Consider the following 46,636-nt stretch of genomic DNA (forward strand, 5'->3'; position numbering starts at 1 on the left):
TGATCGGGGGGGCGGGGGGGAGGGGGGGGGGGGGGGGGGGGCGCGGGCGCCCCCCCCCCCCCCCCCCCGACCGGTAGAAGACGAGCGGGCCTTGATTGTTCGTGAAATCTTCGAGACCTACACGACGGACGCTGCCGGATTGTCTTCGACAGCCGCCTTGGCGATGTCATCCTGCGGGGAAGTGCGACGGACCGTCGCAAAGTTGAACGCCTTGTCACGAATGGTGATCGTCCACGAGAGTCCGGACCTCTCGCCCACGGTGAGCCCCAACACGATGAGCGGCATATGCCACTCGTACTTCACGAGCGTGCCTTGGTCCCCATGAACGTCCGAGCCGTCGTGCGCCGACACATTGCCGTAGTTGTTGACGGCGAAGACGTCGGGCGTGGCAATCATCTTCCCGATTCGGGCCTGGCCGGCTTCGATGAAGTCTTCTCGCCGCTCGATGCGGGACAGTGCGTCTATCTGCCGCTGCTCCTCGGCGCGATAGTAGTCACGGATCTCAATTCCCGTGCTGTGCGCGATGACGCTGCGCGGCACCGTCAGAAACCGAAGCGTGTTGCCGAGGGGCAGCTTCGGCGAGTAGAGACTGTTCTTGAGGACGAACATGTTCGCGCTGTCGCGGCCAAGGAAATCCGCCCTCATTTTTTCCAGGAAGGAGCCGATCTTGACCGGCGGGGCAGAGCCTTCGGTGAACGTGACGGGGAGTTCCTTGCTCGCACCGGAGGGCGAAGTCTGAGCCTGCGGCACGAAGTCTGCCAGCTCATCGGCCCGGATCTCCAGCTCTGCGAGGCCTTGGGCGATCTGGAAGCCGTCCTGCCGAGTCTTCAGGGTCTTCATCAGCGCCTGGTGGAACCGGAAAACCTTGTATCCGTCTTGCAGCGGAAACGGAATACACGTAAAGATGCCCTGCAGGTGCGGGTCGGAGCGATAGGTGACGGAGGCGAGCAGGAAGCTGTCGTAGTAGCTTTCGTATTTTTCCGCGAGGAGCCCTTGGAAGGACGACAGGGGGAAATCCTCGGGAGTGTCGAAGGTCAGCTCCACCAGGTGGCACTTGGAGAAGAGCGGATTCCCCCGGAAGAAGTGCTTCATGGCCTCCTCGAACTCGGTGAGATCGAAGGCCCTGTCCACCTTGTAGGTGGAGAGCGACGGAAAGAACTGCGACGCGTCGATGAACCCGAACGTGGTCAGGGAGAGCCGAAGGATTTTGTCGGCGATAGAGACGGGCATTGGGTTACCTCCATTAACTGGTGTGTACCGGGAAGCGCCGCCGGCGATTTCCCGCCAAAACGCGCCACATGATGCCCGGAGTGCACAATGCTGTCGGCGGTTCGAGCAAGTACTGGACTTTCAGGAATTTCTCGGCCACGACCATGTCCGTTTCGGCCGCGCCGAGCACCTTGTCCATGTAGGAGTTGATGAGCCGCACGGGAAGTGGCCTCGGGCCTTCGATCTGAGGCAGGGCCAGGTCACTGCCGGTCGCCATCTTCCAGGCGACGCCGATGGGTTTGGCGGCCTTGCGGAAAAATCGTTGCCCGACCAGATCCAGGTCACCGCTCAGCGAGTCACGCAGCGCCATCGCCTGGAGCGAGGCCACCGTCATCCCCTGGGCGTAGATGGGGTTGAAGCTGGATATCGCATCGCCCACCACCAGCAGCCTGCGCGGGAATCGGGTCAGCTTCTCGTAGCGACGGCGCACGCTCGCCGGGAACCGGTGCGCGGAAATCTCGCTCAGCGGCTCGGCGTCGCGGATCGCCGCGAAGACGTGTTCGGGAACCAACGGCCTGACGAACTCCACCCACCCGGCCGGGTCGGTCGGCGGATGGTGGTCGCGGTATCCGATCAGCGTCAGGACCCAGCGGCCGTCCTCTTCCTCCAGGAATTCCGCGCCCTTGGGACTCCCCGGTGCGTGCCCGATGATCACGACCTTCTCGCGGCCCATCGACCCACGGGCCGGCCGCAGATACCGGCTGGTGTACATGATGTCGACGTCGATACGCTCCTCGAGCGGCGGCTCGTATCCCATCTCGACCAGCCACTTGGTGGTCCGTCCGGACCGGCCGGTCGCGTCCACCACCAGATCGGCGGGGATCACATCCTCGGAGCCGCTGCCCACGTACCTGACACGCACACCGGTGACAGCGCTCTTGTCCGAGGTGGTCTCGAGGCCGGTGACCTGGCACTCGTCGATGAGCTTGACCTTGGCGAGATCCCCGATCCGGGCGCGGAGCCGACTCTCCAGATGCGGCCGGCTCGGCTGGTAGGTGCGGGACAGATCGGCGTACTCGCCGTCCATGCACAACAAGTGCCCGCCCAAGCTCATCCGCAGCTCGGCAGGTCCGTCGATGACGGGCGCGCCACCGGCGACGAAGTCATCGAGTATCCCGGGGAAGAGCTCCTCGAAGACCTTCGCGCCCTTGGAGAGCAGGCCATGAGCGTGGCGGCCCTGCGGCACACCTCGCCGCTGAGTCCGCTGCCCCTCCGGCAGCTGGTCACGCTCTACCACCGTTACCCGGTCGAATGCCTCGGAGAGCACCCGGGCGGCAAGCAGACCCGAAATACTCGCTCCCAGCACCACCGCATGTTCACCGATACGCTTCACTGGAATTCCTTCTGGTTGGGCAAGTGTCTTGTATGGGGTATGTCATGCAAGAGATGGGGGATCGCGGCCGATACTCGGGGCGATGGTTTTCCGAATCCTTCGATGTGGAAAACCATCGAAGTGTGCGGTGCGCACCGCGAACATAAGTGCCCCATGGTTCGGTCACCGCACGTGGCGCAGGATTGGCATGTTCGTTCCATCGAGCGCGGCTCGCGTGGCCGAAATTCACGTCGGATGCGAGGCTCCGGCGCGCGCAGGCGGCCAGACCGGCGGCACGTGTCCGGGCACCGGTGCCGGGCCGGAGCTCCGGGCTGTCGGTAGTAGTAGTCGCTGCGTCCCCGCCGGCCGCGGACGGGACGCCGCCGTCGACCAGGCGAGAGCCTGAGTGATGTAGGGGACGTCGCCGCCGGTCGTGATCACTTTCAGCGGTGTGCCGCCGCCGTCGCGGATCAGGTGGTGCTCGCTGCCCGACGTACCGCGATCGACCGACGACGGATCAACCCCGGCACCCCCTCTTGGCCCGCACGTGGGAGGAGCCCGCGCAGGCGCGTGTCCAGAACAAGATCGGGTCACGAGTGCTCGGGCAGATTCGCGCCCGCCATGGAGCAGATCCCTCAGACGGTGATAGCGGCTGGAATTTTTCGGCCAGACAGCGGTGATCGGCTTCCCGAACCAGCCAGGGTATGAACAAGATCTCGCCTACCCGCAGTGCGCGGGAGGGGGGTTCAACCGAAATCGCATGAACCAATGCGTGACTGCGCTCTTTCGGCGTCGCCATGACTGGTTGTGTCTGCCTGCCCTTGTGCGCGCGGTGATCCCACTTTTCTTCGGCACTACAGGAAGAGCCAATGGTCGACATCACCGGCACCGCTGAAACCACCGATACGTTGTCGAAGTCCCGCGACGAAGCGGAACTGCGAGCGAGCAACCGCGCGATCGTGGCGCAGTACATGAATACCCGCGGGGAGGATCGCCTGCGCCGACACCTTCTGTTCACCGAAGACGGCACCGGTGGTCTCTGGACGACCGAAACCGGGCAGCCGATCGTCATCACGGGCAGAGACCGACTGGGTGACCACGGCCAATGGTCGCTCAAGTGCTTCCCCGACTGGGCCTGGACGAACGTCGAGATCTTCGACACGCAGGACCCCAACCAGTTCTGGGTCGAATGCGACGGCGAGGGAACGATCCGCTTCCCCGACTATCCCGACGGCCACTACAGCAATCACTTCCTGCACTCCTTCCTGTTCGAGAACGGGAAGATCAAGCGTCAGCGCGAGTTCATGAACCCCTGCCAGCAGTTCAGGGCTCTGGGCATCGCCGTCCCTCAGGTCAAGCGGGCCGACATACCGACCTGAACGCCGTTCGCCGGGCGGCTTCTTACCAATCAATGGAGTAGGTCGTTATGGGAAACATCCTTGCCGACATCGATAGGGCCCAGGCGCGCCATCAGCCCGAATGGGACAATCCCTCACAGGTCGAGCTCGTACGAGCGATGCTGTCATCCGTCACACCGCTGGTGACCTCGGCGCAGGTGGAGGATCTCCGCTCCCACCTGGCCCGCGTCGCCACCGGCGAGATGCAGGTGCTCCAGGCCGGGGATTGTGCGGAGGACCCGGCCGAGTGCACCGCTGGGCACATTCAAGGCAAGACCGGACTCATCGACCTGCTCGCCCAGAACCTGGAGACCGCCACCGGCAGGCGGACGCTGCGGGTCGGGCGGATCGCGGGGCAGTTCTCCAAGCCCCGCTCCAGCCAGGTCGAGAAACTCGGCGACGACGAACTGCCGTCCTTCTTCGGGCACATGATCAACGGGCCGGAGCCCACCCGCGAGAGCAGGCGTCCCGATCCCCTGCGCATGCTCACGGGCTACATGGCTGCGCGGGAGATCACGACGCGGCTCGGGTGGGTCGGGTCAGCACCCCGGCTCGGCGGGCCTGTCGTCTGGACCAGCCATGAAGCACTGCTCCTGGACTATGAGATGTCGATGCTCCGAGAGCTCGACGGCGGCCGGCACCTGCTCGGCTCCACCCACTGGCCGTGGATCGGCGAGCGGACCCGGCAGATCGACGGCCCGCACGTCGCACTGCTCGCCCAGGTGGCCAACCCGGTCGCCTGCAAGGTCGGCCCGTCGATGACCGCCGGCGAGATCGTCGAGCTGTGCGACCGGTTGGACCCGGAACGGGAGCCGGGCCGGCTCTCACTCATCGTGCGGATGGGCGCCGACCTCGTCGCCGACAGGCTGCCCCGGCTCGTCGAGGCCGTGCAGTCGGCCGGGCACCCGGTGGTCTGGCTCAGCGACCCGATGCACGGGAACACCGACTGCGCGGCCGACGGCACCAAGTACCGGCTGGTGGAAACCGTCGCCCGGGAAGTCCGCGGCTTCCGGCGGGTCCTGGACCTGGCGGGGGTGCCGGCCGGGGGACTTCACCTCGAGGCGACCCCCGACGACGTGACCGAGTGCGTGCTGGACGCGGCCGAGCTGGGGTCGGGACCCGTCACCAGCCTGTGTGATCCGCGGCTCAACACCCCCCAGGCCATCAAGGTGGTCTCGGCGTGGTCCGAGTACTGAGATTCCTAGAGAGGGAGCCTTGTGATGACGGGAATACCGCCGATCGCGCCGTACAGACTGCCGCCGAGTGATGCGCTGCCGGAGAACACCGTGCGCTGGAGCGTCGACCCGGATCGGGCGGTGCTCCTCATCCACGACATGCAGAGCTATTTCCTCGAGCCCTTCGAGGACGGCATGCGCGGCGAATTGGTGAACAACATCGCCGGCCTCAAGAAGCGCTGCGGAGCGCTGGGGGTGCCGGTGGCCTACACCGCACAGCCCGGCGGGATGACGGACCGACAGCGTGGGCTCCTGAAGGACTTCTGGGGCCCCGGCATGCGCACGGACGAGACCGAACGCGCGGTCGTTCCCGGACTCGAACCCGACGCGGACGACTGGGTGAGCACGAAGTGGCGCTACAGCGCGTTCTTCGGGTCGGAGCTGCTGCAGCGCATGCGCGCGCTACAGCGTGACCAGTTGATCATTTGCGGTGTCTACGCGCATATAGGCGTGCTGTCGACCGCTCTGGAGGCGTTCTCCCACGACGTCCAGCCCTTCCTGGTCGCCGACGCGCTGGGCGACTTCTCCGAAGACCGCCACACGATGACCCTCGCATACGCGGCACGGTGCTGCGCCATGGTGGTCCGGACCGAGGACGTGCTCGCATGAGCGCCCTGCTCGAGCGGGTTCTCGCGCTGGAGGTACCCGCCTTCGCGATCATCCACCGTCCCGAAAGCGGCTCCCCCGGCACGCTGGACGTCCTGACCGGCCAGATGACCGAGTACAAGTCGCTGGACGACATCCCGTTGGCCGACGACTCCGGGCCGGGGCCCGCGCTCGACACGCTGGTCCTCGTCCCCTACCGGCAGTTGGCCGATCGCGGCTTCGCCGCGCTGGACGACGCCACGCCCCTGCTCGCGATGAGCCTCACCGCTCGCGACACGGTGCCGGTCGCCGCAGCGCTCGCCGGCTTCCCGCAGGTCCCGACGGAATTGACCGACGGACACTTCGACATGGACGACGACGCCTACGCGCAGATGGTGCGTCGGATCGTCACCGAGGAGATCGGCACCGGCGAGGGCGCCAACTTCGTGATGAAGCGCTCGTTCGTCGCGGACATCGGCGACTACTCGCTGACCAGCGCCCTGTCGTTCTTCCGGCGGCTGCTGGAGCGCGAGGAGAAGGCCTACTGGACCTTCATCATCCACACCGGCCGCAACACTCTCGTCGGTGCGACACCGGAGCGCCACGTCTCGCTCGTCGGCGGCACGGCCGTCATGAACCCGATCAGCGGCACGTACCGGTATCCGTCCGGCGGCCCCACCTTGCAGGGGGTCATGGAGTTCCTCGCCGACACCAAGGAGACCGACGAGCTCTACATGGTCCTCGACGAGGAACTGAAGATGATGGCCCGGCTGTGCGACGACGGGGGGCGCGTCCACGGGCCGTACCTGAAGGAAATGGCGCGGCTGGCGCACACCGAATACCTGATCGAGGGCAGGACCAACCGCGATGTGCGCGAGGTCCTGCACGAGACGATGTTCGCGCCGACCGTCACCGGGAGCCCGCTGGAGAGCGCCGCCAAGGTCATCTCGCGCTACGAGCCGCAAGGCCGCGGCTACTACAGCGGGGTCGCCGCGCTGATCGGACGGGACGCGGCCGGACAGCAGACACTCGACTCGGCGATCCTGATCCGGACGGCCGACATCGATCCCGGTGGCCGGATGAACATTTCGGTGGGGGCCACCCTGGTGCGCCACTCCGACCCGATGGCCGAGGCCGCCGAGACCCACGGCAAGCTGGCGACCCTGCTCAGCGCGCTCCAGTCCGACCGTGCATCCGGCTACGCGGCCGACCCGGAGGTCCGCGCCGCCCTGGAGCGCCGCAACGAGGGGATCGCGGGCTTCTGGCTCCGGAACACGGATGACCGCCCGCCGGCCGGGGCCTCGCTGGACGGCATGACGGCACTGGTCGTGGACGCGGAGGACACCTTCACCGCGATGCTCGACCAGCAGCTGCGGTCACTGGGGTTGTCCGTGGCGGTCCGCCGCTTCGACGAGCCGTACGACGTGGCGGCCTACGACCTGACGGTCTTCGGCCCCGGTCCGGGCGATCCACGGATGACCGCCCACCCCAAGATCGCCAGGCTGCGGCAGTCCATCGACACCGCGCTGGCGAGCCGCCGGCCGATGCTGGCCGTATGCCTGAGCCATCAGGTGCTCAGCACGAAGCTCGGCTTCGAGCTGCACCGCCGCGAGGTGCCCAACCAGGGCGTACAGCGTGAGATCGAACTGTTCGGCGTGCCCGAACGCGTGGGCTTCTACAACACGTTCGCCGCGCACAGCGCGGTGAGCGAGCGAACCGTCGAAGGGATCGGCGTGGTCGAGGTGAGCCGGGACCGGGAGACCGGCGAGGTGAACGCGCTGCGCGGGCCGGGCTTCGCCTCGGTGCAGTTCCACGCCGAGTCGGTGCTCACCGTCGACGGCCCGCGCATCATCGAAGCGGCGATACAGGGGGTGCTCGGCCGATGAGAGTGGATGTCGTCTGGTGGGACCTGGCCAGGTCCCACCAGACCGTCGAATCCCTGGAGAAGGATCTTCGTGACGGCTCCGTCGAGCCGTGGCACGAGGTCAGGGGACTGCGCCTGAAGCTGTGGATCGCCGACCGCGAACGCGGCCGTTGGGGCGCGGTCATGTGGTGGGACTCGGACGTTCCGGCGGATCAGCAGCTGCCCCCCAACCGGGCGGCCGAGCTGATCGGGTACGCACCCGACCACCGCTCCGGCTTCGACATCGCAGCGGTGGCCGAGGGGATCGACTCGCTCGGCCTCGCCTTCTCCGCCGGGCCCTCGGTACCGGCACAAGCCCTGGAGCACCCGTGATGCACCGATACATGGTCGTAGACGCTTTCGCCAGCGAGCCCCTGCTCGGCAACCCGGTCGCCGTCTTCTTCGACAGCGAGGATCTGACCGGTGGGACGATGCAACGCGTCGCGAAGGAGATGAACCTCTCCGAGGTCACCTTCGTGCTGCCGGCCGAGCAGGACGGCGACGCACGGATCAGGATCTTCACCCCGGTCAACGAACTGCCGTTCGCCGGGCACCCGATGCTCGGCACGGCCTTCGCCCTCGGCCGGACCTGGGGACGCGACAGGCTGCTGCTGGAGACCGCGATGGGTGCCATCCCGTTCGAGCTGGGCATCCGCGACGGCGCCGGGTGGGTCCGGATGGAGCAGCCGGTCCCCAGTTCGAAGCCCTACGATCTCGCCCCGGACCTCCTGGCCGCACTCGGGGTCGAGTCGTCGACGGCCCCGGTCGAGATCTACCACAACGGGCCGCGTCACGTGTTCGTGGGGTTGAGCGACGTCGAGGCGCTTTCCGCTCTCCACCCGGACCATCGCGCCCTCTCGCGCTTCCCCGACATGGCCGCCAACTGCTTCGCCAAGGCGGACGGGGGTTGGCGGACGCGGATGTTCTCCCCCGCCTACGGCGTGGTCGAGGACGCGGCGACCGGTTCCGCCGCCGGGCCTCTCGCGATCCACCTGGCCAGACACGGGTTCGCCGAGTACGGGCAGGAGATCAGAATCACCCAGGGTGTCGAAATGGGACGCCCGTCGGTCATGAGGGCGACCGCCGAGGGGGTCGGCGAATCAGTCAGCTCGGTCCACGTCGGCGGGCACGCCGTCGTCGTTGCCGAGGGAACCATCAATGTCTAGCGGGGAATCTCTCATGGACCCAAGTGGATTCGAGTCCCTCAGCGGGAAGGTCGACCTCCCCTTCCCCGAGTACGACCAGCCGCCGGCGGAGCCCCTCCACCTGGTGCGCGGCTGGCTTTCCGAGGCACGGGAGATCGGAGTCCGCGAGCCCGGCGCGCTCGCGCTGGCCACCGCGGACTCCCGCGGCCGCGCCTCCAACCGGATCGTCGCCATCACCGATGTCACCGACCTCGGTCCGGTGTTCACCAGCCACAGCCGCAGCCAGAAGGGACGCGAACTCGCCGCCACGGGGTGGGCGTCGGGTTTGCTGTACTGGCGGGAGACCGGCCAGCAGATCATCCTCTCCGGTCCGGTCGAACTGCTGCCCGACGCCGAGTCGGACGCCCTGTGGTCCGCCCGGGCGATTCCGTTGCACGCCATGTCGACGGTCACCGAGCAGAGCGAGCCACTGAAGGACCTGGAGGACGTCGAGGCCCTGCGCGCCAGGGCACGCGGCCTGGAACTGACCGGGGAGCCCCAGCCCCGGCCGGAGTTCTTCGTCGGCTACCGGCTGCGGCCCGACGTCGTCGAATTCTGGTCCGCGAGCTCGGACCGGCTGCACCGCAGGCTGCGCTACGACCGCGACTCGCTCGGGTGGCGTACGAGCCGGCTGCAGCCGTAGTCCTCCACTCCTTCGACAGACCCTCCTGACGCGCGCTCACCGCCTTTGACCGCCTCGGCGGCGTCGTCGTCGTGCCCGGACACACCCGACCCTTTCCACGAGGAAGAGACCATGCCTCTTACCGCAGAACAGATCCTGGACCTTCCGTTCGACGTCCAGCCCGATCCGGACGAGTTCATCCGCGCCGCCATGGAGTGGCACTTCAACCCCGAGACCGGCTGCACGTTCTGGCTGGACCGGGCCGCCACTCTCGGGTTCGATCCGCGAGCCGATGTCAAGACGCACGAGGACCTCCGGCTCTTCCCGAACCTGGCCGCGGAGCTTCGTGACGTCCGGGGCGAGGACCTGATTCCCAGGGGATACGGACATCAGCCCGACGTGATCGGGTTCTTCGAAAGCGGCGGCACCACCGGCGCCCCGAAGCGGGTCGTCCTGATGCGGGACTGGCTGGACCGCATGGTGGGCTGGAGCAACGCGAACCTCGACCGTCACGGTGTGCCGCGCGGAGGGAACTGGCTGGGAATCATCCCGACCGGGCCGCACGTCGTGGGCACCCTGTTCCGGCAGCACGCCGTCACGCACGGCCGCCACGGCTTCACGATCGACCTCGATCCGCGCTGGGTGAAGCGGCTCATCGCCGACGGTCAGTTCGGGCAGGTCGACGCCTACGCCCAGCACCTCATCGACCAGGCCGCCGACATCCTGCGGACGCAGGACATCGGCCTGCTCACCATCACTCCCCCGCTGCTGGAGCGGCTGGCCAGGGACGAGAAGCTGACCGCCCTGGTGAACGAGCGGGTGAAGTGCATCAGGTGGGGAGGCACGCAGATGGACGCCGACTCCCGTCACCTCTTCAAGACCGAGGTGTTCCCCGAGGTCGCGCTGTGCGGCGAGTACGGAAGCACGATGATCATCGGGGTCGCGGGCGAGCGCGCCGGGATCTCCGTCGACGATCCGTGTGTCTTCGACTCGTTCTCCCCCTACGTGACCTTCACGGTCGTCGATCAGAAGAGCCTCGAGCCGGTGCCCTACGGAGAGCGGGGCCGGGTGCTGGTCAACCACGTCAGCAAGTCCTTCCTGCTGCCCGGCAACCTGGAACGTGACGTCGCCACCCGGATTCCCCAGGTGAACGGCTTGGTCGGGGACTCGGTCGCCGACATCTCCACGGTCGCGGTCTTCGAGGACGAGGACGTCATCGAGGGGGTCTACTGATGATCGACCTGCCCGCGCTCGGCGCAACGGGTGCCTACCGCTCCAGGAACATCCAGACGGTCACCGATGTGGCGGGCACCGCCCTCGCGGAACTGAGTCTCGTGCCGCCGTTGTACGTCAACCGCACCATGGCGGCGCTGCGCCGGGGCGGCGTCATGCCGGCCGACGAACGGGCCGACGCGATGATCCGTGCGGCCGAGCTCTTCACGACCGCGACGATCGACGGCCTGACCGTCGAGGAGTACCAGCACGCCGTCAGCAGGGTCGGTGGCGTCCCGGTCTCCTCCGTCGTCACGGCGACCACGACGGTCGCCGAGCGGGTGGCGAAGGCTCATGCGAGCGTCCAGTACGCGCGCCCCCGGGGGGCGGTCGACACCTGGCGCGATCCGCTGACGCGGACCGGGCGTTCGGTGTGGACACGGCGCGGAGACGTGTTCGCCGTGCACGCCGCGGGCAATCACCCCGGCACCCACAGCATCTGGCCGGAGGCACTGGCGCTGGGCTACCGCGTCGCGGTCCGTCCGTCGAGCCGCGATCCCTTCACCCCGCACCGGCTCGTGGCGGCACTGCGGAGCGCCGGATTCGCCGACGACCAGGTGGTGCTCCTGCCCACCGACCACGCCGGTGCCGACGCCATCCTGCGCGGCGCCGACCTGGGGATGGTGTACGGCGGCGAGGAGGTGACCCGCAAGTACGGCGAGGCCGCGACGGTGCTGCCGCAGGGGCCGGGCCGGTCGAAGATCCTCATCACCGCCGACGTGGACTGGCGCGACCACCTGGACGTGATCGTCTCATCCGTGAGCGGCCACGGCGGGACCGGATGCGTGAACACGACAGCCGTCTTCGTGGAGGGCGACCCGGCTCCGCTCGCCGAGGCGGTCGCGGCCCGGTTGTCCACCGCGACGGCCCTGCCTCCCGAGGACGACAAGGCCGTACTCCCCGTGCAGCCGGTCGCGGTCGCCAAGGCGATCGAAACGTACCTGCTGAAGAAGGCGGCGGGCACCCGGCCCTGGCTCGGCGGCGACGGCATCGTGGGCGAACTCGGTGACGGGAGCGCCGCGCTGATGCCGGCCGTCCACCAACTCGACGGTCCAGCCGCTCCGCAGGCAGGTGTGGAACTGCCGTTCCCTTGCGTGTGGATCGCGCCGTGGACGCCCGAGGCCGGTACGGAGCCGCTGAAGAACACGCTCGTGCTCAACGCGATGACCCACGACAGCCGGCTCATCGACCGCCTGCTCGGCGAGCCGACCATCAGCAACCTGTACCTGGGAAGCCGGCACACCCACTGGATGGATCCCTCGGTACCGCACGACGGCTACCTGGCCGACTTCCTCATGCGGAACAAGGGCGTCATCCGGAACTGACTCCCCGTGCCTGTCAGCCGCCACCGAAAGCGGCTCCGGCGACGCTCACGTGCGCACCGTGAGCGCGGTTCCGACGTCGCCCGCGGCGGCTCGCCACCGGGACGTTCCCTCCACCTCACACGAGATCGAAAGGGTCATACCTTGTCCCACTCTGTCGAACCGGCCGACGTCCTGATAGTCGGCGGCGGCTCGGCCGGCGCGGTGCTCGCCGCGCGTCTGAGCGAGAACCCCGCCCGGCGCGTCGTGCTGCTCGAGGCCGGGCCGGACTACGGCCCCACCGAGTTCCCCGACGCGCTGCTCGACGCCAACCGCATCGCCGATCTGGACCACGACTGGGGATACGACTCGCGGGGCGGGCGACTGACCCCCTCGATGGTCGCCCTGCGCGGCAAGGTGATGGGCGGGAGTTCCGCCGTCAACGCCGGCGCCGCCCTCCGCGCCCGTGCCCGCGACTTCGCCCGCTGGGCCGAGAACGGGCTCGACGACTGGAGCTTCGCCGACGTCCTGCCGTACTTCCGCGCCCTGGAGAACACCCCCACCGGCGAGGACGATTTTCACGGGCGAAGCGGGCCGATGCCCGTGCGCCAACTGACCGACTCCGAGCTGACCCCCGCGCATCGTGGCTTCATCGACGCCGCGGTCGCCCGTGGCCACAAGCGGATCACCGACTTCAACGGTGCCGAGCAGGACGGCGTCGGGGCCTTCGCGGTCAACGTCCTCGACGGGATCCGGCAGAACACCGCACTGGTCTACCTCACCGCTGAGGTGCGCGCTCGCCCGAATCTCACGGTGCACGGTGGCGTCGACGTCGACCGGGTCCTGTTCCGCGGTGGCGGTGCGACCGGAGTGGTCACCGCCGACGGGACCGTGCACCCTGCCGACGAGGTGATCCTCTCCGCCGGGACCTACGGAAGCGCGGCGATCCTGCTGCGCTCCGGCATCGGCCCCGCCGGCGAACTGGCGTCGCTCGGCATCGAGCCCCTCGCCGACCTACCCGTCGGACAACACCTGCAGGACCACCCCTTCTGTCCCACGGTCCATGCCCTCGCCCCGGGGCGAGGGGAGATGGCTCCGGCGCTCGGCGCGCTGCTGTGGACCGCCTCCAGCGAGGCCGCGGACGGTGAACTCGACCTGAACGTCGTCGCCGTGCATCCAGGCGGGGCTCCGTTCATGCCCCCCGGCGGCGTCATCGCCCTGTCCACGGCTCTCGTGCTCCCCGAGGCGCGGGGCACGGTGCGCCTCGCCGGCCGCGATCCGCTTGCCCAGCCCTTGATCGACCACAACTACCTCGGCACCGAGCGCGACCGCCGACGCATGCTCGAAGGCGTACGGATCGCCCGTGATCTGGCCCGTGACCCGGCCCTCGCGCCGTCGCTCGCCGGGCTTCTGATGCCGCGCGAACTGCCCGACGACGCCGAGGAGCTGACGCGGGTGATCGAAGCCGGCCTCTCCATCTACGGTCACCCCACCTCCACCGCCCCCATGGGTGCCGCCGACTCGCCTCGGGCCGTCGTCGACTCCCGCGGAGCCGTGCACGGAATCGCCGCCCTGCGGGTCGTGGACGCCTCGATCGTTCCGTACGTGCCCTCCAGCGTCACCAACCTCACCACGATCATGATCGCCGAGCGCATCGCCGACCTCGTCTACAACCACCGATGACCCCGGGCTGCCGAGAAGCCGGCCACTCACCTCGATGATTCCGGGGCCGAGCCCCGGGCCCCGCGTTCCCGCACGTCACCGCCGCTTCCCCTGGCCGAACTCGACGGGAGTTCAGCCAGGGAAGCCCGGCTCAGCGATGGAGGCTCCGAACCCGCGTCAGGCTGAATCGCTACGCCTGGGGCTGCTGTGCAGGAACGGACTGCAGGTCTTCAGGGTCCTCTGGACAGGACTTGTTTCGAGCACGCGGATGGAGTCCAGCGCGCTGAGCCTGTCGGCCAGGTAGTCATGCAGGTCGCTGGGACTCTCGCACAGGACGAGGGCCACCAGGTTGGTCGGGCCGGTGGTGGAGGCCAGGAAGGCCAGTTCCCTGTGCTGGACCAGCGTGCTCGCCACCTGGTTCAGGTGCGCGGGGGCGACGGACATCCACAGCAGGGCTTGCGTGGTGATGCCGTACACCTCCGCGCTGATCTCGACGTCGAAGGTGAGCATGCCGCCGGCCTGCAAAGCAGCGAGTCGGCGCGTAATGGTCGAGGAGGACTGGCCGGTCTCCGCGGCGAGGTCCGTGTAGCTGATACGGCCGTTGTTCTGCAACGCCGCCAACAGGTGCCAGTCCGCCTGGGTCAGGGACGAACGGAGCTTGGGCTCGTCGGCGTCATCCGACGAGTCGAGTGCTCGGCGTAGGTGTTCCTGCTGCTCGACGGTGAGAGCGGTGGTGTGCCCCTGCCATGCGGTGGGACCGCCCAAATAGGTGTGCAGCAGGCGGTGCGCCGACACCTCGGCGATGTTGGCCACCCGAGGGATCTCGCGGAACAGCAGCGTATGGTGCGCCGCGGAGTTCATGACGAAGCAGATTTCGGTTCCCCCGGACACGAGCCGCACCCAGGTGGTGTCGTCCCGCCGAGCCAGGCTGTACGCGACGCTCTGGGCGGTGTTCGGACTGGCCGTGAGCCTCAGAATCCACTTCCCGCCCGACGGTTGCCGCGGATTCACCACCCCGACAACGCGAAGCGACAGCTCGCTGCTCAGCCGCCCGTAGCGACGGGCGACTGTTTGCGTGGAGACGCCCAGGACCTCGGCGATCCGGCTGAATGGCGCCCGACCGTCGATACGCAGGGCGTGAATGATACAGTGGTCTAATTCATCTACGGTGGGGATAGTTGGCTCAGAAAAGTCGCCCACTGGCCGTCTAGGGCCATGGACGCTCAGCAAGGCTTGCTCAGCAAGTTCTGCGGCACTGGTTTCCCCCGAATAGCCTAGGACAGGACCTGGTCAATGGGCTCGACTGTCGGCGACGGCGTTTTTCATCACCAGAACCCCGGCGAGTTCCGTTCCACGATGATGGTCAGTCAGTCGTGATCGGTCATGCTTTGCCGGAACTTGGCGCGCGGGCATGGGGTCCACGATCGTGGTTCAAGGAATACGGGTCCGGTGTCACCAGCCTGCCGGCCTCGGACGCGGGACCCAGCGGCCTGGCGGTCCGTCAACAGCCGCGCTGGTCCGCCGAGTACCGGCATCGCGTCCTGGACGACAGCTTCGAGGAGGAGCGCCGCCAGGCCCGCGCGGTACGCCCGCCTGGGAACCTCTCCACCCTGCACGGCCTGGTCAAGGCCGAACGATTCAGCAATATCGCATGCAGCCGCTGCCACTACACCAGCCCCCCGACCAGTTCCTGAACCACTACGGACCATGACCATCACCACGAAGTGGATATCAGGTCAAGAGGAACTCGCCGGGATCCTGACTCATCGTCAGGGTTCGGTCGGCGGAATCCATTAGGTTCACACTTCGGACGAGTGTACATGTTCTCACTCTTCGGGGGTACGACGGTCCGTCACGAGGCCTCCGTAGCGGGGCTCCAGGGAATGAGCCGGAGATCGAGCGCCGGCCTCGCGCGCCGGCGGGATGCGCCCCGCTCAGCGGCCCGCCCGGCCCCCCAGCGCTTCGGTCAGGCGGTCGTCGAGGACCGGGGCGAGGGCCGCCGCGTACCCCTCGGACAGGTGGCTGTCGTCGCGGTAGACGAGGATGTTCCCGACCAGCACCGGGCAGGTGCCGGCGCGGGTGCACAGCCAGGGCCGCGGGTCGATCAGCGCGGCGCCGGCCGACGTCGCCGCGGCCGTGACCGCCGCCCGCCGGGACGGGTCCTGGACCGCCTCGGGCAGGTGGTTCGCGCACCGGGTCAGCCGCATCGGGTACAGCGCCGCGCAGTCGACCGCGTCCGTCTTCGGCCAGGGGGTGTCGAGCAGTACGGCGATCCGGGCCCCCGAGGCGCCGAGCGCGTCGAAGGTGGTGCGGAACCCGTCGGTCCACTGCCGGCCGGGATCGGCCGTCGGACGGGCCGGGTCGCCCGCCTCGGAGGAGGAGACGATCACCAGCGCGGGGTGCAGGTCCTTGATCCGGGTGATCGCCCGGTCCCGCCAGGTGTCGCAGGACGCGTACGGCGCGCCCTCGTGGACGATGGTCACCGCGGCCGTCTTGCAGGACGCCTTCGTCAGCGAGACCAGTTTCCAGTGGTGGGCGCGCGCGAGCAGGTCGAGTGCGGGGAACCACTGGGCGGCGTGGGAATCGCCGAAGAGCACGACCACGTCGTGCGAGGCGGGGTCGCCGTAGACGCACGACGGTGTGCGTGTGCTGCCGTAGCTGGCGTGACAGCCGTCCCGGTAGATCGGGGATCTGACCGCCTTGATGTCGGTCAGGGCCGGTACGAGATTGCTCGGCAGGCTCGTCGCGGACGTCTCCAGCAGTCGCTCCACGCGCTGATCCGGGTCCGCCGCGCTCGCGAGCTCCCGCCGTACGTCCGGCGCCGCCCTGCCGGAGTCGATCGGCGGCGGGACGAGGGACGCCGTCAGGGCGATCACCGCGGTGCCCGCCGACAGGACGGCCCCGAGCGCGAGGGCACGGCGGGGCCGGCCGCGGAACGCGGTGTGGAAGCGTACGGGGTTCTCCACCAGGTGCAGCGTCGCCCAGGCCAGCGGCAGGGCGAGCAGGGAGAACGCGAGCGCCGGCCGGACCCCGCCGGTCCTGCCCACCGCCATGGGCCCGATGACGAGCAGCGGCCAGTGCCACAGGTACCAGCTGTACGACAGCCCGCCGAGCCAGACCGCCGGCCGCCGGGCGAGCAGCAACCCGGCGCCGTACGGCGCGGGTGAGCAGCCGCCGGCCAGCACGAGCGCGGCCCCGAGGACCGGCAGCAGGGCGTGGTACCCGGGGAAGGGGGTGTCGCTGTCGAAGCGGACGGCCGCCAGCAGGACGCAGGCCAGGCCGATCCAGGTCATCGGCGCCGCGACCTGGGCGGGCAGCCGGCCGAGCCGCTCGGCGGACAGGGCGAGCAGCGCGCCGGCGCCCAGTTCCCAGAAGCGGGTGTGCGAGCCGAAGTACCCCCAGGACGCCGAGCCTTCGGTCACCGTGACACTCAGCCAGAACGAGCCCAGGCTGAGCGCGGCCAGCGGCACAGCCAGCGCGGCACGGCGACGCAGCAGCCGCCAGCTGACCAGCAGCAGCAGCGGCCAGAGCAGATAGAACTGCTCCTCCACGGCCAGCGACCAGAAGTGCTGGAACGGGGACGGCGGGCTGCCCTCGGCGAGGTAGTCGGTGCCGTTGGCGGCCAGCCGGAGATTCACCGCGTACAGGGCGCTGCTCACCGCGTCGCCCACGTACTCCTCGAAGCGGACCTTCGACAGGAACAGCCAGGAGCCGATCAGGGTGGTGACGACGACGAACGTCGACGCGGGAAGCAGCCGCAGTGCCCGGCGAGCGTAGAACTTTTTGATCGATATGGCGTCCGTGGTGGACAATTCACGAAGCAGCAGCGAAGTGATGAGAAAGCCCGAGATGACGAAAAAGACATCGACGCCGACATAGCCACCGCTGAACTCCCGCACACCGGCGTGGGCGAGGACGACGAGGGACACCGCCAGGGCGCGAAGTCCCTGGACGTCGAGCCGTACCGGGTGCGGCACGGCGGGCGCCGGCGCGTCCGCGGGCCGGACGGCGGGAACCTCGTGGAGGGGCGTCTGCACTGTGTTTCCTTGCATCGGTGGTGCGGAATCGACGCTGTGATAGACAGCCGTCCCGTGCGGACGGTTGTGTTCCGCGGTGTTCTGTCACTGCATTCGATTCGATCGGTGGTCATCAAGCCTGCCGCACCCATATTCCGGAAAACTCAGTGCGAATGCCGAGTGAACAGAGAAAACGGATTCACCTCCGTCGATGAATCACCCGTGCCAGGGTGGGCATACACCCACTCCGACTCCTGTCCCCCACCGACAGTCAAAGGAGCCCCTCACATGCTGCGCGGCATAGACGTGAGCGCTTATCAGCCCTCCGCGTACGACACGGACGGTCTCTCCTTCGTCTTCATCAAGGCGTCGGAGGGCCGTTCGTACGTCAACCCCAGACTCACCGCCCAGACGAAGCACGGCCGCGACGCCGGTCTGGTCGTCGGCTACTACCACTTCCTGTGGCCCGGCAACATCACCGCGCAGGCGGAGTACTTCGTGAGCAAGGCCCCCGAGAAGGCGGGCGAGATCCTCGCCGTCGACTGGGAGACGACCGGCGAGGGCACGCACGCGAGCAACGCGGAGAAGGACCGGTTCATCCGGAAGGTGAAGGAACTGCGGCCCCGCAACCGGGTCGTCCTGTACACGAACCGCAATTTCTGGCTCAACGTCGACACCACCTCGTACGCGGGCGACGGCCTCTGGATCGCCGACTACGTCACCGCGGGCAAGCCGCGCATCAAGGCGACGTGGCGCTTCCACCAGTACACCGACGAACCGCTGGACAAGGACGTGGCGGACTTCGCGAGCAAGGCCGCCCTGCGGGAGTGGGCGACCGTGGACTGAGCGCCCGGCGGGTGGCGGAAGAGTCCCGCCCGGCCGTCCGGCGGCCCGGGGAGCCGATCCGCTCCGGGCCGCCGGACGGCCGCACCCGCTGCCGGGAACCGTCCGGGCGGAGGCGCTAGGCGCGGAACTCCGGCTTGCGCTCCTGTGACGCCTCGCCGAGGGCCTTGGTGACCGCTTCGGTGCCGGCCCGCAGTCCGTAGACCGGGGTGTCGGGCTGCTGGCGCCAGGAGTCGTCGATGCCGCCCGCGTCGACGGTGTCGAAGCCGAGCTCGTCGATCAGCGCGCGCACCTTCCGCTTGGCCGCCTCGTCGTCGCCGGCCACCGGCAGCGCGATCCGGTCGGGGTCGCCGATCGGGCGCGGGCGGTCCAGGATGTCCTGCGCGAAGGTGCCGTTGAAGGCCTTGATCACGGGGTGGCCGAGCTGCCGTTCCGTCCAGCGGCTCTCGGTGAGGCCCTCGTCCTCGATCGCGTCGATCCGTCCGTCCCGCTGCCGGGGGTAGTAGTTGCCGGTGTCGATGACGGCGACGTCCGCCGCGGCGCCGTCCAGCAGGCCGGGCGGGAGGTCCGGGACCGCCTTCATCGGGACGGTGACCACGACGATCTCTGCGGCGCGGGCCGCTTCCTCGACCGGGACCGGGGTGGCTCCGGTCTCCCTGGCCAGTTCGGTGAGCGTCCGCGGCCCACGGGAGTTGGCCACGAACACGTCGTGGCCGATCGCGGTGAGCCGCCGGGTGAGGTTGCCGCCGATGTTGCCGGCGCCGATGATGCCGATCTTCATGACTCGCCTCTTCCGGGTTGGTGTGCTGGCACGGCCTGTACTTGGCCAGCACCAACTCCCCTTCCCCGAAGGCTATTCCGGGCTGTGCTCCGAACGGGTGAGGACGCGGACGGGGAGCCCGCCGCCATGACGGCCGGGCACCCCTTCCCCGCACGTCACTTGCTCAGGTAGGTCCAGAACTCGTCGAACGACAGAACCTTGTCGCCGTTGAGGTCACGGGTCTTGATGATGACCTCCGCGACCGACTCCGTGACGTTCCAGTCGCCCCCCTGGGCCAGGGCGACCTTGAACTCGGCGGCGGTGATGAAGCCGTCGCCGTCCGTGTCGATCCGCTGGAAGTGCTTGCGTGCTTCCTCGATGTCGGCCATCGATCCGCCCCTTTTCGTCGTACCTTGCCGTCGTGCTGTCGCAGGTCAGATTAACGGCCTGCCCTCAGCCGCAGCGCAGCGACCACCCAGGTGAACTCCTCCTCGTACGCGGACTGGGGCCCGAGGCCCCGCAGGACGGCCGACAGCTCGCGGTAACGGGCGACGCGGATGTTCGAGGCCGCGGTCAGCCGTTCCAGTACGGCGGCCCGGTCGGCGTCGCCCAGCAGTCCGCGCAGCAGGTCCTCGGCCTCCGGCGCCTCGGGGGCGACGCCCTGGCGCAGTGCCTCGCCGGCGAGCTGGACGAACCGGCTCATGAACCAGAGCGAGGTGCCCGGCGGGACGTCGGGGCCCCGGTCCGCCGCGTTGAACTCGATCATCCGCCGCATCAGGGCCCGGAACTCCGGGTCCTGGATCAGCTCCGCGAGCTCGACCCAGGCGTCCACCTGCTCGGGGGTGGGGTCGTCGGGCAGGCTCGCGGCGGCGAACCGCATCCGCCGGCGGATGTCGGGGTCCGCCGTGTCGATCCCCTCGAAGATCTCCGTCGTGAAGTCGTCGACGATCCGCCCGCGCTCGGCGGCCGACAGCCGGGCCAGTCTGTTCATCAGAGTCATCTCCTCCGCGGTGGAACCGCGTCGCGCCACGGTCGACAGCACCGCACGGGTCACCCGCAGCGCGCCGATCTGCGCGTCGAGCGCCTTCACATGCGCGGCCGCGACCTGCGCGACCGTCGTCTCGCCGGCCAGCACCTTGCGTACGTCCTCCAGGCCGAGACCCAGTTCACGCAGGGTGCGGACCAGTTCCAGGCGGGCGACCGACGCGGCGTCGTAGAGGCGGTAGCCGCCCGCGGAACGGCCCACCGGGGGCAGGGCGCCCTCGTCGGACCAGTAACGGATGGTGCGCACGGTCAGACCGGTCGCCCGGGCCAGTTCCCCGATGGTGAGAAGTCCGGTGCCGTCCTCGATCATGTCTGCGAGTCTGGGCCCTCCAGCGGGTGGAGACTCAAGCGAGGAGACGGGCCGGGATGGCGCAGACCCTGCGGGACATTCTCGACGCGGCGGCCCGGGGCGTCTTCCCGCCGGCGGACGGCGGTACGACCGTCGTGGCGCAGCACGGCCCGCGCGACGCCGGGGTCATCGCCTTCACCGCGCACTCCGTCGTCTTCACGGACGAGGACCCGCGGTGGGTGCGGCAGGCACTGCGGACGGCGGACTGCGATCCGCTCGCGGCGGCCATGAACCCCCGGTTCCTGACGGCCCTCCTGGACCGGACGGGACGGGCGAACGACACGATCGACCTGCTCGCGGTCGGCTCCCCGCTGCCGGGCGAGCCGCCGCTGCCCCTGACGGAACTGGCGGATCCGCGCCATCCGCGGGTCGTCAGCTCCCGCCGACGGCGTGACGACGTACGGGTGTGGACCGCCGAGGGCGGGGTGCTGGTGCTGGGGCGCGGGGTCGCGGGGCGGCTGGAGGTCGCGGTCGAGGTGGCCGAGGACGTACGGCACCGGGGGCTGGGACGGCGGCTGGTGACGGCGGCCCGGCACCTGGGCGGGGGCGAACCGGTGTGGGCCCAGATCTCGCCGGGCAACGCCCGCAGCCTGCGGGCGTTCCAGGCGGCCGGTTACCTTCCGGTGGGCTCGGAGGCACTGCTCAGCGTCCGGCGACGGTGAGGCGGGAGCGCCCGGCGCTGCCCGGGGTCGGTGCGGTGCGGCCGGAGGCGGTCGGCATGCGGCTGCGGTGAGGCGGGGGCTCCCGGCGGTCGGCAGCGGTGAGGTCGAAGGCACCCGGCGTGCGGCAGCAGCGAAGCCGGGGTCGTCCGGCGTGCGCGGTTGCGGTAGGCCGGAGGCGGTCGGCTGCGGTGAGGCCAGAGTCGTCCTGCGGTCGGTGCGGTGAGGCTGGAGGCGCCCGGTGCACGGCAGCAGGGAAGCTGGAGTCGCCCGGCGGTCGGCGGTCGGCGAAGCCGGGGTCGTCCGGTCTGCGGCTGCGATGTGGCCGGTGCTGCCCGGCCTCCGTGCGGACCGTGTCGGTGTCAGCGGTCCGTCACCCTCATCTCGAACCAGGTCGTCTTTCCCCGCGGCAGCAGGTCGACCCCCCACCGGTCGGAGAGCTTGTCGACGAGGAACAGGCCCCGGCCGCTGATGTCCAGCTCCTGCACCGGCATCAGACAGGGCAGGCCGCGGGAGGGGTCGCGGACCTCGACGCGGATCCAGCCCCGGCGGCGGCGCATCCGGAGGCCGAAGACCCGGGCTCCGGTGTGGCGTACGGCGTTGCCGACGAGTTCGGAGACCAGCAGGACGGCGTCCTCCGTCATCCTGGGGGTCAGGCCCCATTGGCGCAGGACCACCACCTGGGCCAGCCGGCGCGCGGTGGCCGCGGATTCGGGGCGGGACGGCAGCGAAACCTCCGCCTCGGTCGGATTGCCGCACAACTCCAGCGCCTTGAGCGCCTGTTCGTCCTCGACCGCGGGCGACCAGCGCGCCGCGGTCGGACGGCCCTGTCCCCGCGGCTGTTCGATGCCTTCCAGCCCCGCCATGCCCCCATCATGGCGGCCCGAGGACGCCTCCGGGGCCGTTCTGGAGGAATACGCCCCCCGGAACGGGACGTTCCGCTCGATTCGATCGGCATATGCCGTTGGCAGTTCGGCGGTCTCCACAGCCTCTCCGACCTGCGGCGACGGGTCGGCCGACGGCAATCGACGGGCTCCCTCGACAAGGCAGGCTTAAGGTTGCCTTAAGGCCGCCATAAACTGCCCCATCGAGGGACGCGGGTCAGACACCCCGTCAATTGCAAGGGGTTCGGGGAAGATTCACCGCCCGGTTTTCAGAGGAACTTGGCCTTGCCCGGCCCCTCCTCGACGAAGCTGCGCATCCCGCGCTCACGGTCCTCCGTCGCGAACAGACCCGCGAACCAGTTGCGCTCCACCGCCAGGCCGGTCTCGATGTCCGTCTCCAGACCCGTGTCGATCGACTCCTTCGCCGCGCGCAGCGCGAGCGCCGGGCCCTGAGCCAGCTTCGCCGCCCAGGCGTGCGCCGCCGGGTAGACCTCGGCGGCCGGGACCACCCGGTCCACCAGGCCGAGCGCCAGCGCCTCCTCGGCCTTCACCATGCGGCCCGTGAAGATCAGGTCCTTCGCCTTGGAGGGGCCGATCAGCCGGGCCAGGCGCTGGGTGCCGCCCGCGCCCGGGATCAGGCCGAGCAGGATCTCCGGCTGGCCGAGCTTGGCGTCGTCCGCCGCGATCCGGTAGTCCGCGCACAGGGCCAACTCGCAGCCGCCGCCCAGCGCGTAGCCGGTGACGGCCGCGACCACCGGCTTGGGGATGCGGGCCACCGCGCTGAACGAGTCCTGCAGGCCGCGTGAGCGCAGGACCATCGCCGTATGGTCCATCGCCTGCATCTCCTTGATGTCCGCGCCCGCCGCGAACACCTTCTCCCCGCCGTACAGCACCACCGCGCGCACGTCCTCGCGGCGGGTGGCCTCCTCGGCCAGTTCCCTGAGGCGGTCCTGGACGGCCACGTCCAGCGCGTTCATCGGCGGACGGTCCAGGCGGATGGTCCCCACGCCCTCGGCGACTTCAAGATGCACAGTCATGCCAGCAGGTTAACGGGGACTAACGGCGTACGGCCCCGGTGCCGTACCTCACACCGGGGCCGTACTCATGGTCGCCGCTCAGGGCCTGCGGTCGCCGCTCAGGCCTTCCACTTGTCCCACGACATGTTCCAGCCGTTGAAGCCGTTGGCCGGGTCGACCGTCGGGTCGGTGGAGTTCTTGACCTCCACCACGTCACCGACGATCGAGTGGTTGAAGAACCAGGCGGCCGGGACTCCGCTGTCGTAGCCGCCGCGCACGTCCCGCAGGCCGATGCAGCCGTGGCTGGCGTTGTAGTTGCCGAAGGCGCCGCCGGCCCAGTAGTTGCCGTGCACGAAGGTGCCCGAGTTGGTCAGGCGCATGGCGTGCGGGACGTCCTTGATGTCGTACTCGCCGTCGTAGCCCACGGTGTCGCCGTTCATCCGGGTGACCGTGAACTTCTCGCTGATGACCATCTGGCCGTTCCAGGTGGCGTAGCCCGACTTGCCGGTGGTGACCGGGATGGTCTTGACGACCTTGCCGTCCTGCGTGACCTTCATCGTGTGCTTCTTGGCGTCCACGACGGACACCTGGTTGCGGCCGATGGTGAACGAGACGGTCTTGGACTGCTTGCCGTAGACGCCCTTGCGGCCCTCGACGCCGTCGAGGTTCAGCTTCACCGTGACCTTGGTGCCGGACTGCCAGTACGTCTCGGGCCGGAAGTCCAGGCGGTCGTTGCCGAACCAGTGGCCCTCGACGTCGACGGCCGGCTCGGTCTTGATCTCGATGGCCTTCTCCACCTCCTGCGGCTTGGTGATGCCGCGCGTGAAGCGGACCGAGAACGGCATGCCGACACCGACGGTGGAGCCGTCCTCGGGCGTGAAGTTGCCGACGAAGGTGTTCTGCGGGCTCAGCGTGGTGAAGGAGGAGTCCTCGGCGGCCGTGCGGCCCTTGGCGTCCTTGGCCACCGCGTGCACCTCGTACTTGGTGGACGCCGCCAGATGGGTGGCGGGCGTCCAGCCGGTGCCGTCCGCCGAGATCGCGCCGTCGACCCGCGTGCCCTTGGTGTCCTTGACCGAGACCTCGGTCAGCTTGCCCTTGGCGGCGGTGACCTTGAGGACGCCGCTGGTGTCGACCTCCTTGGCGCCGGCCTTCGGCACGATGGTGACGACCGCCTCCGACTGCGCGCTCTGCGCGGCGGCCGAGGCCTTGTTCTTGTCCTTGCCGTCGCCTGACCCCGAGTCCGAGTCGCCTCCGCCGCAGGCGGTGACGGTCACCAGCAGCACGCCGAGTGCCAGCGCCCGCAGTCCCCCGCGGCCCCGTCCCCGGGTCAGACCCGCGCGCGCGTCAACCGACGCCCCCGATATCGGTCGCACGTTCACTTGTTCTCCCCTCGCCGGGCCCCCGGCCCAGCCCGCACCACAGCGCGTCCCACGCGCACATTGGCGCATATTAACCACATGATCAGGGCGGCCGGAGCCCGGTGATTGTCACCGTTCAGTCCCAACTCCCGCCGCCCCGCGCCCCCGGACCCCGCGTCCCACCTGGCTACTTGCCCGCGCCGCCCGCTTTCCACTCCTTCCACCCCATGTTCCAGCCTCCGAGCCCGTTGCCGGGAGAGACCGTTTTGTCATTGCTGTGGACGACCTCGATGACGTCACCGATCAGGCTGCGGTCGTAGAACCAGCCCGCGGGCGTGTCCGGGCTGCCGCCCTTGACGTCCCGCAGGCCCACGCAGCCGTGGCTGGCGTTGGTCTTCCCCGGGGCGTCCGGCGCCCAGTAGTTGCCGTGCAGGAAGGTGCCGGAGTCGGTCAGGCGCATGGCGTGCGGGACGTCGGGGATGTCGTACTCACCGCCGAAGCCGACCGTGCTGCCGTTCATACGGGTGACGTCGAGCATCTCCAGCACCACCATCTTGCCGTTGTACGTGGTGGTCTTCGGGGCGCCCGCCGTGATGGGCACGGTCGCCAGCAGCTGTCCGTCGCGCCGCACCTGCATGGTGTGCTTCGCCGCGTCCACCAGCGAGACCTGGCTGCGGCCGACCGTGAAGGAGGTCGTCCGGTACTGCAGCCCGTAGACACCGCGCGCCCCCTCGACGTCCCGCAGGCGCACCTCGACGGTGACCTGGGTGCCGGGCTTCCAGTACTCCTGGGGGCGGAAGTCGAGGCGGTCCTTGCCGAACCAGTGCGGGCGGATCTCGACGGCCGGCTTCGCGGTGACCCGGACGGCGCGTTCGACGGCGGCCCGGTTCTCGATCTCGCGGCTGAACGCCACCGACACGATCATGCCGGTGCCGACCGTGGACCGGTTCTCCGGCGTGACGTACCCGATGAACCGCTCCGGGGGGACGTACGTCGTGAACGCCGCGTGCCGGGCGGAGCGGTGGCCGCCCTCGTCGAGGGCCACCACGTCGACGGTGTACTCGGCGGCGAGCGCCAGTTTCTCCCCGGGTTCCCAGCGCAGGCCGTCCGCGGAGACCCGGCCGGGCACCGGGGTCCGCTGCGCGTCCTGCGACTTGACGACCTTCACCGATTCCAGGCGGCCGCTGGTCACCCGGATCCGCAGCGGCTCCTGGGTGCGCACCCCCTTGGCGGCGTCGCCCGGCGAGATCCGGATGACGTCCTCGGCCGCCGATGGCTTGCCGAACAGCCCTCCGGCGCCGATCCCTCCCCCCGGGTCCGCGTCGCAGCCGACGGCGCCCGCAAGCAGCCCTGCCCATGTCAGTACGGCGGCCAGCGCGGCCCCCGCGCGCCGTGCGCGCCTTTGTACGTGCCTCACACCGACCCCAACGACCGGCCCGCCCCGGGGAAACGTGAGTGCGAGGCACGAGCTGGGCAGAACAGTGGGGAGGACGACGCGACGGGGAGCCGCGGCCGGGACGCCGCACGCCCGTTTCCTCGTGTTCCACGACGTGTCATGAGCCGCGGGAGGCCGAACCGTGTCCAGCGCAGCCGAGCAGGAGGCGGTGGCGGAAGAGCGCGCCACCGAGGACGGGCGCCCGGCCGCCGCCACGAACGGCGCACAGCGCAGGGCGCCGGGCGTGCCCGTGTGGCCGGGCGCGCCGACGCCGCTGGGCGCCCGGTTCCGGGTCGGCCCGGACGGGGTGGCGGGCACCAACTTCGCACTGTGGGCCGGCGGGGCGGAGGCGGTCGAGCTGTGCCTGTTCGACGGCCGGGGCCCGGACAGCCGGGAGACCCGCACCCGCCTCACCGAACTGACGCACGAGATCTGGCACGGCTTCGTACCGGGCGTGATGCCCGGCCAGCGTTACGGCTTCCGGGTGCACGGCCGCTGGGATCCGTGGACCGGCGCCCGCTGGAACCCGGCGAAGCTGCTCCTGGACCCGTACGCGCGGGCGGTGGACGGCGACTTCGGGCTGCCTCCGGAGGTGTACGGACATGTGCGCGACTGGCCACAGCAGCAGGTCGCGGACACCGTGCGCGACGACCGGGACTCGGCGCCGTACGTCCCGAAGGGGGTCGTCGTCCACGACGAATCGCCCGACGACGAGTGGGCGGACGACCGCCGTCCGAAGACGCCCTGGGCCGACTCGGTGATCTACGAACTGCATGTCAGGGGGTTCACCAAGCTGCACCCCGGCATCCCCGAGGAGCTGCGCGGCACCTACGCGGGCCTCGCGCACCCGGCGGCGATCGACCACCTGGTGCGGCTGGGCGTGACGGCGGTGGAGCTGCTGCCGGTGCACCAGTTCGCGCACGAGGACCATCTGCTGCGGCGGGGGCTGCGCAACTACTGGGGCTACAACTCGATCGGCTACTTCGCCCCGCACGCCGGTTACGCCGCCTCCGGTACGACCGGCCAGCAGGTCGGCGAGTTCAAGAGCATGGTCCGGGCGCTGCACGCGGCCGGCATCGAGGTCATCCTCGACGTGGTCTACAACCACACGGCGGAGGCGGGCGAGCTGGGCCCGACGCTGTCCCTGAAGGGTGTCGACAACCGCGGCTACTACCGGCTCCAGTCGGACGCCCGCCGCTACGCCGACTACACCGGCTGCGGCAACACCCTGCACGTGGTCCAGCCGCACGTGCTGCGTCTGATCACCGACTCGCTGCGCTACTGGGTGTCGGAGATGGGCGTCGACGGGTTCCGCTTCGACCTCGCCGCCGCGCTGGCCCGCTCGATGCACGACGTCGACATGCTCTCCCCGTTCCTGGCCGTCATCGCCCAGGACCCGGTGCTGCGGCGGGTGAAGCTCATCGCCGAGCCGTGGGACGTGGGCTCGGGCGGCTACCAGGTGGGGGCTTTCCCGCCGCTGTGGACGGAGTGGAACGACCGCTACCGCAACGCCGTACGGGACTTCTGGCGGCACGCCCTGCCGGACGTCCGCGAGATGGGCTACCGGCTGTCGGGGTCGAGCGACCTGTACGCCTGGGGCGGACGCCGGCCGTACGCCTCCGTCAACTTCGTCACCGCGCACGACGGTTTCACCCTGCGCGACCTCGTGTCGTACGAGCGCAAGCACAACGAGGCGAACGGCGAGGGCAACCGGGACGGCACCGACGACAACCGGTCGTGGAACGGGGGGACCGAGGGCGGCAGCGACGACGCGCGGGTGCGGGCGCTGCGGCGCCGGCAGCTGCGCAACCTGCTGACCACCCTGCTGCTGTCGACGGGCGTGCCGATGCTGGTCGCGGGCGACGAGCTGGGGCGCACCCAGCGCGGCAACAACAACGCCTACTGCCAGGACAACGAGATCAGCTGGCTGGACTGGAGCCTGCTGGACGATCCCGGCTGGCGCGCGCTGTTCGACCTCACGGCGCGGCTGATCGCGCTGCGCCACCGGCATCCGGTGCTGCGGCGGCGGGCGTTCTTCTCCGGGCGGGCGCACTCGGCGGACGGGCTGCGGGATCTGGCCTGGTTCACCGCGCGGGGCTCGGAGATGACGGAACGGGACTGGTACGCGCCCGCCGCCACCCTCGGCATGTATCTGTCCGGGCGGGACATCCCGGGCCGCGACGAGCGGGGCGCGCCGATCGTCGACGACAGCTTTCTGGCCGTGCTGCACGCCGGGGACCGCCCGGTGAGCTTCGTGCTGCCCGGGGCGCCGTGGGCGGAGCGGTACGAGGTGGTCGTCGACACGTCACGGGAGGAGCAGGAGGAGGCCCCCGAGGTGACGCACCGGGCGGGCACGGCGATCACGGTGCCGGCCCGGTCCGTGCTGCTGCTGAGGGTGGGCTGAGCGCGTACGCCGACGTCACCGCGGCCGTCCCTCCCGAACAGGTGTCGAACAGGTGTCGACCGACCGGTCGGCGCCCCGGTGCGGACCGGTACGGCATCTCGAACACGCAGGTCGTAGGACCAGCGGCCGATCCGGGTCCGGCCAAAACTCGGTGGGCGTTGTCAGTGGCGATCCGTAGGCTCGGTCCTGATGCCCACTACACGTGCCACCCCCAAGGACCGCTCCGCCGTACGCGCCCTGCTGCGCCTGTGGCCGTATGTACGCCCGGTGCGGGGGCGGCTGTTCACCGCCGCGGTCGTCGCGATCCTCGCCTCCTGCGTGGGACTGGTGATCCCGCTGGTCCTGAAGTGGATGGTGGACGGACCGGTCGCCGACCGGGACTCCGGGGGCGTGTGGCTGGGCGCGCTGTACCTGCTGCTGCTCGGGCTCGCCGAGGCGCTGCTGTTCGGGCTGCGGCGGTGGCTGGTCGCGCGGCCGCTGTCGCACGTCGAGGCGTCGATGCGGGCCCGGCTGTACCGCCATCTCCAGCGGCTGCCGGTGGCCTTCCACGACCGGTGGGCGTCGGGGCAGCTGCTGTCCCGGGCGACCACCGACCTGATGCTGGTACGGATGTTCCTCGCCTTCCCGCTGACGTTCCTGCTGGTCAACGGCGTGACGATCCTGATCGGCGTGATCATCATGCTGCTTCAGGACTGGACGCTGGGTCTGGTGATCCTCGGCCCCGCGGTGCCCGTGATGGTCATGTGCGTGGTCTTCGAGAGACGGTACGCGCAGGTGGCGCGACTGGCGCAGGACCAGGTCGGCGACCTGACCACGGTCGTCGAGGAGAGCGTGCTCGGCATCCGCATCATCAAGGGGTTCGGGCGCCACCGCAGTCAGGCGCGGGCGTTCCGGGAGCTGTCGTGGACGCTGCGCGGCACGGAACTGCGCAAGGCGCGGCTGCTGGCGGCGATCTGGGCGGTCATCGTGACCCTGCCGGAGCTGTCCATCGGGGCGGCGCTGGTGGTCGGGTCGGTGCAGGTCGCGGACGGGAGCCTGTCGGCGGGCACGCTGGTGGCCTTCCTGTCGACCGCGCTGGCGCTGCGCTGGCCGGTGGAGTCCATCGGCTTCCTGCTGGCGATGAGCCAGGAGGCGTCGACGGCGACCGAGCGGTACTTCGAGGTGCTGGACGAACAGCCGGAGTCGTCCGCCGCGGACGCCTCCGTCGCGCGGACCGAGGACCGGGGACTGCGCTTCCACGACGTCCGCTTCCGCTATCCCGACGCCCCGCCGGACTCGCCGCCCCTGCTCGACCACATCGAGCTGCACATCCGCCCCGGTGAGTCGATGGCCCTGGTCGGGGCCACCGGAAGCGGCAAGACCACGCTCACCGCGCTCGTCCCCCGGCTGCACGAGCTGACGTCCGGGCGGATCACGCTGGACGGCGAGGACATCACCGCGATGTCCCGGGCCCGGTTGCGCGCGAAGGTCGCCGTCGCCTTCGAGGAACCCACGCTGTTCTCCGCGAGCGTCGGGGAGAACGTCCTGATGGGCGCCGACGGCGAGGCGGGCGCGGCGGAGATGGAACGGGCGCTGGCCGTCGCCCAGGCCGACTTCGTGCACGCGCTGCCGCAGGGCACCGCCACCCAGGTCGGTGAACAGGGCCTGAGCCTGTCCGGCGGACAGCGGCAGCGGCTGGCGCTGGCGCGGGCGGTGGTCGGCCGGCCGGGGTTCCTGGTCCTCGACGACCCGCTGTCGGCCCTGGACGTCCACACGGAGGCCGCCGTGGAGGCCGCGCTGCGCCGGGTGCTGTCGGACACCACCGCCCTGATCGTCGCCCACCGCCCGTCCACGGTCCTGCTCGCCGACCGGGTCGCGCTGCTGTCCGACGGCCGGATCGCGGCGGTCGGCACCCACCAGGAACTGCTGCGCACGAACGCCGAGTACGCCCGGCTGATGTCCGGGGACGAGTCCGGGGAACCGTCCGGCCACGAGGAGAGCGACCGATGACCGCCGCCACGACGTCCGCTCCCACCGCCGACGGCGAGGAGGAACTGCCCCGCCGCGAGGACGCCGGCGACCCCTTCGACCGTGATGTGCTGCCCACCCCGCCCGGTGCCACGGCCGCGCTGCTGCGCTCGCTGCTGGCCCCGATGAAGCGGCGGGTGGCGCTGACCACGGTCCTGCTGCTGCTCCAGCAGGCGGCGGTGCAGGCGGGTCCGCTGCTGGTGGCGTACGCCATCGACCGGGCCGTACCGGCGTTCCGGGACGACGACCGCGGGCCGCTGTTCGCGGTGGCGGTCGCCTATCTGCTGTGCTCGCTGGGCTCCGGCGTACTGCAGTACGCGTTCACCGTGGTCTCCGCCCGGGTGAACCAGGACGTACTGCTCGACCTGCGCGGCCGGATCTTCCGCCATGCGCAGGCCCTCAGTGTCGACTTCCACGAGCGCTACACCTCGGGCCGGCTGATCTCCCGCTCCACGACGGACGTCGAGTCGCTGCGCGAGCTCCTCAACGAGGGTCTCCAGGAGCTGGTGACCGTCCTGCTGTCGTTCGTGTACATCTCCGCGATGCTGCTCTGGCTGGACCTGGGCGTCGGCACGGTCGCGGTGGCCTCGGCGGTGCCGCTGTACCTGCTGGTGCGGCTGTACCAGCGGCGCGCGGGCGAGGTGTACCGGGAGCGGTCCACGGCGATCGCGGCCGTGATCGTGAAGTTCGTGGAGACGATGAACGGCATCCGGCCGGTGCGCTCCTTCCGCCGCGAGGCCGCCAACGACGCCGAGTTCGCCGTCCTCAACCGGCGGCACGAGCGCACGAACGGCGACGCGCTGCTGGAGATGGCCCGCTATGTCGTCAACTCCCGGCTGGTGTCCAACGCGGCGCTCGCGGTGACCGTGCTGTGGGGCGCCCACCGGGTGGCGGACGGCTCGCTGGAGCTCGGCGTGCTCGCGGCGGCGGTGCTGTATCTGCGGCGGCTGTACGACCCCATCGACCGGCTCGGCATGTTCCTCAACTCCTACCAGTCGGCGGCCGCCTCACTGGAGAAGATCGCGGGCCTGCTGGCCCAGACGCCGTCCGTGCCGGAGACGGCGACGCCGGTGGAGCTTCCGGCCCTGAAGGGCGAACACCCGGGCCGCGCGGTCGTCTTCGACGGCGTCCGTTTCGCCTACCGCACCGGCGGCGAGATCCTCCCCCGCTTCGACCTGACCCTCCCGGCCGGACAGACCGTCGCCGTCGTCGGCTCGACCGGCGCCGGCAAGTCCACCCTGGCCAAACTGCTCGCCCGCTTCTACGACCCCACCGCGGGCCGGGTCCTGCTGGACGGGGTCGACCTGCGCGAGCTCGCGCTGCCCGAACTGCGGCGCGGGGTGGTCATGGTGACGCAGGAGGCGTTCCTGTTCTCCGGCACGGTCGCCGAGAACATCGCCATCGGGCGCCCGGACGCGAGCCGGGAGGAGATCGAGCGGGCCGCGAAGGCGATCGGCGCGCACGAGTTCATCAGCGCCCTGCCCGACGGCTACGACACCGACGTCCGCAAGCGGGGCGGCCGTATCTCCGCCGGACAGCGTCAGCTCGTCGCCTTCGCGCGGGCGCTGCTCGCCGACCCGGCGGTGCTGATCCTCGACGAGGCGACCAGTTCGCTGGACATCCCCGGGGAGCGGGCCGTGCAGCGCGCGATGTCGACGGTGCTGCGCGGCCGTACCGCGGTGGTGATCGCGCACCGGCTGTCGACCGTGGAGATCGCCGACCGGGTGCTGGTCATGGAGCACGGACGGATCGTGGAGGACGGCAGTCCGGCCGACCTGACCGCGGGCAGCGGCAGGTTCTCGGACCTGCACCGCGCCTGGCGGGACAGCCTGGTCTGAGCGGGGGACCCCGAAGGATGATCGACGCGTACGAGGACCCCGGCACGCCCGACCACCGCGGCGGCGGCCGGTATCTGTGGTGGCTGGTGACCCGGCAGCCGGGGCGCTCCGTCGCGGGGGCGGTGATCGCCAGTGTCTGGATGGTGCTGGGGGCGGCGACGCCGTATCTGATGTCCCGGGCGATCGACGACGGTCTGGCGCCGGGCGACCTGGGCGCGCTGGCCGGATGGACCGCCGCCCTGATCGCGGTCGGCGCGTTCAACGCCTGGCTGGGGATCATGCGGCACCGCACGATGACCCGGGTGCGGATGGACGCCAACTTCCGCACGGTCAAGGTGGTCGTCGCACAGGTGGTGCGGCTCGGGGCGACGCTCTCGCGCCGGGTCGGGACCGGTGAGGTGGTCACGATCGGCGTGGGCGACGTGCAGACGATCAGCCAGTCCCTGACGGCGGTCGGACCCGGTGTCGGCGCGCTCGTCGCCTACGGCGTGGTCGCCGGGCTGCTGCTCTCGGTGTCGGCGCGGCTGGCCGCGGTGGTGCTGCTCGGGGTGCCGGTGCTCGTCGTGCTCGTCGGGCCGCTGATGCGGCGGTTGCAGGGGGTCGAGTCGGAGTACCGGCAGCGGCAGGGGGTGCTGACCGCGCGCATCGGCGATCTGGCGGGCGGCCTGCGGGTCCTCAACGGCCTGGGTGGCAAGGGGCTGTTCGCGGACGCCTTCCGCCGGGACTCGGGGCGGCTGCGGAAGCAGGGGTACCGGGTCGGTGCGGTGACGAGCTGGATGCAGGCGCTCGGGATGGGGCTGCCGACGCTGTTCCTCGCCGTGGTGACCTGGCTCGGGGCCCGGCTGGCCGCCCAGGGGGACATCAGCGTCGGCGAGCTGGTGGCGGTGTACGGCTATGTCGCGGTCCTGGTGGTGCCGGTGGCGTTCCTCGTCGAGTGCGGCTACCAGCTCGGCCGGGGTGTGGTGGCCGCCCGGCGGGTGGTCCGGCTGCTGCGGCTGGAGCCCGAGCCGGACGACGGGCCGGGCGCGGCTCCGGCCGAACCGGCCGTGCTGCACGACCCGGAGTCCGGGGTGCGGGTGACGCCGGGGCGGCTGACCGTGCTGGCCGGGGCGCGGCACGCCGACACGGCCGCCGTCCTCGACCGCCTGGGCCGGTACGCGCCGTCGGCGGCCACCTGGGGCGGGACGCGGCTGGACGAGATCCCGCTGCCGCGGGTCCGGGCCCGGATCCTGGTCGCCGACCACGAGGCCGACCTGTTCGCGGGGACGCTGCGCGAGGTGGTCGGCGGCCACCGGGAGCCGGCGGAACGGGACATCTGGCGCGCGGTGCACTCGGCCGTGGCCGACGACATCGTGCAGGGCCTGCCGGACGGGCTCGACTCGGCGGTCGACGCCCAGGCCCGCAATCTCTCGGGCGGTCAGCGGCAGCGGGTCCGGCTGGTGCGAGCGCTGCTGTGCGATCCCGAGGTGCTGCTCGCGGTGGAACCGACGTCGGCGCTGGACGCGCACACCGAGGCGTTGGTGGCCGCCCGGCTGCGGCTCGCGCGCGACGGTCGTACGACCGTGCTGACCAGCACCTCCCCGCTCGTCCTCGACCACGCCGACACCGTCCACTACCTGACGGACGGCAAGGTCGCGGCCACCGGCACCCACCGGCGGCTGCTGGCGGAACAGCCCGGCTACCGGGCCCTGGTCGCGCGCGGCGCGGACACCGACGCGGACGCGGACACCGAGGAGGTCGTGGCATGAGCCGGGGGCAGCTTCCCGTCGCCGGACGCGCCGACGTGCGACGGGCCGTGGTGCGGCTGGTCCGGGCCGACGGGCGGGGGTTCTGGGGCGTGATGGGCCTGAACGCGGCGGCCGCCGCGGCCGGGCTCGCCGCGCCGTGGCTGCTGGGGCGGATCGTCGACGAGGTGCGGGCCGGTGCCGGTGTCGGGGCGGTGGACCGGCTGGCGGCCGTCATCGCACTGTGCGCGCTGGTGCAGTTGCTGCTGGCCCGCTGGGCCCGGTACGCGGGGCACCGGTTCGGGGAGCGGACGCTGGCGCGGGTGCGGGAGGAGTTCGTCGACCGGGCGCTGGCGCTGCCCGCCGACGTGGTGGAGCGGGCCGGGCCGGGCGATCTGACGGCGCGCGGCACGGCCGACGTGACGACCGTCGGCACCACCCTGCGCGACGCCGGGCCCGAGCTGCTGATCAACGCCGTGCAGGCGCTGTTCCTGCTGGGCGCGGTCTTCGCGCTCGACCCGCTGCTCGGCGCGGTGGGGGTGTGCTGTCTGGCCCCGATCGGGGTGGCACTGCGCTGGTATCTGCGCCGGGCCCGGGACGGTTATCTGGCGGAGGGCGCCGCGGGCTCGGAGGTCGCGGAGATCCTCGGGTCGACCGCGTCCGGGGCGCGTGCCGTCGAGGCGTTCCGCCTCGGGCCGCGGCGGATCGCGGCGAGCCGCGAGGCGCTGGAGGTCTCCCGGCGCCGCCGGCTGTACACGCTGTTCCTGCGGACGGTGTTCTTCCCGACGGTGGAGGTGTCCTACGTCCTGCCGGTGGCGGGCGTGCTCCTGGTCGGCGGTGTGCTGCACGGGCACGGGCGGGTGAGCCTGGGGGCGGTGGTGGCGGCCGCGCTGTATCTGAGGCAGCTCGGCACCCCGCTGGACGAGGTCCTGATGCGGGTGGAGCAACTGCAGAGCAGCGGGGCGTCGTTCGCCCGGGTGGAGGGGCTCGCGCGGGTCCCGCGGGCGGACGGGGCCGGGGACTCGGCGGTCCCGGCGGACGACCGCATCGACGTGACCGGCGTGCGCTACGCCTACGAACGGGGCGGCGAGGTGCTGCGCGGTGTCGATCTGACCGTGCGGCCCGGGGAGCGGCTAGCGGTGGTCGGCCCCTCCGGCGCGGGCAAGACCACGCTGAGCCGGCTGCTGGCGGGCGTGGACGCGCCGGACGCCGGCTCGGTGACGGTGGGCGGGGTGCCGGTCGCCGCGCTGGGTCCGGAGCGGCTGCGCCGCCAGGTCGTGCTGGTCACCCAGGAGCACCATGTCTTCCTCGGCACCGTCCGCGACAACCTGCGGATCGCCGAACCGGGCGCCACGGACGCGCAGGTGTGGGCGGCGCTCGGCGCGGTCGGCGCCGAGGCGTGGGTGCGGGAGCTGCCGGACGGCCTCGACACCGCGCTCGGGGAGGGCGGTTGCGACACGGACGGCTCGCAGGCGCAGCAACTCGCGCTGGCGCGGGTGGTACTGGCCGACCCGCACACGCTGATCCTCGACGAGGCCACGGCGCTGCTCGACCCGACGACCGCCCGGCACACCGAGCGCGCGCTGGCCGCCGTACTGGCGGGCCGTACGGTCATCGCGATCGCGCACCGGCTGCACACCGCCCATGACGCCGACCGGGTGGCCGTGATGGAGGACGGCCGTCTCACCGAACTCGGCACGCACGAGGAGCTGGTGGCGGCGGGCGGGGCGTACGCGGCGCTGTGGCGGACCTGGCACGGAGACCCGGCGGACTCCGCCGTCTGACACCCCGGCCGCCGGTGCGCGGCGGGGCCGCCCGGCGTCCGCGGCGGCACCCTCGCCACCCGGCGCCGGGCAGCAGACTCAACAATCCGTATATCGAACACGAACTCCCGGACAACGGACCGTTTCCGGCCAACTTCCTGACGCGCCCCTGACAGAGAGCGCAATCTCCTGTCACCCTTCTCACGGCCGCTTCACAGCAACCCCACAGATGTGCCGCTGTGGCCGGCCACAGCTCTCATGCACGTGGTTCTGCGTACCGCCTTGTTCTGCCCGGACGGTTCACTCACCGCCCGGTCTCCCCTGGCCGTGCGATCCGCGGCCACGCAGAAGGAGTCAGTGTGAGCAGCACTTCCTCTCGCAGACGCACCTCCCACACCCCGTTCCGCAAGGCCGCCGCCGTCGCCCTGGTCGGCGTCTCGGCGCTGATCGCCGCCGCCGTGCAGTCCGGTGCCGCGTCCGCCGCCCCCGACCAGGCGCCCTCCGGCCAGGCCAGGCCGGGCGCCGAGTCGGTCCGGCTCTCCCCCGCCCAGCGCGCCGAACTGATCCGCGCGGCCGACGCCGCGAAGACGGACACCGCCAAGGACCTGGGCCTGGGCGCCAAGGAGAAGCTGGTCGTCCGTGACGTCCTCAAGGACGCCGACGGCACCGTCCACACCCGCTACGAGCGCACCTACGACGGCCTCCCGGTCCTCGGCGGCGACCTGGTCGTGGACACCGCCAAGTCCGGTGGCACCACGGCCGTCACCAAGGCCACCCGGGCCGCCATCCAGGTCGCCTCGCTCACGGCGGCCGTCCCCGCCGCCAAGGCGGAGGCACAAGCCCTCTCCCTCGCCCGGAACGCTGGCGCCGACAAGGCCGCCACCGACCGGGCGCCGCGCAAGGTCGTGTGGGCCGCGAACGGCACGCCGGTCCTCGCCTACGAGACCGTCGTCGGCGGCCTCCAGGAGGACGGCACCCCGAACGAGCTGCACGTGATCACGGACGCGGCCACCGGCAAGAAGCTCTACACGTACCAGGGCATCGAGACCGGCACCGGCAACACGATGTACAGCGGCACGGTCACCCTCGGCACCACGCAGTCGGGGTCGACGTACACCCTGACCGACGCCGCCCGGGGCGGGCACCGGACGAACAACCTCAACCGCGGCACCTCCGGCTCGGGCACCCTCTTCTCGGGCGCCGACGACACCTGGGGCAACGGAAGCGCGTCCAACCTGGAGACCGCCGGCGCCGACGCGCACTACGGCGCGGCGCTGACGTGGGACTACTACAAGAACGTGCAGGGGCGCTCCGGCATCCGCGGTGACGGCGTGGGCGCGTACTCCCGGGTCCACTACGGCAACAACTACGTCAACGCCTTCTGGGACGACAGCTGCTTCTGCATGACCTACGGCGACGGCTCCGGCAACACCCACCCGCTCACGGCGATCGACGTGGCCGGCCACGAGATGACGCACGGCGTCACCTCCAACACCGCGGGCCTCAACTACTCCGGTGAGTCCGGTGGCCTGAACGAGGCCACCTCCGACATCTTCGGCACGGCGGTCGAGTTCTACGCGGCGAACCCCTCCGACGTCGGTGACTACCTCATCGGCGAGGAGATCGACATCAACGGCAACGGCACGCCGCTGCGCTACATGGACAAGCCGAGCAAGGACGGCGCGTCCAAGGACAGCTGGTACTCGGGCATCGGCTCGGTCGACGTGCACTACTCCTCGGGCCCGGCGAACCACTTCTTCTACCTGCTGAGCGAGGGGAGCGGCGCCAAGGTCATCAACGGCGTCAGCTACAACTCGTCGACCTCCGACGGCCTTCCGGTCACCGGCATCGGCCGCGACAAGGCGGAGAAGATCTGGTTCCGCGCCCTCACCACGAAGTTCACCTCGACCACCAACTACGCGGCGGCCCGCACCGGCAGCCTCGCGGCGGCGGGTGAGCTCTACGGCACGACGAGCACCGAGTACAAGGCCGTGCAGGACGCCTGGGCGGGCGTCGCGGTCGGCTCACGCTCCGGTGGCGGCGGTGGCACCTCCTTCGAGAACACCGCCGACGTATCGATTCCGGACAACGGCGCGGCCGTCACGTCGTCGATCACCGTCTCCGGGCGGACCGGCAACGCCCCCTCGAACCTCCAGGTCTCGGTCGACATCGTGCACACCTGGCGCGGTGACCTCGTGATCGACCTGCTGGCCCCGGACGGGACGGCGTACCGCCTGAAGAACTTCAGCTCCTCCGACTCGGCGGACAACGTGGTCGCGACCTACACGGTCAACGCGTCCTCCGAAGTCGCCAACGGTGCGTGGAAGTTGAGGGTCCAGGACCAGGCGGCCCAGGACACCGGCTACATCAACAGCTGGAAGATCACCTTCCCGTAGACCCGCCGCCCGCCGCGAGCGGGCATGGACAGGGCGCCGCCCCGGTGGTTCGACTCCCCGGGGCGGCGCCCCTTTTTGCCCTGCGCGGACGCGCCCCTGGTCCCCCCTTGACCCAGGTCAGACCCGTTTACATTCTCGCAACGTTCACCCGGTAGTCGACTTTGAGCCAACATCACTTCGGGGTCCTGACATGTACGCGCCCTTGATGCCAGGCTTCCCCCAACCGCCGCAGCACAGCTACTTCACATCACCTCCGGTCAGTACCCCACCCTGTCCGGACTCCCCCACAAAGGAGCTTTGCGTGAGCCCCCTCTACGCGCGTCACCAGCGCACCACTCTGGCCATCGCCACCGCCGTCGCGGCCGGAGCCCTGCTCGCCACCGGCCTGACCACCGGTACCGCCGCCGCCCAGACCCCCGCCGACTCCGGCAGGACGGCCACCCCCCTCGCGGCGGCCCCCCTCCAACTGTCCTCGGCCGCCCGCACCACGCTCATCCAGCGGCAGCAGGCCGACGCGCCGGCGACCGCCACGGCGATAGGCCTCGGCGCCAAGGAGAAGCTGGTCGTCAAGGACGTCGTCAAGGACGTCGACGGCGCGGTGCACACCCGCTACGAGCGCACCTACGCGGGCCTGCCGGTGCTCGGCGGCGACCTGGTCGTCCACCAGTCGGCGTCCGGCGCGACCAGAAGTGTGACCAAGTCCCTCAAGGCGGACATCAAGGTCGCCTCGGTGAAGCCGCAGATCACCGCCGGCAAGGCGGAGAAGCAGGCGCTGAGCGCGGCCCGGGCCGCCGGCTCGGCGAAGACCGCGGCCGACTCCGCGCCCCGCAAGGTGATCTGGGCGGGCAACGGCACCCCGGTCCTCGCCTTCGAGACCGTCGTCGGCGGCCTCCAGGACGACGGCACCCCCAACGAACTGCACGTCATCACCGACGCGGCCACCGGCAAGAAGCTCTACGCGTACCAGGGCATCGAGACCGGCACCGGCAAGAGCCTCTACTCGGGCACGGTCACCCTCAACACGACCCTGTCGGGCTCGACGTACCAGTTGACCGACGGTACGCGCGGCGGCCACAAGACGTACAACCTCAAGCACGGCACGTCCGGCACCGGCACGCTGTTCACCGACGCCGACGACGTGTGGGGCACCGGCGCCGCCTCCAGCTCCACCACCGACCAGACGGCCGCCGCCGACGCCGCCTACGGGGCCCAGGTGACCTGGGACTTCTACAAGAACACCTTCGGCCGCAGCGGCATCAAGAACAACGGCGTCGCCGCCTACTCGCGCGTCCACTACGGCAGCGCGTACGTCAACGCGTTCTGGGACGACAGCTGCTTCTGCATGACGTACGGCGACGGGTCGGGCAACACCCACCCGCTCACCTCGCTGGACGTCGCGGGCCACGAGATGAGCCACGGTGTCACCTCCAACACCGCGGGCCTCAACTACTCCGGTGAGTCCGGTGGCCTGAACGAGGCCACCTCCGACATCTTCGGCACGGGCGTCGAGTTCTACGCGGCGAACTCCTCCGACGTCGGCGACTACCTCATCGGCGAGAAGATCAACATCAACGGCAACGGCACCCCGCTGCGCTACATGGACAAGCCCAGCAAGGACGGCGGCTCGGCGGACTACTGGTCCTCCACGGTCGGCAACAAGGACGTGCACTACTCGTCCGGCGTCGCGAACCACTTCTTCTACCTCCTCTCGGAGGGCAGCGGCGCCAAGACCATCAACGGCGTCTCCTACAACTCGCCGACGTACAGCGGCTCCACGGTCACCGGCATCGGCCGCGCCAAGGCCCTCCAGATCTGGTACAAGGCGCTGACGACGTACTTCACGTCGACGACCAACTACAAGGCCGCCCGCACCGGCACCCTGTCGGCGGCGGCGGCGCTCTACGGCTCCGGCAGCACCGAGTACAACGCGGTGGCGGCGGCCTGGACCGCCGTCAACGTGAGCTGACCCGAGGGCAGCGGACAAGGGCGGTACCCGGGACGCGGACGTTCCGGGTACCGCCCTACCCTTGCTTCCCATGTCCTTCACGTACGCGGACGTCGGCGCGACCCGCGAGAACGCCGGTTTCTGTCCCCCCGGCTTCCACCCCCTGCACGTCCGCACCCGGCTCGGCGAGGGCGAGGAACTCTTCCGCCGGGCCGCCGAGTCCGTCCTCACCTGGGAGATGCACCGCGCGATGGGCGTCGGCATCGACACCGAAGCCGACCGCGCGGCCCCCGACGTCGACGTCACCGTCACGCTCGCCGGCCTGATAAAGGCGCCCTGCCGCGTGGTCTGGACGGTCGAGGACCACCGCCGCGCCGGCTGGGCCTACGGCACGCTCCCCGGCCACCCCGAGAGCGGCGAGGAGTCCTTCGTCGTCGACCGCACCGGCGACGGCACGGTCTGGCTCACCGTCTCCGCCTTCAGCCGCCCCGCGAAGTGGTACGCCCGCGCGGGCGGCGCGGCCACACGGGGATTGCAGCACGCCTACGCACGGCGGTGCGGGGTGGTGCTGAAGCGGTTGTGCGCGGACGCCGACGAGTCCTGATCCACGAACGCGGCCCCGGCCGGGGGCTCACCCCGGCCGGGGCCACGTTCATGTCACCGTTCCCGGTGTCGGGCGTTCCCTCGCTCTCAGCCCCGAGGCCGCAGCGCGCGCCAGGCCGTGTCCAGGGCGGCGAGGAACTCCGCCTGGGCCGAGCGCTGGAACCACGTGAAGAGAATCGCCTGCGGCTGCCCGCCGATCCTCGTCTTCGGGGCGTCGGCCCAGTGGCTCAGGTGGGCCGGGTCCGGGTCCGTCGCCAGGAACACATACCCGTTGATGATCGGTGTGGGCGCCTTGGACAGCGGCTGGACGAGATCGGCGAGGACGACGACGCAGTCCCTCGCACCGCCGACCCTGGCGGTCAGGGCCCGCTTGATCTCGACCCGGTCCTCGTACAGCGTGACCTTGGCGTTGAACCCCTTGAACGTCTGCGGACTCACCAGAACTTCACCGCTTCCCAGGTCGATCTCGCCGCGCCGGCCACGGACGACCTGACACCGCTCGTCGCACACACTTCGCCACCGCCTCGCGGCGGTGGCGAAGTGAGCGGCCCGGCGATCTGCGGAGCGCCGAGCAGTTCTCCCACGCCACGCGCCGACGGGCGTCCGGTGGGATTCGCGGTGTCCGGTGGGTCGAGCCGGCTACCGCATCACCACTCCCGCCTCCTCCGCCAGCTCCTCCGAAGGGACCGCCAGCAGTCCCAGCTCCGCGCCGGAGGCGAGGAGTCGGTGGTTCGGGAGGATGCGTACCGTGTATCCGTAGGGCCCCGTGCGGTCCAGGGACAGCGGGCCCTCGTAGACCCATCGGCCCTCGAGGTCGGGACCGCCCGTCGGCTTCAGCGGGACCGTCGCCGCGTCCGTGATCCGGTCCTCGGAGTTCACGCGGCCCGAGACCGCCTGCACCTCGACGTCGTCGGGGCCGAGGCCGCCCAGGCCGACGCGCACCCGCAGGACGAGCGTGGTCCCGAGTTCGGCGGTGGCCGTGGCGGAGGCCGTCTCCACGTGGTCGACGGTCACCTCGTGCCAGGCGGAGCGCACCCGGGCCTTCCAGGCGGCGAGTTCACCGGCGGCGGCCGGGGTCATCGCGCGGTGGGCGTGGGAGGCGGGGGTGTACAGGCGGTCGACGTACTCGCGGACCATGCGGCCCGCCAGCACCTTCGGGCCGAGCAGGGTGAGCGTCTGGCGGACCATCTCGATCCAGCGGTCGGGCAGACCGTGCTGGCCCCGCTCGTAGAAGCGGGGTGCCACCCGTTGTTCGAGGAGGTCGTAGAGGGCGGCCGCCTCGATGTCGTCACGGTGGTCGGGGTCCGTGCCGGAGCCGTCCGCCGTGGGGATCGCCCAGCCGAAGTCGGGCTGGAACCACTCGTCCCACCAGCCGTCCAGGACGGAGAGGTTGAGGCAGCCGTTCAGGGCCGCCTTCATGCCGGAGGTACCGCACGCCTCCAGCGGGCGCAGCGGGTTGTTGAGCCAGATGTCGCAGCCCGGGTAGAGCTTCTGCGCCATCGCCATGCCGTAGTCCGGCAGGAACACGATCCGGTGGCGCACCCGCGGGTCGTCGGCGAACCGCACCAGTTCCTGCACGAGCCGCTTGCCGCCGTCGTCCGCCGGATGCGCCTTGCCCGCCACCACGATCTGGATGGGGTGTTCGGGGTGCAGGAGCAGGTCCATCAGACGGTCGCGGTCGCGCAGCATCAGCGTCAGCCGCTTGTACGACGGGACCCGGCGGGCGAAGCCGATGGTGAGGACGTCCGGGTCGAGCACCCCGTCGATCCAGCCGAGTTCGGCCGCACCGGCACCGCGCTGCCGCCACGAGGCGTGCAGCCGTTCGCGCACCTCCACCACCAGCTGCTCGCGCAGGTTCCGGCGCAGGTCCCAGACCTCCTGGTCCGGGATGTCGCCGACCGCGTCCCAGCGCTCGGAGCCGCCGACGGTCAGCGCGTCCTCGGCGCGCTGGGCACCGATCTGGCGGGCGCCCAGCCGCAGCACCTCGGGGGCGACCCAGGTCGGGGCGTGCACCCCGTTCGTCACGGAGGTGATCGGCACCTCCTCGGGGTCGAATCCCGGCCACAGGCCGGCGAACATCCCCCGGCTGACCTGCCCGTGCAGCAGCGACACGCCGTTGGCGCGCTGGGCCAGGCGCAGTCCCATCACGGCCATGTTGAAGAGGTTGGGCTCGCCGCCCGGATAGGTCTCCATGCCGAGCCGCAGGACCCGCTCGACGTCGATGCGCGGGAGTTCGGCCTCGGCGCCGAAGTGGCGGGCGATCAGCTCGCGGTCGAAGCGGTCGATACCGGCCGGCACGGGCGTGTGGGTGGTGAACACCGTCCCCGCGCGGACCGCCTCCAGGGCCGCGTCGAAGTCCAGCCCCCGCTCGCCCAGCTCCGCGATGCGCTCCAGACCGAGGAAGCCCGCGTGCCCCTCGTTGGTGTGGAACACCTCCGGCTCGGGGTGGCCGGTCAGACGGCAGTACGTGCGTACCGCCCGGACACCTCCTATACCGAGGAGCATCTCCTGGAGCAGCCGGTGCTCGCTGCCGCCTCCGTAGAGCCGGTCGGTCACACCGCGTTCGCCGAGGTCGTTCTCCTCGACGTCCGAGTCGAGCATCAGCAGCGGTACCCGGCCGACCTGCGCCAGCCAGATCCGGGCGCGCAGCGACCTGCCGCCCGGCAGGGCGAGGGAGACCTGCGCCGCGGTGCCGTCGGCCTCCTTCAGCTGGGCGACCGGCAGCTCGTGGGGATCGAGCACCGGGTAGTGCTCCTGTTGCCAGCCGTCCCGGGAGAGGGTCTGGCGGAAGTAGCCGTGCCGGTAGAGCAGCCCGACCCCGATGAGGGGGACCCCGAGGTCGCTGGCCGCCTTGAGGTGGTCACCGGCGAGGATGCCGAGGCCGCCGGAGTACTGGGGCAGGGCGGCCGTGACGCCGAACTCGGGTGAGAAGTAGGCGACGGCGGCGGGAAGTTCCGCGGACTGCGTCTGGTACCAGCGGTCACCGGTCACATAGTCGTTCAGATCGTCGGCGGCCGCCCGCAGACGGCGCAGGAAGCGGCGGTCGCCGGCCAGCGCCGCGAGCCGCGCGGGCGGCACACTGCCCAGCAGGCGCACCGGGTCGCCGCCGGCGGCGGCCCAGCACTCGGGGTCGACCGACTGGAAGAGGTCACGAGTCTCCGCATGCCAGGACCAGCGCAGGTTACGGGCCAGATCACTGAGCGGCCGCAGGGATTCGGGGAGAACGGGACGGACGGTGAATCGACGGATCGCCTTCACATTCCACCTCGGCGTGCGTAAGGAGAGGCGCACGGCGGTGTGCGCCTCGTCGTCACCGTCGACGGTAGTCGCTGGGCCGGTACCGGCGGGGCCGACCCGAGGGACACCGGCGGCACTCACCGCCCCGGCTGCGCCGGACGAGTGGCCCCGCACGTCGTGTGACGCCGTACGGGCCTTACGGCGTGACGGCGTGACGGCGTGACGGCGTGGACGGCAGGCCGGCGTGGACGGCAGGCCGGCATGACCGCATGACGGCGCCCCGTGACCGATTCCGCGCCCCGAGGCGCTCTTGTGGTGAGGGGCTCCGCGCGAAAGGCTGCCTTTGGCGTACCGGCCACCGGCGTCGCGGTACCCGGGCGTGGTGGCCGCCGTGCGCCGAGTCGAGGAGGGGAACTCGGACCATGGCACGGACGCGTACCCGGCGTCTGCGCTGGGCGGCGGGCCTGACCGCGGTCACCACGGCCGCGGTGCTTTCGGCCGGCACGCCGCCCGCGTACGCCGCCCCGGAGGGGCGCATAGCAGGCGCCGGCGAGCCCGGCTCCGTCAGCGGAAGCTACCTGGTGGCACTGAAGGGGGGAACGAAGGCTCCGTCGGCGGCCGGCCAGGACCTCGCCGCCACGTACGGGGTGAGAATCAGTCATACCTACGGCACGGTCCTGAACGGCTACGCCGTCCGGGCCGACGAGAGACAGGCGAGACGTCTCGCGGCGGACCCCCGTGTCGCCTCGGTCGTCCAGGACACCCGGGTGAGTCTGGAGCGCACCCAGAAGAACCCGCCGTCCTGGGGCCTGGACCGCATCGACCGGCCGGACCCGTCGCTGGACCGGAGCTACACCTCGCCGCGGTCGGCGGGGGCCGGGGTGACGGTGTACGTCATCGACACCGGCATCCGGATCACGCACCGGGACTTCGGCGGACGCGCGAGCTACGGCTGGGACTTCGTGGACGGCGACCGCACGGCGGCGGACGGCAACGGCCACGGCACGCACATCGCCGGGACCGTCGCGGGCACCTCCTACGGCGTCGCCAAGAAGGCCAGGGTGGTCGCCGTACGGGTGCTCGACGACGCGGGGGCCGGCACCACGGCCCAGGTCATCGCGGGCATCGACTGGGTCACCCGGAACGCGCGCAAACCCGCGGTCGCCAACCTCAGCCTGGGCGGCACCCACAACGCCCAGCTGGACGCGGCCGTGCGCGCCTCCATCGCCTCCGGCGTCACGTACACCATCGCGGCGGGCAACGACGGTCTCGCGGCCGCCCTGTACTCGCCCGCGGACGTGACGCAGGCCGTCACGGTCGGCGCGACCGACCGGAAGGACGCCCGCGCGCCCTTCTCCAACTACGGTTCGGCGCTCGACCTGTTCGCGCCCGGCGTGTCGATCACGTCGGCGTCCCGCGCGAGCGACACCGCCACGGCGACCTACTCCGGTACGTCGATGGCGGCGCCGCACGCCGCGGGCGCGGCCGCGCTCTACCTGGCCGGCCGTCCCAGGGCCACCCCCGCGCAGGTCGCCAGGGCGCTGGTGGCACAGGCGGCGGACGGCAGGGTGTCCGGCCGGGGGCCCGGTTCGCCGGACAGAATCCTTCAGGTTCCGGCCACTTGACGACAGAGTCCGGGACCGGTCCTGGCAGAGTCCCGGGCTCGTCGTGGCAGAGTCCGGACACCGGTCCCGTTCCTCTCGAACGGGGCCGGTCTTGTGTGTAGACATACGCGTGAGTAGTTAACAAAGTGCCGGATTGCCCACTCGAATAAGTTGGGAAGGCTTCCTCGGTACACCCTCGGGTACACCACGCAGGTGGACCATGCGGTCAGACCCCCCGGACGGACCACCGCAGGACTCACCTCCCCACAGCCATCCGCCCACCCACGTTGACGCGGACAGGAGCGGTCATGCCCGCCACGCACCACTCGTCAGCACCCCCGACACCCCGTACCGACGCACCTCCCGTGCGCCCCGCGGACGTCGGTCCGCCGGCCCCGGAGCCACCCTCCGCGGGCGACGTGACAGCCGTCGGGCGCATACCCGTTCTGGACGTCCGGCCGATGGTCCAGCTCGGGCGCCGGCCCGCCAAGGCCGTGACCGGCGAGTCGTTCGAGATCTCGGCCACCGTGTTCCGCGAGGGTCATGACGCCGTCGCCGCCGACGTCGTGCTGAAGGACCCCGAGGGCCGGGCCGGTCCGCGCACGCCGATGCGTGAACTCGCCCCGGGCACCGACCGCTGGGGGGCGACCGTCACCGCGGGCGCACCCGGCCACTGGACCTTCACCGTGGAGGCGTGGTCCGACCCCGTCACCACCTGGCGGCACCACGCGCGCATCAAGATTCCGGCCGGGATCGACACCGGCCTGGTCCTGGAGGAGGGCGCGCGGCTGTACGAGCGGGCGCTCGCCGCGGTGCCGAAGGGCGCCGGGAGGCGGTCCGTCCTGCGGGCCGCCGTGGCCGCGCTCCGCGACGAGAAGCGCCCGGCCGCGTCCCGGCTGGCGGCGGCGCTGACGCCGGAGGTCGACGAGGTCCTGGCCCGTCACCCGGTACGTGAACTGCTCACCGCCTCCGCGCCGTTGCCGCTGCTGGTGGAACGCGAACGGGCCCT

35 protein-coding genes and 2 pseudogenes are annotated in these 46,636 nt (G+C 70.8%); 23 read left to right on the top strand and 14 right to left on the bottom strand.

Going from position 1 to position 46,636, the window contains the following annotated elements:
• Positions 1 to 117 precede the first annotated feature (117 nt).
• Positions 118 to 1,230: a hypothetical protein gene (locus ACWCQK_RS35980; RefSeq protein WP_451162422.1), complete on the bottom strand. Its 1,113-nt coding sequence runs from the start codon at positions 1,228 to 1,230 to the stop codon at positions 118 to 120.
• Positions 1,231 to 1,243: 13 nt separating this feature from the next.
• Complete coding sequence (locus ACWCQK_RS35985; protein ID WP_451162424.1) at positions 1,244 to 2,602, bottom strand: FAD-dependent oxidoreductase; 1,359 nt, start codon at positions 2,600 to 2,602, stop codon at positions 1,244 to 1,246.
• Between the two features lie 848 nt (positions 2,603 to 3,450).
• Between ACWCQK_RS35985 and ACWCQK_RS35990 the strand changes: the two genes are divergently transcribed.
• The 10 genes from ACWCQK_RS35990 (at position 3,451) to ACWCQK_RS36035 (ending at position 13,763) form a co-directional block, all read left to right on the top strand.
• Positions 3,451 to 3,960: a PhzA/PhzB family protein gene (locus tag ACWCQK_RS35990; protein WP_451162426.1), complete on the top strand. Its 510-nt coding sequence runs from the start codon at positions 3,451 to 3,453 to the stop codon at positions 3,958 to 3,960.
• Positions 3,961 to 4,007: 47 nt separating this feature from the next.
• A complete protein-coding gene (locus ACWCQK_RS35995) occupies positions 4,008 to 5,174 on the top strand; it encodes a 3-deoxy-7-phosphoheptulonate synthase (RefSeq protein ID WP_451162428.1) in 1,167 nt (388 codons plus the stop codon).
• Positions 5,175 to 5,198: 24 nt separating this feature from the next.
• Entirely contained in the window at positions 5,199 to 5,822 is a 624-nt protein-coding gene (locus ACWCQK_RS36000; protein WP_451162430.1) for an isochorismatase family protein, read from the top strand.
• Complete coding sequence (locus ACWCQK_RS36005) at positions 5,819 to 7,684, top strand: anthranilate synthase family protein (protein ID WP_451162432.1); 1,866 nt, start codon at positions 5,819 to 5,821, stop codon at positions 7,682 to 7,684. Before ACWCQK_RS36000 ends, ACWCQK_RS36005 begins: the two co-directional genes overlap by 4 nt.
• Entirely contained in the window at positions 7,681 to 8,034 is a 354-nt protein-coding gene (locus tag ACWCQK_RS36010) for a hypothetical protein (RefSeq protein ID WP_451162434.1), read from the top strand. Before ACWCQK_RS36005 ends, ACWCQK_RS36010 begins: the two co-directional genes overlap by 4 nt.
• A gap of 11 nt (positions 8,035 to 8,045) precedes the next feature.
• On the top strand, positions 8,046 to 8,867 hold the full coding sequence (locus ACWCQK_RS36015) for a PhzF family phenazine biosynthesis protein (RefSeq protein ID WP_451162436.1): 822 nt from the start codon (positions 8,046 to 8,048) through the stop codon (positions 8,865 to 8,867).
• 13 nt (positions 8,868 to 8,880) lie between these two features.
• A complete protein-coding gene (gene phzG / locus ACWCQK_RS36020) occupies positions 8,881 to 9,528 on the top strand; it encodes a phenazine biosynthesis FMN-dependent oxidase PhzG (RefSeq protein WP_451162438.1) in 648 nt (215 codons plus the stop codon).
• A 111-nt stretch (positions 9,529 to 9,639) separates the two neighbouring features.
• Positions 9,640 to 10,740 (top strand): phenazine antibiotic biosynthesis protein, encoded by a 1,101-nt coding sequence (locus ACWCQK_RS36025; protein WP_451162440.1) that lies wholly within the window; start codon positions 9,640 to 9,642, stop codon positions 10,738 to 10,740.
• A complete protein-coding gene (locus tag ACWCQK_RS36030; RefSeq protein WP_451162442.1) occupies positions 10,740 to 12,104 on the top strand; it encodes an aldehyde dehydrogenase family protein in 1,365 nt (454 codons plus the stop codon). The genes ACWCQK_RS36025 and ACWCQK_RS36030 overlap by 1 nt, the downstream gene beginning before the upstream one ends.
• A 141-nt stretch (positions 12,105 to 12,245) precedes the next feature.
• Positions 12,246 to 13,763 carry a GMC family oxidoreductase gene (locus tag ACWCQK_RS36035; protein ID WP_451162444.1) on the top strand — a complete coding sequence of 506 codons (1,518 nt, stop codon included), beginning with the start codon at positions 12,246 to 12,248 and terminating at the stop codon, positions 13,761 to 13,763.
• Between the two features lie 156 nt (positions 13,764 to 13,919).
• On the opposite strand, the gene ACWCQK_RS36040 is transcribed toward ACWCQK_RS36035, so the two are convergent.
• Entirely contained in the window at positions 13,920 to 14,603 is a 684-nt protein-coding gene (locus tag ACWCQK_RS36040) for an Lrp/AsnC family transcriptional regulator (protein WP_451162490.1), read from the bottom strand.
• Between the two features lie 240 nt (positions 14,604 to 14,843).
• Positions 14,844 to 14,942, bottom strand: a pseudogene (locus ACWCQK_RS36045) (hypothetical protein); the annotation flags it as partial.
• Between the two features lie 173 nt (positions 14,943 to 15,115).
• Between ACWCQK_RS36045 and ACWCQK_RS36050 the strand changes: the two are divergent.
• On the top strand, positions 15,116 to 15,436 hold the full coding sequence (locus ACWCQK_RS36050) for a hypothetical protein (protein WP_451162446.1): 321 nt from the start codon (positions 15,116 to 15,118) through the stop codon (positions 15,434 to 15,436).
• Between the two features lie 240 nt (positions 15,437 to 15,676).
• Here the strand turns inward: ACWCQK_RS36050 and ACWCQK_RS36055 are convergent, their stop codons facing one another.
• Positions 15,677 to 17,779, bottom strand: coding sequence for an acyltransferase family protein (locus ACWCQK_RS36055; RefSeq protein ID WP_451162448.1), 2,103 nt, complete (start codon positions 17,777 to 17,779; stop codon positions 15,677 to 15,679).
• A 267-nt stretch (positions 17,780 to 18,046) separates the two neighbouring features.
• Between ACWCQK_RS36055 and ACWCQK_RS36060 the strand changes: the two genes are divergently transcribed.
• A complete protein-coding gene (locus ACWCQK_RS36060) occupies positions 18,047 to 18,604 on the top strand; it encodes a glycoside hydrolase family 25 protein (protein WP_451162450.1) in 558 nt (185 codons plus the stop codon).
• Between the two features lie 115 nt (positions 18,605 to 18,719).
• On the opposite strand, the pseudogene ACWCQK_RS36065 reads toward ACWCQK_RS36060, so the two are convergent.
• The 3 genes and pseudogenes from ACWCQK_RS36065 to ACWCQK_RS36075 all read right to left on the bottom strand — a co-directional run.
• A pseudogene (locus ACWCQK_RS36065) lies at positions 18,720 to 19,424 on the bottom strand (NADPH-dependent F420 reductase); the annotation flags it as partial.
• 113 nt (positions 19,425 to 19,537) lie between these two features.
• Positions 19,538 to 19,750 (bottom strand): EF-hand domain-containing protein, encoded by a 213-nt coding sequence (locus ACWCQK_RS36070; RefSeq protein WP_451162452.1) that lies wholly within the window; start codon positions 19,748 to 19,750, stop codon positions 19,538 to 19,540.
• Between the two features lie 50 nt (positions 19,751 to 19,800).
• Positions 19,801 to 20,715, bottom strand: a complete 915-nt coding sequence (locus ACWCQK_RS36075) for a helix-turn-helix domain-containing protein (protein WP_451162454.1) — start codon at positions 20,713 to 20,715, stop codon at positions 19,801 to 19,803.
• Between the two features lie 56 nt (positions 20,716 to 20,771).
• Here ACWCQK_RS36075 and ACWCQK_RS36080 point away from each other — a divergent pair, with 56 nt between their 5' ends.
• Positions 20,772 to 21,416 (top strand): GNAT family N-acetyltransferase, encoded by a 645-nt coding sequence (locus ACWCQK_RS36080; RefSeq protein WP_451162456.1) that lies wholly within the window; start codon positions 20,772 to 20,774, stop codon positions 21,414 to 21,416.
• Positions 21,417 to 21,775: 359 nt separating this feature from the next.
• Here ACWCQK_RS36080 and ACWCQK_RS36085 read toward each other — a convergent pair whose 3' ends face one another.
• The 4 genes from ACWCQK_RS36085 to ACWCQK_RS36100 all read right to left on the bottom strand — a co-directional run bounded on the left by ACWCQK_RS36085 (position 21,776) and on the right by ACWCQK_RS36100 (position 26,088).
• Complete coding sequence (locus tag ACWCQK_RS36085; protein WP_451162458.1) at positions 21,776 to 22,279, bottom strand: ATP-binding protein; 504 nt, start codon at positions 22,277 to 22,279, stop codon at positions 21,776 to 21,778.
• 287 nt (positions 22,280 to 22,566) lie between these two features.
• Positions 22,567 to 23,334 carry an enoyl-CoA hydratase/isomerase family protein gene (locus ACWCQK_RS36090; RefSeq protein ID WP_451162460.1) on the bottom strand — a complete coding sequence of 256 codons (768 nt, stop codon included), beginning with the start codon at positions 23,332 to 23,334 and terminating at the stop codon, positions 22,567 to 22,569.
• A 98-nt stretch (positions 23,335 to 23,432) separates the two neighbouring features.
• Positions 23,433 to 24,692 (bottom strand): L,D-transpeptidase, encoded by a 1,260-nt coding sequence (locus tag ACWCQK_RS36095; RefSeq protein WP_451162462.1) that lies wholly within the window; start codon positions 24,690 to 24,692, stop codon positions 23,433 to 23,435.
• 166 nt (positions 24,693 to 24,858) lie between these two features.
• The gene (locus ACWCQK_RS36100) at positions 24,859 to 26,088 is read right to left on the bottom strand and encodes an Ig-like domain-containing protein (RefSeq protein ID WP_451162464.1); all 1,230 of its coding nucleotides are present in this window, start codon (positions 26,086 to 26,088) and stop codon (positions 24,859 to 24,861) included.
• Between the two features lie 160 nt (positions 26,089 to 26,248).
• Here ACWCQK_RS36100 and glgX point away from each other — a divergent pair, with 160 nt between their 5' ends.
• The 8 genes from glgX to ACWCQK_RS36140 all read left to right on the top strand — a co-directional run bounded on the left by glgX (position 26,249) and on the right by ACWCQK_RS36140 (position 40,787).
• Entirely contained in the window at positions 26,249 to 28,510 is a 2,262-nt protein-coding gene (gene glgX, locus ACWCQK_RS36105) for a glycogen debranching protein GlgX (protein ID WP_451162466.1), read from the top strand.
• A 189-nt stretch (positions 28,511 to 28,699) separates the two neighbouring features.
• Positions 28,700 to 30,499, top strand: a complete 1,800-nt coding sequence (locus ACWCQK_RS36110; protein WP_451162468.1) for an ABC transporter ATP-binding protein — start codon at positions 28,700 to 28,702, stop codon at positions 30,497 to 30,499.
• Positions 30,496 to 32,355, top strand: a complete 1,860-nt coding sequence (locus ACWCQK_RS36115; RefSeq protein WP_451162470.1) for an ABC transporter ATP-binding protein — start codon at positions 30,496 to 30,498, stop codon at positions 32,353 to 32,355. The genes ACWCQK_RS36110 and ACWCQK_RS36115 overlap by 4 nt, the downstream gene beginning before the upstream one ends.
• A 17-nt stretch (positions 32,356 to 32,372) precedes the next feature.
• A complete protein-coding gene (locus tag ACWCQK_RS36120; RefSeq protein ID WP_451162472.1) occupies positions 32,373 to 34,103 on the top strand; it encodes an ABC transporter ATP-binding protein in 1,731 nt (576 codons plus the stop codon).
• On the top strand, positions 34,100 to 35,863 hold the full coding sequence (locus tag ACWCQK_RS36125) for an ABC transporter ATP-binding protein (protein ID WP_451162474.1): 1,764 nt from the start codon (positions 34,100 to 34,102) through the stop codon (positions 35,861 to 35,863). Before ACWCQK_RS36120 ends, ACWCQK_RS36125 begins: the two co-directional genes overlap by 4 nt.
• 338 nt (positions 35,864 to 36,201) lie before the next feature.
• A complete protein-coding gene (locus ACWCQK_RS36130; protein WP_451162476.1) occupies positions 36,202 to 38,238 on the top strand; it encodes a M4 family metallopeptidase in 2,037 nt (678 codons plus the stop codon).
• 301 nt (positions 38,239 to 38,539) lie between these two features.
• Entirely contained in the window at positions 38,540 to 40,204 is a 1,665-nt protein-coding gene (locus tag ACWCQK_RS36135; protein ID WP_451162478.1) for a M4 family metallopeptidase, read from the top strand.
• A gap of 70 nt (positions 40,205 to 40,274) precedes the next feature.
• Positions 40,275 to 40,787, top strand: a complete 513-nt coding sequence (locus ACWCQK_RS36140) for a DUF1990 family protein (protein WP_451162480.1) — start codon at positions 40,275 to 40,277, stop codon at positions 40,785 to 40,787.
• Between the two features lie 86 nt (positions 40,788 to 40,873).
• Here the strand turns inward: ACWCQK_RS36140 and ACWCQK_RS36145 are convergent, their stop codons facing one another.
• Together ACWCQK_RS36145 and glgP are read right to left on the bottom strand one after the other, a co-directional pair.
• Entirely contained in the window at positions 40,874 to 41,224 is a 351-nt protein-coding gene (locus tag ACWCQK_RS36145) for a hypothetical protein (protein ID WP_451162482.1), read from the bottom strand.
• Between the two features lie 201 nt (positions 41,225 to 41,425).
• Entirely contained in the window at positions 41,426 to 44,044 is a 2,619-nt protein-coding gene (gene glgP / locus ACWCQK_RS36150; RefSeq protein ID WP_451162484.1) for an alpha-glucan family phosphorylase, read from the bottom strand.
• A 401-nt stretch (positions 44,045 to 44,445) separates the two neighbouring features.
• On the opposite strand from glgP, the gene ACWCQK_RS36155 reads away from it, so the two are divergent.
• Entirely contained in the window at positions 44,446 to 45,648 is a 1,203-nt protein-coding gene (locus ACWCQK_RS36155; RefSeq protein WP_451162486.1) for a S8 family peptidase, read from the top strand.
• A gap of 287 nt (positions 45,649 to 45,935) precedes the next feature.
• Positions 45,936 to 46,636 (top strand): maltotransferase domain-containing protein (locus ACWCQK_RS36160; protein ID WP_451162488.1); only part of this gene is annotated, 701 nt, incomplete at its 3' end.

The sequence above is a fragment of the Streptomyces sp. NPDC002306 genome, assembly GCF_053593435.1.

Excerpts from the sequence above, each read along its gene's own strand:
- ACWCQK_RS35980 (WP_451162422.1), bottom strand. The coding sequence starts at position 1,230 with ATGCCCGTCTCTATCGCCGACAAAATCCTTCGGCTCTCCCTGACCACG.
- ACWCQK_RS35990 (WP_451162426.1), top strand. The coding sequence starts at position 3,451 with ATGGTCGACATCACCGGCACCGCTGAAACCACCGATACGTTGTCGAAG.
- ACWCQK_RS35995 (WP_451162428.1), top strand. The coding sequence starts at position 4,008 with ATGGGAAACATCCTTGCCGACATCGATAGGGCCCAGGCGCGCCATCAG.
- ACWCQK_RS36000 (WP_451162430.1), top strand. The coding sequence starts at position 5,199 with ATGACGGGAATACCGCCGATCGCGCCGTACAGACTGCCGCCGAGTGAT.
- ACWCQK_RS36005 (WP_451162432.1), top strand. The coding sequence starts at position 5,819 with ATGAGCGCCCTGCTCGAGCGGGTTCTCGCGCTGGAGGTACCCGCCTTC.
- ACWCQK_RS36010 (WP_451162434.1), top strand. The coding sequence starts at position 7,681 with ATGAGAGTGGATGTCGTCTGGTGGGACCTGGCCAGGTCCCACCAGACC.
- ACWCQK_RS36015 (WP_451162436.1), top strand. The coding sequence starts at position 8,046 with ATGGTCGTAGACGCTTTCGCCAGCGAGCCCCTGCTCGGCAACCCGGTC.
- phzG (WP_451162438.1), top strand. The coding sequence starts at position 8,881 with ATGGACCCAAGTGGATTCGAGTCCCTCAGCGGGAAGGTCGACCTCCCC.
- ACWCQK_RS36025 (WP_451162440.1), top strand. The coding sequence starts at position 9,640 with ATGCCTCTTACCGCAGAACAGATCCTGGACCTTCCGTTCGACGTCCAG.
- ACWCQK_RS36030 (WP_451162442.1), top strand. The coding sequence starts at position 10,740 with ATGATCGACCTGCCCGCGCTCGGCGCAACGGGTGCCTACCGCTCCAGG.
- ACWCQK_RS36040 (WP_451162490.1), bottom strand. The coding sequence starts at position 14,603 with ATGAACTCCGCGGCGCACCATACGCTGCTGTTCCGCGAGATCCCTCGG.
- ACWCQK_RS36060 (WP_451162450.1), top strand. The coding sequence starts at position 18,047 with ATGCTGCGCGGCATAGACGTGAGCGCTTATCAGCCCTCCGCGTACGAC.
- ACWCQK_RS36070 (WP_451162452.1), bottom strand. The coding sequence starts at position 19,750 with ATGGCCGACATCGAGGAAGCACGCAAGCACTTCCAGCGGATCGACACG.
- ACWCQK_RS36075 (WP_451162454.1), bottom strand. The coding sequence starts at position 20,715 with ATGATCGAGGACGGCACCGGACTTCTCACCATCGGGGAACTGGCCCGG.
- ACWCQK_RS36080 (WP_451162456.1), top strand. The coding sequence starts at position 20,772 with ATGGCGCAGACCCTGCGGGACATTCTCGACGCGGCGGCCCGGGGCGTC.
- ACWCQK_RS36085 (WP_451162458.1), bottom strand. The coding sequence starts at position 22,279 with ATGGCGGGGCTGGAAGGCATCGAACAGCCGCGGGGACAGGGCCGTCCG.
- ACWCQK_RS36090 (WP_451162460.1), bottom strand. The coding sequence starts at position 23,334 with ATGACTGTGCATCTTGAAGTCGCCGAGGGCGTGGGGACCATCCGCCTG.
- ACWCQK_RS36110 (WP_451162468.1), top strand. The coding sequence starts at position 28,700 with ATGCCCACTACACGTGCCACCCCCAAGGACCGCTCCGCCGTACGCGCC.
- ACWCQK_RS36115 (WP_451162470.1), top strand. The coding sequence starts at position 30,496 with ATGACCGCCGCCACGACGTCCGCTCCCACCGCCGACGGCGAGGAGGAA.
- ACWCQK_RS36120 (WP_451162472.1), top strand. The coding sequence starts at position 32,373 with ATGATCGACGCGTACGAGGACCCCGGCACGCCCGACCACCGCGGCGGC.
- ACWCQK_RS36125 (WP_451162474.1), top strand. The coding sequence starts at position 34,100 with ATGAGCCGGGGGCAGCTTCCCGTCGCCGGACGCGCCGACGTGCGACGG.
- ACWCQK_RS36140 (WP_451162480.1), top strand. The coding sequence starts at position 40,275 with ATGTCCTTCACGTACGCGGACGTCGGCGCGACCCGCGAGAACGCCGGT.
- ACWCQK_RS36155 (WP_451162486.1), top strand. The coding sequence starts at position 44,446 with ATGGCACGGACGCGTACCCGGCGTCTGCGCTGGGCGGCGGGCCTGACC.